Consider the following 57,671-nt stretch of genomic DNA (forward strand, 5'->3'; position numbering starts at 1 on the left):
CACAGACCGGACGAAGGTCTCGATGGGGAGACCTCGTCCGGCCCTGGTCCATTGGTCGCTGCCGCGGGCCGCCAGCCAGTGGGTGCGTTGGAGACGGAGCCTGGTGATGGTTCCCAGATCTCCGATGCGGGCCGGGCGGAGGTGCGGGTTCATGGCGAGCCGGGTAGGAGCGAACTTCCGAAGGAGTGGGAATTGCCTGGGGGACAAGGGGCCCCGAGGGATTTGCGGATGAGTTCGATGCCCGGATCGTCGCCCAGTTCGTAGGCGAGGCGATTGCGGGCGGCGGTGGAACGGTGACGGGTCACCCGGGTGATGCGCTCGCTGTTCGCGCCGATGCGGAGATGGTCGAGCAGGATGGTGCCGGGACCCACCCCGAGCACGGCCGCCTCCTCCACGGTGGCGGGACGCGACACCACGGTGTCGCGGTGTGCCGTCTCGGCCAAGCCGCGGTCGGCCAGGCGCCGGGTGGTGCCCTCCGGAATATCGTGCGGGACGTCAATCCCGGTGGCCTCCGCGAGATCTCGCGGATAGAAGCTGACCTTCCAGGACCACGGCTCATTGTCCAGGTACTGCATGACGGTGCGTGACACCACCCAGGAATCCTTCTCCACTCCCAGCCAGTGCGCCACCTCCGGACTGGCCGGTTCCATACGCGCACTGATCTGTTTGGACGGCTCCCGGCCCGCCTCGCGCGCTATCTCGACGAAGATATCGTGCGGGGTTTTCGGTCTGTCCGGCCGAATATGGTTGGTGACAACGGATTCCAGCACTTCCTGACTGCGAACGATCGTTCCTCTGGAAGTGGCCGTTTAGACCAGATTCTCGGCGACCAGGAGCTGAATGGCATTGCGAGCCGTCGTGATCGAGACATTCATCTGATCCGCCAGCTCGTTGTGGCTTGGTAGTCGATCGCCCGGTTTCCATTTGCCGGCGCGGATCTCCTCGCGGAGGAGGTCTGCGATCCGTTGATATCTCGGACCGTCACCCATGTCGCTCCTGGGTTGTTGCTTCAAGGCACCGAAGTCTACTCCGGTGGACGAACCGCCGTGTAAGGCTTGACAGCCAGGTTTAGAAGTTTATTGTAATGAACGTCCTGAATGCGGTGTTGTTCATTCGATGAACGCGAGGCAACGTGGCTGGTTCGGAGACATCTAATACGGTCGTTGTGGAATTGCCCGACGTGTCCCCGCAGTATGCGGACATTGAGGCGCAAACCCTCGCAACCGGGCTATTGCCGACCTCCGACCTCCGACCTACTCCTGCGCGCATGCCGCGGTCACCGCGTCATCGGCGGGCCATTGTTGTGGTTCGCCCATGACCTCGCGGTGCTCCACGAGAAGCGCCTGGTAGGCCGGGGCGGTACGGGGCCGGAGACGGATCCGGTCTCGATCATCGAAAACAAGCGCCGCCGAATCGAATTGGTCATGGCCATCGACGATTGGATCGTGCGCTCGGTACCCCAGCATCGGCTGGGCGCGACGCTACACACCGAAACCGTCGGGTCGGTCATCGATCGGCTGGCAGAGGCGTCGGTCCGGGCCCACCACGCGTTGATGACCCTCGACGCCAATGACGAAATGCTGCACGGGGTTTGGCATCATTTGGCTGAATTGTCCGATGCCTACGACGATCTCGTCCGCGATGTGCTCGCCGGACGACGTCGGCTGCCCGCCTGGTAGACGGTGCCGGGAGTCCCGGCGGAGCCCCAAGGGCGGGCCCCGGCGGGGCGACGGTGGTGATCTCGGCGATCAGACCAAGCTGCGTTCGGCCACGATGGCGGCCGCGGCGTGCTTACCCATGCGCACCGCGCCGTCGACGTGCTGGAACCCGTGCCCGGCCAGATCCGAGCAAGCGAAATGCATCGGCCCGATGGGGTCGCGATGGTCGCGCCCGTAGCGGGTCAGGCCGCCGAGGTCGAAGCTGACGCCATAGGCGCCGCGCGTCCATTCCTCTGCGCCCCAGTCGGATTCGTAGTAAACGTCCGGATTCCCGGCCTCGGGTCCGAGATAGCGGACCAGACAATCCACTGCGGCCTGCTTGCGCTGCGCCGCGTCCATGGCGAAGAACGCGTCGGCCTGCTCGTGCGCGATGAAACCGACCAGCGCGCCGTTGTCCGCGCCGTGGTTGGTGTTGTCGTACACCTCCGACACCATGTCGGTATCGCTGAAACCGGTTCCCGACAAACCCTTTTCCCGCCAGAACGGCGTCGGGTACACCGCGTGCACCTTGACCACGAACCCGAAGGACATGTGCTGATACATCTGGTGCCTGCGCCGCGGCAGCGGCGGATCGAAACTGATGCAGGAGTACAGATTCGGCGGCACCGCCAGGATCACCCGGGCCGCGTGCACCTCCAGCCCGCCGTCAGCGTACACGGTGACGCCGCTCTCGGACCACTCCACCCGCCGCACCGGCGAGTTCAGGTGCAGATCATCGCCGATGACCGCGGCCAGCCGCTGCGACACCTGCTGCATACCGCCCACGACCCGCTTGTCGAGCATGAAGCTGTCGGTGGCCAGCGCGGTATAGGAACCCTGCGCCGCCGCCATCTGCAGCGCCTGCAGCGTCGAGAAGGTGTGCGCTGGCTTGGTCAGCATGGCCCCGGACACGAAGAACGCCACGGTCTCCCGCGCGTACTCGTTATCGGACTGCCGCTCCAGCCACAGGCTGAACGGGATCGAATCCAGCTCCGCGGCAAGCGGATGCGCCCACGGCTGCTCGGCCCCGACCTCGGCGGCCAGTTCGTCGAGCAGTGCGATGGGCCGATCGATCTCGGCGGCGGTCTCCGGCGCGGCCGGGAACACGTCACCGGTGAACTGCTGCCGGGTCCCGTCGGCGGCCAGGTACACCGACTCGCCCTCGCGATACCGGCTGAAGGTCTCCAGTCCGAGCTCGGCGACCAGCTCCAGCGCCGCGGTGTGATGCGGCGACAGCCACTGCCCGCCGATCTCGATCATCGCGCCGTCGATGTCCCCGGTCCAGGTGCGTCCGCCCACCCGGTCCCGCGCCTCCAGCACGGTCACGGACAGACCCGATTTACGCAATTCCACGGCGGCGGTCAGACCGGAGGGCCCGGCTCCGACGACCACGACGTCACGAGTGATGACAGGCACGAGAGCTCCTTGCTGAACATCGAAGTTCGGATAACCCGAAGATTGCTGATTCCAGTATGTGCGCAGGTGAGGGCTCTCGCCCGCGCCGGAACGGTGAAGTAGCCGATGACTCATTCGACAGATCGGCGTGCGGGCGTGGGCAGTGGCTCACCCGATACCGCGCGCGGCAGGGTGCGGCCGCGGAAGTACTCCGGATCCTGCCAGCGGGCAATGAGCATGAGCACCGCGCCCAGCGCCAGAATGCCGAAGCCCAGGTAGAACACCAGGCCGATGCCGAAGATGGACGCACCGCTGCCGACCTCGGGCTTCACGCTCTCCCCGACCGAGATGCCGAAGATGATGAGCAGCATGGCGCCGCCCAGCAGCGGGAACGCCAGCTTGAAGAGGAAATCGCGGGCCGAGGCGAACCACCGCTTGCGGAAGTACCAGACGCAGGCGAAGGCGGTGATGCCGTAGTACCAGCAGATCATGATGCCCATGGCGGCAATGGTGTCCATGAGGACGTTCTCCGACAGCAGCGCGGTAATGGCGTAGAAGGCGCCCGCCACGACCGCGGCCACGGCGGTCGCGAAACGCGGCACCTGATAGGTCGGATGCACCGCGGCGAACCGCTCGGGCAACGCCCGGTAGGCGCTCATGGCCAGCATGGCGCGCGCGGCGGGCAGGAAGGTGGCCTGCAGGCTGGCGACGGCCGAGGCCAGCACGGCGGTGTAGAGCAGCAGTTCCCCGGCGCCGCCGAGCACGGGTTCGGCCAGTGCGCCGAAGACATTGCCCGAGTTATCCGGATTCCCGAGCCCCACACCGGTTTCCCCGGTCCCGGCGTACCACATGAGCGCCACGGCCAGCAGCAGATAGGTGCCCAGCACGGTCAGAATGGACAGCAGTCCGGCCCGGCCCGGTGTGCGCTTGGGATCCTTGCACTCCTCGCCCAGGGTGAGCGCGGTGTCCCAGCCCCAGAACAGGAACACCGAGCCGACCAGGCCGATGGCGAACGCGCCCAGGGTGATTCCGGTGAACGGGTTGAACCAGTCGATATCGAAGCTCAGCCCGGACGGGGCGTCGCCGGAGAGGGCGTGGAACAGCGCCACGCCCGCGAACAGCAGCAGCACGGTCAGCTGGAAGCCGACCAGGATCTTCTGCGCGCGTTCGCTGGAGGTGATGCCGCGGCTCGCGGCCCAACCGGCTGCTGCCAGAAATGCCAGAGTTGTCGCGATATTCACGAGCTTATTGCCGCCGAGATCGGCAATGGTTGTCGAATTCGTCAGCCTGCCCAAGATCAAATACAGGAATTCCGCACCCACGGCCGAGATATTGGCGAGCACGATGATCACCGCGATCACCGAACCCCAACCGGCCATCCAACCCACATACGGTCCCAGCGCCCGCGCCGACCATGTGAACGACGCCCCGCAATCCGGAGTTTCGGCATTGAATTCGCGATAGGCGTATGCGGCCAGGAACATCGGGATGAATCCGGCAATCAGCAATGCCGGCATCTTCAGGCCGACCGCTGCCACGATCAAACCCAGACTGGCGGTGGTCGTATAGGCCGGTGCGATGGATGCGATGCTGAGCACCGCACCCGCAAAAGTACCGACCTTATTGGTCGCCAATCCTTTGCCGCCAGGAGCGGAAAGATCGTCCCCCGTTTGTTTTTGCACGAGCATGAAAGCTCCTCGAGCAGGGGTCTGGTGCCGGTGAAGGCTGGTGGGAGGCTCGCACCGGCACCGCGCCGCGGTGGTGAAACCGACCCGGATGGTCGGGTGGGCACGGATTCCGGCGCAGGGGCCGGCGTGCCGCGAGAATGACGTCAGCGCGTGAACGCGACGTATTTGGTGTCGAGGTACTCTCCGATCCCCTCGGATCCGCCCTCGCTGCCCAGACCCGACTGCTTGACCCCGCCGAACGGGGCCGCCGGATCGGAGATGACGCCGCGATTCACGCCGACCATGCCGGCGTGCAGGGCATCGCTCACCCGCAGGGCCCGATCCAGGTCCCGGGTGAAGAAGTAAGCGGCCAAACCGTATTCGGTGTCATTGGCCGCGGCCACCACCTCGTCCTCGGTATCGAAACCGTAGACGGCGGCGACGGGTCCGAAGATCTCCTCGGAATGCATCCGCGTGGTCCGCGGGACCTCGTCGAGCACGGTGGGCTGGAAGAAGAAACCCGGACCGTCGATGGCCTTGCCGCCGGTGCGCACGACCGCGCCTGCGGCGACCGCATCATCAGCCAGCGCAACGATATTCGCGCGCTGCTTCGCATTGATGATGGGGCCCAGATCGACATCCGGCCGATAGCCGGGACCCACGCGCAGGGCGGCGAGTTTCTCGGCGAGCCGGTCGGCGAATTCCGCGCGGATGGAGTTGTGCACGTAGATGCGGTTGGCCGCCGTGCACGCCTCGCCGCCATTGCGCATCTTCGCCAGCATGACCCCGGCGAGGGCGGCATCCAGATCGGCGTCCTCGAAGACGATGAAGGGGGCATTGCCGCCGAGCTCCATCGAGGTGCGAAGAACATTGTCCGCGGCCTGCTTCAGCAAGATCTTGCCGACGCGGGTGAACCCCGTGAAGGTCACCTTGCGCAGCCGCGGATCCGCCATGAGCGGGGCGGTGACCGAGGCGGCATCGCTCGCGGGAACGACCGACAGCATGCCGTCGGGCAGACCGGCCTCCTTGAAGATGGCGGCCAGCGCCAGCATGGTCAGCGGGGTGTCCTCGGCGGGCTTCACGACGACCGTGCATCCCGCGGCCAGCGCGGGCCCGATCTTGCGAGTTCCCATGGCCAGCGGGAAGTTCCACGGCGTGATGGCCAGCACCGGGCCGACCGGCTCGTGCTTGACCAGGATGCGCCCGGTACCGGCGGGGGAGTCGGCGTAGCGCCCGCCGATGCGGACCGCCTCCTCGCTGAACCAGCGCAGGAACTCACCGCCGTAGGCCACCTCACCGCGCGCCTTGGCGACGGCCTTGCCCATTTCGAGGGACATGAGCAGCGCGAGCTCTTCGGTGCGCTCGGTGAGAATCTCCCAGGCGCGCCGCAGGATGACCGCGCGCTGGCGGGGAGCGGTTGCGGCCCAGTCCTTTTGGGCTCGGCAGGCGGAGTCCAGGGCGCGCCGGGCGTCGTCCGCGCTCGCGTCCGCGACTTCCGCCAGAATGTCACCGGTCGCCGGATCGATGACGGGGAACGTCCGCCCGCCGCTCGCGGGGACAGCGACGCCGTCGATCCACACGCCGGTGGGGACCAGGTCGCGAATGCCGTTGAACTCGGTCATGCGGCGAACTCCTCGATCGCGGCGCACAGGACGGTCAGCGCCTCGTCCAGCAGGTCCTCGCCGATCACCAGTGGCGGCAGCAGGCGGATGACATTGCCGAAGGTGCCGCAGGTGAGGGTGATGACGCCCTGCTCCAGACAGCGGGCCGCGACCTTGGCGGTGAGCGCGGCGTCCGGTTCGGTGGTGCCGGGCCGCACGAACTCGATGGCCAGCATGGCGCCGCGGCCGCGGATATCGCCGATGGCCGGAACCTGCTGCGCCAGTTCGCCGAAGCGGGCGAGGGCGATCTCGCCGATGCGGCGGGCGCGGGCGGGCAGATCGTAGTCGCGCATGACCTCGATGGCGGCCAGGGCGGCGGCGCAGGCGACGGGGTTACCGCCGTAGGTGCCGCCCAGGCCGCCCGCGTGCACGGCGTCCATGAGCTCGGCGCGACCGGTAATGGCCGACAGCGGCATACCGCCCGCAATGCCCTTGGCCATGGTGATGATGTCGGGCACGACGCCCTCGTGGTCACAGGCGAACCAGTCGCCGGTGCGGGAGAACCCGGTCTGCACCTCATCGGCGATGAACACCACGCCGTTGGCGCGCGCCCATTCCGCCAGCGCGGGCAGGAATCCCGTTGCGGGGACGATGAATCCGCCCTCGCCCTGGATCGGCTCGATAATGATCGCCGCCACCGAGCTCGCGCCGATCTGCTTCTCGATACGCAGGATCGCCTCGGCCGCGGCCGCCTTGCCGTCCAGGCCGCCGTCCCGGAACGGGTACGACATCGGCATCCGGTAGACCTCCGGCGCGAAGGGGCCGAAATTCGTCTTGTACGGCATGGCTTTCGCGGTCAGCGCCATGGTCAGGTTGGTGCGGCCGTGATAGGCGTGATCGAAGGCGACCACCGCGGTGCGGCCGGTGGCCAGGCGCGCCACCTTGATCGCGTTCTCCACCGCCTCGGCGCCGGAATTGAAGAGCACACTGCGTTTTTCGTGATCGCCGGGAGTAAGCGCCGCCAGCTCCTCGCACACCTTCACGTACGCCTCGTAGGGCGTGACCACGAAGCAGGTGTGCGTGAAGTGCTGGGCCTGATCGGTGACCGCCGCAACCACTTTCGGATGCGAGGCGCCGACATTGGTGACCGCGATACCGGCCGCGAGATCGATGAGCGAGTTACCGTCCACATCCACGATGACGCCGCCATCGGCATCGGCGGCGTACACCGGAGCGGTGGAGCCGACGCCCGCGGCGACAGCGGCCTTGCGCCGGGCGGTGAGCTCCTGCGAGCGCGGGCCGGGCAGAACCGTAGTGAGCGCCCGCTTTTGCGGGAGCCGGTAGCTGATCTCGGTCATCGGATTCTTTCTGCGGAAGGGAATCGGTAAGCGTCACACCGTCATCCCGGCCGGGACCGGGCCGGGATCCACGCGACGGTCAGTCGTGCGCGCTCATGACATGCTTGATGCGGGTGTAGTCCTCGACGCCGTAGGCGGACAGGTCCTTGCCGTACCCGGAGCGCTTGAAGCCGCCGTGCGGCATCTCGGCGACCAGCGGGATGTGCGCGTTCACCCATACCGCACCGAAGTCCAGTGCGGCCGAAACACGCTGCACCACACCGTGATCACGGGCCCAGATGCTGGAGGCCAGGCCGTAGACCACATCGTTGGCGAGCGTCACGGCCTCGGCCTCGTCGGCGAAGGTCTGCACGGTGATGACCGGCGCGAAGATCTCCTCCTGCACGATCGGATCATCCTGGCGCACACCGGTGATGATGGTGGGTGCGAAGTAGAAGCCGGTCTCGCCGACCCGCTCGCCGCCGGTGCGAATGGTGGCGCGCGCGGGCAGCGCGGCGATCTTGCCGGTGACGGTCTCGAAGTGCCGGATGTTATTGAGCGGGCCGTAGGCGGCCTCCTCGTCATCGGGCCTACCGGGGCGCGCCGATTCGGCCTTCTTTACCAGGGCCGCCACCAGCTCGTCGTGCGCCGACTCGTGCACCAGCACGCGGGTGGCGGCGGTGCAGTCCTGACCGGCATTGAAGAACGCGGCATCGCCGATGCGATCGGCGGCGGTATCGATATCGGCGTCACCGAACACCACCACGGGGGCATTGCCGCCCAATTCGAGGTGGGCGCGCTTGACCTGCTTGGCCGCCGCACTCGCCACCTCGATGCCCGCGCGCACCGAACCGGTGATCGACACCATGCTCAGGCCGGGATGAGCCACCAGCGTGGCGCCGGTCGAGGCGGTGCCCAGCACCACATTGAGCACGCCGTCGGGGAGGATGCCCTTCGACAGCTCGGCCAGCACCAGGGTGCTGCCCGGCGTCGTGTCACTCGGCTTGAGCACCACGGTATTACCGGTCGCCAGTGCCGGGCCGATCTTCCAGATGGCCATCATGAGCGGGTAGTTCCAGGGCGTCACCTGGCCGATCACGCCCACCGGCTCGCGCCGCACGTAGGAGGTGAAGCCGCTCATGTACTCACCGGCCGACTTGCCCTCGAGCATGCGCGCGGCCCCGGCGAAGAAACGCAGGTGATCCGCGCCGGTGGCGACCTCCTCGGAGGCGATGAGGTGCTTGGGCTGGCCGGTGTCGCGGGCCTGCGCCTCGACGAGGGCCTCGGAGTTGGCCTCGAGGGCGTCGGCCAGCTTCAGCAGGGCGGCCTGGCGCTGGCCGGGGGTGGCGGCCTTCCACTCGGGGAAAGCGCGGGCGGCGGCGGCGACCGCGGCATCGATATCGGCCTGACCGGAGACGGGGCTGACGCCGGTCACGCTCTCGTCCACGGGGCTGATCAGCTCGAACGACTCCGCTCCGGTAGCGGCTACGAACCGGCCGTCTATGTAATTGCGAAGCATCTCGGTCATATCTGCCCGTTCTCGTGCGATGTGGTGCTGTTCTCGGATGCCGGCGACTTTGCCTGGTTGCCAGTCAGTGTGCTGCGCGACACACCCCCGAGTCACCTGCCGCACTGGAGTGCGGCCAGAATCAGGTTTCGACGATCTGTCCTGATAACCAACGGAGTGCTGTGAACGCGGGAATTCCGGTCCGCTGGGTGCTGTCCCAACCCGAACTGGGACTGGCGCTGAAGGGCGGGAGCGCGGGGCTCGGTCGCGACATCACCCTCGTTCTCACCTCGGAACTCACCGAACCGCAGCACTGGCTCTCCGGCGGCGAACTGGTCCTCACCACGGGTATGGGTTTGCCGCTCAGTCGCGCGGACCGCGAGCGCTATCTCGCCGACCTCGACGCGGTGGGCGTATCGGCGGTCGGATTCGGCATCGGGCTCTCGCACGAGACCATTCCGGCCGACCTCGTCGAGGCCGCCGACCGGCTCGGACTCCCGCTGTTCGAGGTTCCGCTGCCGACACCGTTCGGGGCCATCACCAAGAAGGTCATGCAGCGGCTGGCCGAACAGGAATACGAGAAGGTGCTGCGCGCCTCCCGCGCCCAACCCCGCATGACCCGCGCCGCCATCCAGGGTGTTCGGGCGGTCATCAAGGAACTCTCCGCCGCGCTCTCCGCGACCGTCATAGTCATCGGGTCAGACGGCGCGGTCGCCGACGCCCATCCCCGCCGCGTCCCGGACGAGGTCATCGCCCGCATCACCGAATTCCTCGGCACCCGCGGCGACGGCGCGGGCAGCGGCGTCATTCACACGGCCTCGGGCGAATCCATTGCCGTACAAGCGATCACCGCGGGGCAGACCGTGCACGGACACCTCGCCGTGGTCACCCCGACCGCGCTCTCCGCCGTCGACCAGGTACTCCTCGGCCACGCCAGCTCCCTGCTGGCCCTCGACTTCGAGAAACCCGCCCGCCTGCGAATCGCCCAGAACCGCTTGAACACCCAGGCCCTCTCGATGCTGCTCGAGGAGTCCACCGACCTCGACAGCGTCTGGCAGCACCTGACCCCGGCCGCCGACCGCTCCGGTCGAGTCCGCGCTCTCGTCCTGCGCTGCGATTCCGCCGACAACCTCACCGGTGCGGTCACCGTCGTCGACGACAACCTTGGCGCACTCGACCGCCAGCTCTTCGTCCACCAGGCCGGTGATCACGCCGCCATCCTCTTGCTCGGCGCCGACACCGCCGACTTCGCCGAACGCCTCCTGTCACACCTGCCCCCCTCGGTCCGCGCGACGCTCCGCGCAGGTCTCAGCGCCCCACATCCCTTGCGCCGCTTCGCCGCCGCCATCGACCACGCGGAACTGGCCGCTTCCGCCGCCCTCCCGGGCGCGACCCCCCTGGAACCCGCCGCTCTGGCAGGCCACGCCCTACTGACCTTCCCGGAGGCCCGGCGAGTCCTCTCCGCGGTCTCCGAAGCCATGCTCCAACCCCTCGTCGACTACGACGACCGGCACGGCACCGACCTCGTCGCCTCCCTCCGCGCATACCTCGAAGCGCACGGCCAATGGGAAGCCGCCGCAACAGCTCTCGGCATTCACCGCCACACCCTGCGGAGCCGTATCTCCAAGATCGAATCGGTGCTCGGGTGCCAGCTCGACACCGCCCGAGTGCGGGCCGAGCTGCTACTGGCGGTCATCGCGCATCGGTGATGCGGTGGCGGCGGTGGCCAGGTCTGCGTTCACTACGCACAGGTGGGGGATGTCTGCCCTGTCGGCGCGGTGTAGGCGGTTGACCAGTTCTATCAGGCGGATTGCCGCGGGGGTTGTGCTCCAGGCTGTCGACAAGTCTCGGGCCGAGTCGGTGGGGGTGGCGTTGGAGAGGACCGAGGCTGTCAATGTGTGCCAGCGGGAATGCAGTTCGTCGGTGAGTACTGCGGCTGCCAGGGTTTCCCAGTGGTCGGTGGTGCGGGTTTCGGCGAAAGTGTCGGAGAGCCAATTCAATCCGATCAGGTCGCCTAGTTCGCGGTAGGTCTGGGCTACCAGGGGGATGGGGAGGGTGGTTCGGTGGGCGGTGGCGCTCAGGGGGAGGGCTTGGGACAGGAGGCGGAGGTTGGCGGCGTCTCGGGTGGGATGGCCGCCCGGGCGGGGGAGGGCGGACATCAGGTCTGCGACCTGTGGTGTGTGGCGGGCGATTTCGTCGGACCAGGTGGGGGAGCGGTGGTGGGTCAGGAGCCAAGCGGTGGATTCCTCGACGGCGTGCTGGATATTGCCGAGGAGGATCATGCGGACCCGGGGGGAGACGCCGGGGAGGGCCAGGGCGTCCTGCCACCAGCGGTCGATATCGAGGATTTCGTGAACCGCGGTGCAGGCCAGCACGATTTGGGCGGTTCCCGCGCCCAGGCGTTCCTCGAGTCGGTGGATCATGCCCGGGCCGACTCGGTTGATGACCTGGTTGGCCGCTGCAACCGCGACGATTTCGCGGGCCACGGGGTGGTCGCGGAGCGCCTCGGGGCCGAGTAGGTCTCGGATCGAATCGGGGAAGTAGTCGGCCAGGGTGCAGGCGACGATTGGGTCGTCGAGAGCGTCGGAGGCCAGGAGTTCGTCGCGGACCAGGTTCTTGGACATGGCCAGGAGGACGGCGATCTCGGGACGGGTGAGGCCCGTTCCGGCGCGGCGGCGAGTGGCCAGTTCTGCTGGGGTGGGTAGGAACTCGGTGGCCCGATCGAGGCCGGTGGCCTGTTCGAGGTTCTCGATCAGGCGGCCGTGGCGGTCGATGAGGAAGGGGGCGTGTGCTTCGGCCAGGCTGATGGCGAGGGCCTGTTTGTCGCAGTCGGCGAGGACCGCGGCGACGACCGCGTCGGCATTGGCCGCCAGCAGGCGATCTCGGTCGGCGGGTGTCAGGGCGCCTGCTGTCACGGCGGCGGAGAGGGCGATCTTGAGGTTGACCTCGCGGTCGGAGATGGCGACGCCTGCGGCATTGTCGATGAAGTCGGCATTGACGCGGCCGCCGGAGACGGCGAATTCGATACGGGCGCGCTGGGTGAGGCCGAGGTTGCCGCCTTCGCCGATTACGCGGCAGCGCAATTCGTCCGCGGTGATGCGGACGTCGTCATTGGCGGGGTCGGCTACTTCGGCATCCGGTTCGGTGCTGGCGCGGACGTAGGTGCCGATGCCACCGTTGAAGAGGAGGTCGACTTCCGCACGCAGGATCGCTCGAATCAGTTCGGGGGCAGGGAGTTCCGTGGCGGTAATGCCCAGCCGGTCGCGGACCTGCTTCGAGAGGGGAACCGATTTGGCGGTGCGGGAGAAGACGCCGCCGCCCTCGGAGATGAGGTCGGGGTCGTAGTCGGTCCAGCTGCTGCGGTCCAGGTCGGCCAGGCGGCGGCGTTCGGAAAAGGATTGGCGGGGATCGGGATTCGGGTCGAGAAAGATGTGGCGGTGGTCGAAGGCGGCGACCAGCATGATGCGGTCGGTCTCGAGCATCCCATTGCCGAAGACGTCGCCGGACATATCGCCGATGCCCGCGACCGTGAACGGCTGGGTGTCGGGATCGATGCCCAATTCGGTGAGGTGCTGGCGGATGGAGCACCAGGCGCCGCGGGCGGTGATGCCGAGAGCCTTGTGGTCGTAGCCGGTGGAGCCGCCGGAGGCGAAGGCATCGCCGAGCCAGAAACCGCGGGACACGGCAATGCTGTTGGCCAGGTCCGAGAAGCGGGCGGTGCCCTTGTCGGCGGCGACCACCAGGTAGGGGTCCGCGTCGTCGTAGACGACGGTGTGCGCGGGATGAGTGAGACCGCCGTCGACGATATTGTCGGTGACGTCGAGCAGGCCGCCTATGAAGGCCGAGTACGCGCTCTCGACAGACCTCGCGTCGGCCGCGCGCCGCACCACGAAGGCGCCCTTCGCGCCGGTCGGCACGATGACGGAGTTCTTCACCGTCTGGGTTTTCATCAGGCCCAGCACCTCGGTGCGGAAGTCGTCCACGCGATCCGACCAGAGCAGGCCGCCGCGGGCAATCGCCCCGACGAGCACATGACTGCCCTCGACTTCCTTGGAGTGCACGAAGATTTCGCGGTAGGGCGTGCTCGCGGCGGTGACCGACAGGCGAGACGGGGCGATCTTGAATGCGACGACGGGCTGACCGGGCTGATACCAGTTCGTCCGCAGCACCGCCGAGCAGAAGGTGTGCAGGCCGCGCAGCAGCTGATCCTCCGGCAGCGTCGCCGCGGCCTCCAGCCTGCGCAGCACCGCCGCATCGGCGTCCGCGACCAGTCCGGCGCGGCGAATCGTGTGCTCCGGAGCGAAGCGGGCATGGAACAGCTCGACGAACGCGCGCACGAATTCCGGCTGCGCGGACAGTATCTCGGTGATCGTGGCCTCGCTCGAGCGCAGCCCAGCCTGCCGCAGATACCGGCACGCGGCCCGCACGAGTACGGCATCGCGCCACTCCAGCCGCGCCGTCCCGATCAGCCCGATGAACCCGTCGACCTCGAGCTGCCCCGACACCGCGGCCAGGAAGGCCGCCGAAATCAACTCGGCCGTCCGCTCATCGAACCGGAAAGCCTTAGGACAGAACGTGAACCGATGCACCGCATCGTCACCGTCGCCTGAAACCACTTCATGCGTGGAGACCTGCAACCCGAGCGCCGAGAAAACCTCGACCAACTCGGTCAGATGCGGCGCGACTCCCCGCCAGACGAGCCGCGCCCCCGGCAAGTCCCCGGCGACCCGGTCGAACTCGAGCCGAGGCACAACCTCGATCCGACCCTCGTCCAGCGTGGCGGCGCCAACTCCGCGGTGCATCTACTCATCTCCCTGTGGGTGACCGACCTATCGCAGTCAATCTGCCGCAAAGAGACCCACACCACACGAGCCATTCCGGCGCACCCAACCCACCCCCACACTCCTCCCTGTCCACCCTCCAGGCAGGGGCGGAGCAGGTAATGGTGCGGGCGACACGCCACGACACACCTGCACCAGTACCTGCTCTATGGCAGGTCAGCCGCGGTAGCGGCGGTGGTCGGTGGCGAAGTCGTCGGCGACCGTGGCGGCCAGTTCGACCAGGGAGCGTTTTGTTTGCTTGTGGAGGCGGGAGAGGTCGATTTCGGCGCCCTCGGACAGGTGTGCGTCGTACGGGATGATGTGGACGGCGCGGCAGCGGGACAGGAAGTAGTCGCGTAGCTGGTTGATGCCGACGTTCGCGGCGCCGGGGCGGGGCAGGTTGATCACTACGACCGCGTTGCGCACGAGATGGTCGTGACCGTGCAGGGACAGCCAGTCCAGGGTTGCGGCGGCGCTGCGCGCGCCGTCGATGGCCGAGGACGAGATCAGGACCAGTGAGTGGGCCAGATCGAGGACGCCTGCCATCGCCGAATGCATCAGGCCCGTACCGCAGTCGGTGAGGATGATGTTGTAGAACCGCTGCAGGATTCGTGCGACGGCTCGGTACTCCTCCTCGCTGAAGGCCTCGGACGCGGCCGGATCCCGTTCACTGGCAAGCACTTCGAGTCGGCTGCCGCCCTGCGAGGTATGCCGCCGGACATCCGAGTACCGCTGAATATTCGGATCCAGCAGCAGATCTCGCACCGTCGAGCGCGTCTGCAGCGGCACCCGCTGCGACAACGTGCCGAAGTCCGGATTCGCATCAACCGCGATAACCCGGTCACCGCGAATCGACGCGAAGATCGACCCCAACCCCATAGTGGTCGTCGTCTTCCCCACGCCACCCTTCAGCGACAGCACCGCAATCCGGTAATCCCCCCGCACCGGCTGCCGAATCCGAGCCACCAATTCCTGCAGCCGCCGCTCCTCGGCCGACAGCCCCGGATTGATGGCCCCACCCGAAACATGGTGCACAGCCTTCCGCCACCCCGACCCGGGCGCCTTCTTCGCCCGCCGCCACTGCACATCATCCAGCGACGGCCCCGGCTGACCCGGCCCCCCGGTCCCGTACTGCACCGGCGCAGACGTATTCCACCCCTGCTGCCCCGCACCCGGACCCTGCGGCCCGGCCCCCTGTTGCCAGGGCGCACTCGCCTGCTGCCACTGCGCCCCCGAGCCCCCATGCACAGCCGAATCCGCCTCACCGGAACCGGCATACGGCTGGGAGTATCCGGCGGAGTCCGGCTGCCCGGACCCGCCATACGATTGGCCGTGACCGGCGGAATCCGGCTGACCCGATGCGCCATAGGGCTGCCCGTACGCGGCGGAATCCTGCTGCCAAGGCGTGCCATACCCCTGGCCCGACCCTTCAAGGGGGTACTGACCCTGTTCATCGGGCCGTCCCGCACTGTTCGGCTGCCCGCCCGGGTATAGCCCGGTCGCACCAGGTCCGCCAGCAAAGGCGTTCGGCTGCCCCTGATCCGGTCCCCCGTACGGCCCCTGCTGTCCCGGCGAGTACCAATTCTCCTGTGTGGCATTCCCATACGCGTCGCCGGACTGCCCGGGCATGCCCTGTTGGGTATTCGGCTGCGCGCCAATCGGACCCGCCTGCTCGCCCGTAGGGCCCTGGCCCCGAACCGGATCGGCCGGTGGCCGAGACGGCGGCGACATCCAGCGATGGTCGTTGCCGGGAACCGGCGCCATTGGCGCGGTGCCTGGCATCTGCTGCTCCGGACCGGAGGCTGCCGGTGCGTTCGGCTGCGTGCGGCGCGGCCCGTACGGCGGTGGGGCCTGTTGCCCCGACGGGTACGGGGTCCGCTGCGGAAGCGGGCTCGGAACATCCAAAGCATGATGGCGACCGGAACCACCGATCAGCTTATCCGAATTGGGCGTCCCGGGTACACCCTGCCCCGCCCCACCACCGACCGAGGCGTCAGCCGCGGCGGAATCGGGTCCGGGCGCGAGCGTCTCTCGGGCGGCCGGTGCCGCATTGTCTGCCGGACCGGACGGCGGTGGAGGCAGCAGATCGTCGAGTCTCCGCTGCGCGGCGGAACGCGTGTCCGCGGTGGATCCTGCGGCGGCCGAATGGGATCCGCCGACCTCGCCGGGTGCAGGCGGAAGGGTGCCCCCGGACGGCGGTGTCGCCGCACTGCCGGGAGATGCGCCCGGCGGCGGCGGGGGCAGCAGGTCGTCCAGACGTCGCCGGGCGGCCGAGTTCGCGTCCGCAGTGGGTCCGTATGCCGAATCGCGTTCACGCGCATCGTCGCCCGATGCGGTCGGCGCAGGGGGCAGCGGCATCCGCGTCGTCATCTCCGTGGCATCGGAGAACTCTGCCGCCTCGGGCAGCGATTGCGATTCTGGAGCCTGCGGCAGCGGGGCCTGCCCCGCACTCTGCGGAGAGACCGGCGGTCGCGCCGAATCCTGCTCGCCCGGTGCGGGGAGCGGGGGGCGTGCCGAAACCGCGTCGCCGGGAGCGGGTGGCAGTGGCGGCTGTGCCGCAGCCGAATTCGGCGAAGGCGGGAGCGGCGGTCGCGCCGAACTTGCCGCGTTCGGCGATTCGGGCAGCGGTGGACGGCCCGAACTTTGCGGCGATTCGGGCAGCGGCGGGCGCGTCGAGCTTTGCGGTGATTCGGGGAGTGGGGGTCGGGCCGCGCTCTCCTGGTTGGGGGCCGGGGGGATAGGCGGTTGAGTCGGGGCTTGCGACTGCGACGATGGGGGCACAGGTGACTGGCCCGGGAACTGGCCGCGATCGGGTTGGGGCCGTGGGGGTTCCGGTACGGGCGGCGTGGTGAAGCGCGGGTCGGCGGACTGCTGCTGGGCAGAGTGCGACTCGGTGGTGCGGCCTGCGGCGTAGGGGGGTGCCAACGGATCCGGGAGTGGCGGGCGCTCTCCCCGGGGGCCCGGCGGCGTGGCGAAGCGCGGGTCCGACGTTGGGGGCGTGGCGAATTCGGACCCCGAGCCCTGGATCGGCGGGGTCGCGAAATCCGGGCCCGGGGTTGGCGGCGACGTGAAGTTCGGTCCCTGACCAGGCTGCACCGTGGAGTTCGAGCCGGGGGCGGGCGGAGTGGAGTTCGGGCCGGGTGGGGTCGCGAAGTTGGGCCCAGGGGTGGGAGGCGTGGTGAAGTCCGGGCGCGGCGGGGTGGTGAACTGCTGCCCGGGGGCGGCGGGCGCGGACTGCTGGCCGGGGGTAGAGGGTATGGACTGCTGGCCCGGCGCAGAGGGTGCGGGCTGCTGGCCGGGCGGTGGGGTGATGGGCTGGGGGCCGGTGGAAGGTGGTGTGGGGTGGCCCCAGTGCGGCTGGTCGGGGTCGGGGTGGGGTGTGCGACGGCCGGATTCGGGAGTGGTGGGGGCCGGGGGTTCGGGGGGTGTCCTTGCGGGGTTTGCGGCGGCCGAAGAGGCGGCGGGAGGACTTTTCCTCGGGGATGAGGTCGTCTTGGGGGAGGTTTTCGACGGGTGGGGCGTTGTAGCCGGAGTCGTCGACCTCGCCTTCGGACAGCCAGGGTGGAAGCATGGGGAGGCCGTCGTTGGTGCGGCTCACAATTACCCCCGGGTGCTGGACCGATCTTGCAAGGACAAGCACGTAGTTTAGCGATCGAGCGCAAACCGGTGGGGGCGAGCGCCGAGACAGGGCGTGGCCTGGCCCACGTCGTCGCGGCCTTATTTGGCCGGATCAGGGGAAACGGGTAAGCTTGGTCGGCGGTGCACCTACTCGCAGGCTGTGGCATGTCCTCATGAGAGAACGCGTCACAGTTCGTGTCTGAGGAGTATGGCACCGGGTCGACGCAAGTGCACGACGAATCGCGGCGGCCGAACCCAGCCGTAACAGAGCATGAACCAACCAGGTTCAGCCTAAACCGGATGCGCGGAGGATATGGCGAAGAAGGAAGGGGCCATCGAGGTCGAGGGCCGAGTAATCGAGCCGTTGCCCAATGCGATGTTCCGGATCGAGCTGGAGAACGGCCACAAGGTTCTCGCTCACATCAGCGGCAAGATGCGGCAGCACTACATCCGCATCCTGCCCGAAGACCGGGTCGTCGTGGAGCTTTCGCCCTACGACCTGACCCGCGGTCGCATCGTCTACCGCTACAAGTGATCCCCCATCAGGGAGATTGAAGACTTCCGGGGCGCGAGCCCCGGGTTCCCCGGTCGATCAGACCGGGGAAAAACTGTGTTCACGGCCAGTGAACACCAATCAGATTGGATCTGACGTGAAGGTTCAGCCGTCCGTCAAGCCGATCTGCGAGAAGTGCAAGGTGATCCGCCGCCACGGCCGGGTCATGGTGATCTGCGAGAACCTGCGCCACAAGCAGCGTCAGGGCTGAGTCCGGCTCCGGCCGAACTCGTTCGCTCCACCAGCCAAGCACCGAACGCGGTTCGTATTGGCAGAAGAAGAACTCCCAGCGCCAGTCGCCGTTGATGAGTCCGCGAGGACGGACGGCGACCTACCCCCGGTACGGAGGCCGGGGCCCCACACGAGGGGACGGACAGGGAGCAGACCTCCGAAACAAGTAAGGAACCCGCCAACATGGCACGTCTGATGGGCGTCGACCTCCCGCGCGAAAAGCGCATGGAGATCGCGCTGACCTACATCTTCGGCATCGGCCGTACCCGCGCCAAGGAGATCCTGGAAGTGACGGGCGTCAGCCCCGACCTGCGTTCCAAGGACCTCAGCGACGATGACGTGACCAAGCTCCGCGACTACATCGAGTCGCAGGACTTCAAGGTCGAGGGTGACCTGCGCCGCGAGGTGCAGGCCGACATCCGTCGCAAGATCGAGATCGGCTGCTACCAGGGTCTGCGCCACCGTCGTGGCCTGCCCGTGCGTGGCCAGCGGACCAAGACCAACGCCCGCACGCGCAAGGGTCCGAAGAAGACCGTCGCCGGCAAGAAGAAGTAGGGATAGCGCATGCCTCCGAAGAGCCGGGCCTCGGGCCCGAAGAAGACTCAGAAGTCGCGTCGCCGGGACAAGAAGAACGTCCCCCACGGCCACGCGCACATCAAGAGCACGTTCAACAACACCATCGTGTCGATCACCGACCCGGCGGGCAACGTCATCTCCTGGGCGTCGTCGGGCCACGTCGGTTTCAAGGGCTCGCGTAAGTCGACCCCGTTCGCCGCGCAGCTCGCCGCCGAGAACGCCGCCCGCAAGGCGGCCGAGCACGGCGTCAAGAAGGTCGACGTGTTCGTCAAAGGCCCGGGTTCGGGCCGCGAGACCGCGATCCGTTCGCTCCAGGCCGCGGGCCTGGAGGTCGGCACGATCTCCGATGTCACCCCGCAGCCGCACAACGGCTGCCGTCCGCCCAAGCGGCGTCGCGTCTAAGCGGGAAGGAAAGGTAAGAGAAAATGGCTCGTTACACCGGCCCCATCACCCGCAAGTCGCGTCGTCTGCGTGTCGACCTCGTTGGAGGCGACCAGGCGTTCGAGCGTCGTCCTTACCCGCCGGGCCAGCACGGCCGCGCGCGGATCAAGGAGTCCGAGTACCTGATGCAGTTGCAGGAGAAGCAGAAGGCTCGCTTCTCCTACGGCGTCATGGAGAAGCAGTTCCGTCGCTACTACGAAGAGGCCAACCGCCTCAAGGGTAAGACCGGCGACAACCTGCTCCGCCTGCTCGAGAGCCGTCTGGACAACGTCGTGTACCGCGCCGGTCTGGCTCGGACCCGTCGTCAGGCGCGTCAGCTCGTGTCGCACGGCCACTTCATCGTCAACGGCGTGAAGGTCGACGTCCCCAGCTACCAGGTTTCTCAGTACGACATCATCGATGTTAAGGAGAAGTCGCTGCCGACGCTGCCGTTCCAGGTCGCTCGCGAGACCATCGGTGACCGTCCGGTTCCGGGTTGGCTCCAGGTCGTTCCCGGCCGCCTTCGCATTCTGGTGCACCAGCTCCCCGAGCGTGCGCAGATCGATGTTCCGCTGCAGGAACAGCTGATCGTCGAGTTCTACTCGAAGTAATAGGTGCGCGTAAGCGCGCCGCTGGTTGGGGCCCTGTGATTCGCAGGGCCGCAACGGCTCCCAAACGTGGACGTCAAATGGTGGGCGTCCGAAGGAGGAAGAGATCCCATGCTGATTTCACAGCGACCGACGCTGACCGAAGAGGTCGTGTCCGAGAACCGGTCGCGGTTCACCATCGAACCGCTGGAGCCGGGTTTCGGTTACACCCTCGGCAACTCGCTGCGCCGCACGCTGCTGTCGAGCATTCCGGGTGCTGCTGTCACGAGCATCCGCATCGACGGCGTGCTGCACGAGTTCACCACGGTTCCGGGCGTGAAGGAAGATGTCACCGACATCATCCTGAACCTCAAGGGCCTCGTGGTGTCGTCCGAAGAGGACGAGCCGGTCACCATGTACGTGCGCAAGCAGGGCCCGGGCACCGTCACCGCCGGTGACATCGTCCCGCCCGCGGGTGTCACTGTTCATAACCCGGACATGCACATCGCCACCCTGAACGACAAGGGCAAGCTGGAGATTGAGCTCGTTGTCGAGCGCGGTCGCGGTTATGTCCCGGCCGTGCAGAACAAGGCGTCGGGTGCGGAAATCGGCCGGATCCCGGTGGACTCGATCTACTCGCCTGTTCTCAAGGTGACCTACAAGGTCGAGGCGACTCGTGTCGAGCAGCGCACCGACTTCGACCGGCTCATCCTGGATGTCGAGACCAAGAACTCGATCTCCGCGCGGGATGCGCTGGCGTCGGCGGGCAAGACCCTGGTCGAACTGTTCGGTCTCGCGCGCGAGCTGAACGTCGAGGCCGAGGGCATCGAGATCGGCCCGAGCCCGGCCGAGGCGGACCACATCGCCTCGTTCGGCCTGCCGATCGAGGACCTGGACCTCACCGTGCGGTCGTACAACTGCCTCAAGCGCGAGGGTGTGCACACCGTCGGCGAGCTGGTCGCCCGCACCGAGTCGGATCTGCTGGACATCCGGAACTTCGGCCAGAAGTCCATCGACGAGGTCAAGGTCAAGCTGCACTCGCTCGGCCTGTCCCTCAAGGACTCCCCGGCTTCCTTCGATCCGTCCTCCGTCGTCGGTTACGACGCGGCCAGAGGCACCTGGAGCGACAGCGGCTCGTTCAGCGACACCGACAGCGGCGAGCAGGACTACGCCGAGACCGAACAGCTTTAGTCGACCGGGGTGTAGCGCCCCGAATCGACTTTGACACAGGAGATTCCAACAATGCCCAAGCCCAAGAAGGGTGCCCGCTTCGGCGGGTCGGCGTCGCACCAGAAGGCGATCTTCGCCAACCTGGCGACGGCGCTCTTCGAGCACGGTCGTATCACGACCACCGAGGCCAAGGCCAAGGCGCTGCGCCCCTACGCCGAGAAGCTCGTCACCAAGGCGAAGGGCGGCAGCCTTGCCGACCGTCGCGAGGTCATGAAGGTGATCCGCAACAAGGACGTCGTGCACTCCTTGTTCGCGGAGATCGGCCCGTCGTGCGAGGGTCGTGAGGGTGGCTACACCCGCATCATCAAGACCATCCCGCGCAAGGGTGACAACGCCCCGATGGCGATCATCGAGCTGGTTCGCGAGAAGACCGTGACCAACGAGGCCGATCGCGCTCGCCGTGTCGCCGCTTCGCAGAAGGCCACCGAGGCCCCCGTCGAGGACAAGGCCGAAGAGGCCGTGACCGAGACCGTGGTCGAGGATGCCCCGGCTGCCGAAGATGCCGCGGAGGAGAAGAAGGACGCCTGATTCGGGCATCCTCTCGATTCCATGAGTGAGCCCGCCGTCCCCTCCGGGTCGGCGGGCTTTCTCCATGTTAACCAGGAGATCGCTGTGCGCGTGGACGATCCGGCGAGCAAACCGGTTTCGGTTCGAATACGGCTGGACATCGGTTACGACGGCACCGATTTCATCGGGTGGGCCCGCCAGCCCGGGCTGCGCACGGTGCAGGGCGTGCTGGAGGAGTCGCTGAGCAAGGTGCTGCGCGAACCGATTCAGCTCACCGTGGCCGGGCGCACCGACGCGGGCGTGCACGCCGAGGGTCAGGTCGCGCATTTCGACACCGCCGCCGAGGTGGACGGTCCGCGGCTGGTGCATCGGCTGGCCCGGTTCCTGCCGAAGGATGTCCGGGTCAAGGATGTTCGCCCCGCGCCCGCGGAGTTCGATGCGCGGTTCTCCGCCATTCGCAGGCACTACGCCTACCGCCTCACCACCGCGCCCTACGGTGCGCAACCCCTGCAGGCCCGCCATGTGGTGGCCTGCCGCTCCGACGTGGATCTGGACGCCATGCGCGTCGCCTCCGAAAAGCTTTTGGGCCTGCACGATTTCGCCGCCTTCTGCCGCCGCCGCGAGGGCGCGACCACGGTGCGCGAGTTGCAGCGTTTCGACTGGGAGCGCGAGGGCGAGCTGCTCACCGCGTACGTCAGTGCGGACGCCTTCTGCTGGTCCATGGTGCGCAGCCTGGTCGGCGGGGTGCTCGCCGTGGGCGAGGGGCGCCGCACCCCCGACTGGATCGCCGGGCTGCTGAACGAGCGGGAGCGCTCCAGCGCGGTCACGGTGGCTCCGGCACACGGCCTCAGCCTCATTGCCGTCGACTATCCGGCCGAGGCCGAGCTGGCCGCCCGCAATGCCCAGACCCGCGAGATGCGCACCGTGCCCGCCGCCGAGGGCTGCTGCGGCGACTGAGTCGCCGGGAAGCGAGGATCGATCCGTGCACGCCGTTCTGTATGCCCTCCCGGTGATCATCTACGTGATCGTCGGCGCGGTCGTCATTGTCGCGACCCTGCGCCGCACGACCGAGATGGACGCGGCCACCCGGCGCGCCGAGATCTGGCGCGCGTACACCGTGCTGCTGATCCCGGTACTGGTCGGTCCGATCCTCGCGGGCGGTATCTCGGGCGGGAACTTCCTACCCTTTCTCATCACCGAATTCGTGCTCGCCGCAGCGGTTCTCACCGCCGCCGCGGTGACGGTACGCAAGGCGACCGCCGACCGCCCGGACCGATAAAGTATCTGTAACCACAACTGGCGGATACGGTCTCGAGGGGAGTGCATGGCAGCGGAGGCCGAATCGCCGGTCCGGCGGGTCGAGGTGCGGTCGGGGGCGGAACTGCCCGCCGCGGCGGCATTCGAGCGCTGGGAAGCGCATATGGTCGAAACCTATTTCCCGCTGCACGTCGCGCCCGCGTCCGATGGTGACTTCCACGGCTGGATCAGCCACGGGCGCTATGGCGATCTCGATCTCACCGCGCTCGCCTCGGCCCCGCAGGAAGTACGCCGTACCGCTCGGTCCGTGGCGAATACCGATGACGACTATCTGCTCGCGAGCATCTGCGTCACCGGTCGCGGGCGGCTGCACATGGCGGACGGCCGCGTGGACGAGATCGGCCCCGGCGAGATGATGTTCTTCGAGAGCGGCCGTGAACTGCACTGGGATATGCAGGGGCAGTGGCAGAAGACGGTGTTGCAGGTCCCGCTGGCCCGGCTGCGCGAGCACGGCGGCCTCACCCTCGGCGATGTGCCCACGGCGGTGAAGTTCCCGCGGCGCAGTGCCGCGGCGATGGTCGGCGGTTTCTTCCGGGATGTCGCCGGCTTGCAGTCCCGCGCGCCCGAGCAGGCCGCCCTGCTGGCCGAGCCCGCCCTGGATCTGCTGGTCGCGGCCGTGGCCGCGGCCGCCCGCAGCATCGCCCCGGACCCGGCCGCGCACGCCCTCGACCGGTTGCGCGTACTCGCCTTCATGCGCGAGCACCGCCATGATCCCGGCCTGACGGTCGATCGGATAGCGCAGGGCTGCATGATGTCCCGCCGCTCCCTGTACCGGGTCTTCGACGAATTCGAGGGCGGCCCCGCCGCGGTGCTGCGCCGCATGCGCGTCGACCATGCCTGTCGGCTGCTCGCCGATACCGCGCTGCCGATCTCGGCCGTCGCGCAGGCCTCCGGATTCCCATCGGAGCGGCAGTTCTACCGGACCTTCCGCATGGTGCAGGGCGTCACGCCCGCCGCCTTCCGGACAGCCGTTTCCACTGATTGAGCAAACTTGCCGCTACCATTTTTTCGGGCCGTTGTCCCAGGTCGTCCGCGGCTCGGGGCGTGGACGAATCCCGTAGTCGCCGATGAGGATTCGCCATGCAGGTTCCAGTTCGCTGATTCATAGCGTGGATTGCGGAGCCGCCGTGTGCGCGGCGGCCGATTTCCCATCGTCGGTCGGTGAGAATCGTTCATCCGGAATCGTTTTACCGAGCGTGCGAATTCTCGTGTGCCGGTTTGCCGGTGGCTGACCAAGTATCGGACAGATGACTCATTTCGGGCGTGCATCGCGAAAGTTGGAAAATATGAAGGGATTTCGACTTAATCGCCAGCGACCGAGTGCGACAATCGGCCAATGAGCGGCGGCTCTGGGCCAGCGGTGGTGGAAGTGTGTAGTACGCCCGAGGTTTCCGAGAAGGAGGCATTCGAGCAGTGGGAGGCTGCGGTCGCGCAAGCCTACGTACCGCTGGTGGTCACCCCGGTGCGCCGGGGCGAGTTCCGGGCGCGAATCGTGCAGTCGCGCTTCGATGACATCGACGTTTCCACGGTTTCGGCGACCGGTCAGCAAATCAGTCGGATTCCCGGGCTGATCCACGAACCGCAGGAGCCGCTGCTGTTCGCCAGCATCACCACGCACGGGCACGGCTGGCTCGAGCAGGACGGCCGGGTGGGCGAGATGGCCGACGGCGGGCTCATGCTCTATGTGAGCTCGCGGCCGTTCACCGCGCACTTCGAGCAGAGCTGGGGCGTGGTGGCGGTGCAGGTGCCGCTGGCGGAGGTGGTGGGCGCCTCCGGGGTGGCCTCGGATCGGCTGCCGACGGCGGTGCGGTTCCCGCCGGACGGCGCCGCGGGCATCGTCGGCAAATTCTTCTGCGGGCTGGCGCAATTGCAGCACACCGCGCCGGAACAGGCCGCGGTGCTGGCCCGGCACGGTACCGGGCTGCTGGCCTCGGTGGTGCAGTTGGCGGCCGGTGAGCAGCCGCACGACGCGCCCGCGCAGACGCTGGCCAAACAGCGCGCGCTGGCCTTCATCCAGCGTCATTACGCCGATCCAGCGCTCACCGTCGACCATGTGGCGCATGCCTGTTCGGTCTCGCGGCGCACGCTGTATTGCCTGTTCGAAGAGGGTGACGACGGGGTGGCGACGCTGCTCCGGCGGCTGCGGGTGGAGCGCGCGCTGGCACTGATCAGGACGGATCCGACGCGGCCGCTGCTGTCCATCGCGCACTCCGCGGGATTCGTCTCGGAGCGGCAGTTCTACCGCGCCTTCAAACGGGAAATGGGTATGACCCCGGGCGAATTCCGTACGGGCGTCGCGCCTTGTCCCGGAGACCCGGCGAGCGCTGTTCGTATGACGTGAATTGGCAGTGATCTGGCACGCGCTGACAGTCACAGCATCGTGGGCGATGTGAATACTTGTGAGGCATCGGTTTGCTGCCGGTGATTCCCTGAACCAAGTCGCAGAACTCGTGCGTCGGGTGGTTTTTCGTCGCGATAGTGCACCGAGGCGAAGCGCGCCGCTCGCACGTCTGGCGCCGTCGTCGATGATGCCGACGTGCCGGGTCGTGCGACGAGGAGACGCCGCCCGGTCGTCGCTGAGCCGCAGACGGCCGGGCAGCGAACTCCATCAACCTCACGAAACGTCCTGCTTTATACCCGAACTGGTCCTTTTTGCCGGATTCGAACAGGTTCAAATCTGTTTGCTGGGGCTCGGAGGATGGGATGATGCAGGAGTGGGAAACGCGGCAACCGCCAGCGCCGAAGTGTGCTCCAGCTCCGACACTTCCGCGCGGGAGGCATTCGAGCAGTGGGAGGCGATCATCGCCGATACTGTCGTGCCCGCCACCATCGAGCCACTGGTCACGGGGAATTGGCGCGGTGAGGTCACCGTCAGCCAGTTCGACCGCTCCATGATCACCCGCATGCGCGCCAGCGCCCAGCGCGGGGTGCGCACCAAACGCCAGGTGGAACAGGCCAGCGCCGAGTTCCTGCTGGTGAATATTGTTGTCGAGGGCGCGAACTGGACCGAGCAGAACGGCCAGCTGGCCGACAGCCCCGCCGGTTCCATCGTCTTCTTCGACAGCGCCCGCCCGTTGGAGAGCCGCACCACCGACGACGCCATCTCCACCATCGTGCGCGCGCCCATGAACCTGGTGCTCGAGCACGCCGGGCTGATTCGCGACGAACTCCCGCTCGCCACCCCGTTGCCCACCACCGGTGCGCTCGGCGTGGTGGCCGGTTTCTTCCGCGGCCTGGCCGAGCTGCCCGCCGAGGAAACCAGCCGCGCCGCAACGGTACTGGAGTCCGAGATCGCGGGCATGCTGTCCTCCGCGGTCCTGCTGGCGACCGGCAATACCTCGCCCGCGCCCTCGGATTCCCTGTTCAACCGCCAGCAGGTGCTGGCCTATCTGCGCAGGCGCTATACCGATCCGGAGCTGACGGTCGACGAGGTGGCGCACGCCTGTCTGGTCTCGCGCCGCACGCTCTACCGGCTGTGCGAAGGCTTCGGCGGCCCGGCCGCCCTGGTGCGCCGGATGCGGGTCGAACATGCCCGCCGACTGCTGCGCTCCGATCTCACCCGCCCGCTGGCGGCCATCGCCGCCGCATCCGGATTCGCTACCGACCGGCACTTCTACCGGGCATTCCGCGAGGAAACCGGTCTCACCCCCGGGCAATTCCGCGCTCAGCTGGCGCCAGGCACGTCCGGTCACTAGCTCGGCACGGTTTGTCACTGCACTCAGCCATCGTTCGGCGAAGGGTGATTGCATGCCGGCTCGTCCGACCAAGGTCTTGTTCGCGGGCTACCCGGCGTGGACTCACAATCCGTGTCGAAGGAGCCGAGGGTGCCGACGAAGGTGCGGGTGGCAGCCGTTCAAGCAGAACCGAGGTGGCTCGATCTGCGCGGCGGTGTCGCGCAGACGATCGACCTCATCGAGACCGCGGCCGCCGGCGGCGCGCGGCTCATCGCATTTCCGGAGACGTTTCTACCGGGCTACCCGTGGTGGCTGTGGCTGGATTCGGTGAGCTGGGGACAGGGCTTCTTCGCGCGCTATCGGACCAATTCGATGACCGTGGGCCGCACCGAGTTCCGCCGTATCGCCGATGCCGCCCGCCGGCACCGCATTCATGTGCTGCTGGGCTTCAGCGAGCGCTGCGGGACCGCGCTGTACATGTCGCAATGCCTCATCGACGAGCGCGGGGTGCTGCTGGGCGTGCGCCGCAAGCCGGAGCTGACCGCCCTGGAGCACAAGATCTTCCGAGCCGGTGAGCCCACCGATCAGTACGTCTTCCGCACCGAGATCGGCCGCATCGGCGTGCACGGCGGTTCGGAGCAACTGCATCTGCCCGAGCGCCGGGAACTCGAGCGCACCGGGGCACAGGTGCACATCGTGTCCTGGCCCGGATTCATTGTCGCCCGGGATGTGGAATGGGGTGTGCGCGTGAACAATGCGGCCACGCTCTGGTACGCGGTGGTGGGTCAGCTGAACGTCATCGCGGCCTGCTCGATCATGGATGTGGCGGGCAGCGAGATCCGGCGCGGCCCGGATTCGGCCAAGCAACTGGTGCGCGGACCGGGCGGGCACGCGCGGATCTACGCGCCCGGGGGAGATGAGCTGGCAGCGCCGCTGAGCGGGCACGAGGAGGGCATCCTGTACGCGGATCTGGAGCTGGATCTGAGCTTCGAGTCGGCCGCCTAGTGGTATTCCGCTATTGGTCGAGCGCGCCGGAATCTGACACACTGCCCGTTATTCGGTCGGGCGAAGGGCCGTCGACGGTCATCGAGGGATGCGGAGTGGATCAGTCGGAGGCGGTTGATCGGATCGAGATCGGATCCGAAGCGGAAACACCGGCGGGGGAAGCCTTCGAACGCTGGGAGGCATTGCTGAGCCAGGCGTATGTGCCGCTGGCGATTTCACCAAAACAGACCGATCGTTTTCATGGATCGCTCGAACATGCCACCTACGGCAATCTGCACGTGAGCATTCTGGCGGGCACGCCACAGCTCATCGATCGCACCAAACGACTGATCGACCGCAATCACGAGGAGTTTCTCTTCGCGAGCATTCCGCTCAGTGGCGGCGGCCAGGTCCGGCAGGACGGCCGGATCGCCCGAGTGGATCCGGGTTCGATCGTGTTCTACGACGCCACCAGGCCCTTTCGCTGGGAGGTGGAGCAGGACTGGGAACATGTCGTGGTGCAGGTGCCGATGAGCAAGCTGCGCGAGCGCTACGGCGTGGTGGACTCCGATGTGCCGACGGCGACGGCCTTTTCCAGTGACAGCGCTCCCGGAATCGTCGGCGAATTCTTCCGGAAACTCGCGAGATTGCAGGGCGCCGATCCGGGCGCGGCCGCGCTGCTGGCCGCGCCCGCGGTCGATCTGCTGGCAGCGGCCGTGGTGGCGGCCTCCGGCGGCATCCCGCGCGAGCAGTCCGCCGATGCGCTGAATCGGCAACGGGTGCTGGCCTACATGCGCGAGCATTGCGCCGATCCGGACCTGGGTGTGGATCGAATCGCGGAGGGGTGCAGAATGTCCCGGCGTACGCTCTATTGGGTATTCGGCGAGTTCTCCGACGGGCCGGGCACCATGTTGCGGCGCATGCGCGTCGAACGAGCCTGCGAGTTGTTGCGCAATGCGCCGCAGTTGCCGTTGTCCGCGGTGGCGACGGCGTCGGGATTCCTGACCGAGCGCAGTTTCTATCGATCCTTCCGGATGGAAATGGGCACGACACCGGGCGCATTCCGGGCGATGGCATGAACAGTCGGTAGAAAGGCGCTATTCGCCATTGTTCGAACCGAAACCGTTGACCAGCATCACGTTCCATGAGGAATACAGGATGAGTAATACGGTCCGGGTCGCCGCCGTGCAAGCCGAGCCGAAATGGTTACGGTTGTCGGATGGCATCGAACAAGTAGTCGAACTGATCGGCGCCGCCGCGACGGGCGGCGCCCACCTGGTCGCATTCCCGGAGACCTTCTTACCAGGTTATCCGTGGTGGCGATGGGTGGAATCGAATCAATGGAATGTCGAGTATTCGACTCGCTGTCGCGAGAATTCGATGACGTGCGATGGCGTGGAAATGCGCGCCGTCTCGGATGCGGCCGGTCGCAACGGCATCCAGGTGGTGCTGGGATTCGGTGAGCGACAGGATCGCCGAATCTATATGGCGCAGGCCGTCATCGACGAATTCGGTCAGGTGCAATCGGTCCGGCGCAAGGCCGGGCTCAACAGTGTGGAACGCAAGGTGTTCGCCTCCGGTACCCCGAATCTGCCTACCGTGCATCACGGTTCGCTGGGGCGGCTGGGCGCGCTCGCCGGACAGGAGAATCAACGACCCTTGCTGACCCGCGCCCTGCGCGCGGACGAGGAACAGATCCATGTCGCCGCCTGGGCCGGAGCCCCGAGCGGTCTCGCGCCGACCGGGCCCGATTCGGGCGCGACCGTCAGCCGCATGTATGCCCTGGAATCGCACGCCTTCGTGCTCGCGCCCTGTGCGGTGGTTGGGGAAGCCGCCGCACTGGACGGCACCGGCGGATTCCTACGGCCGCCGCGGCGCACCGGGCGCGCCCGCATCTACAACTCGGACGGCACCGAGGTGGTGACACCGCTCGCCGAGGGCGCGGAGGGCATTCTCTACGCGGATCTCGAAGTCGATGAGGCGGGCGGCCACGGGCACGATATGGCCGGTGGCCGCCGGCATCGGCAGGGCCGGGCGCCCGGGCGGCGGAATGCCGCGCGCACCGGCACCACCCGGCGGCTGGGTGACTCCTGGGTCATGCCCATGGTCGCGGACTATCCGGCGGGTATGGCCGCCTGTTGAACCCGGGCAGGGGCTCGGCGCCGGGCACGGTCGTGCTCGGCGCCGAGTGCCGGTCGGATCGGATCAGGTGCGCACCAGGCGCGCGATGGCGTCGGTGGCTTCCTTGATCTTGGCCTCGGCCTCCGGGCCGCCCGCCACGGCCGCGTCGACCACGCAGTGGCTGATGTGATCCTCGAGCAGGCCCATGGCGACGGCCTGCAGGGCCTTGGTCATGGCCGAGACCTGGGTGAGGATGTCGATGCAGTACTTTTCCTCTTCGACCATGCGCTGCAGGCCGCGGGCCTGACCCTCGATGCGGCGCAGCCGCTTGAGGTAGTCGTCTTTCGCCGTGATGTAGCCGTGCGTCGAGTGGTCATGGCAGGGCTGCTCGGCTGTGGTCTGCTCGTTGGTCACCGACGATTCCTCACTCCCGGACATTAATACCCCCCTAGGGTACAAGGTTCGCCCTGGTCGTACCACTCATGCCCGGATGCGCAAGAATCAGCGCCATGAGTGCGGATCCACGGGCCACGCTGGCCATTATCGGCGGCAGCGGGTTCTACGACTTCTTCGGCGACGACGCGACCACCGTGGAGCTGGAAACTCCGTTCGGCGCGCCGTCGGACCCCATCACCATCGGCGAGGTCGAGGGGCGCTCGGTCGCCTTCCTGCCGCGGCACGGCCGCAAGCACGAGTACTCGCCGCACACCGTGCCCTATCGCGCCAATATGTGGGCGCTGCGGTCGCTGGGCGTGCGCCGCATCCTCGGGCCCTGCGCGGTGGGCAGCCTGCGCGCCGACTGGGGGCCGGGTACCGTCGCCGTGCCGGATCAGCTGGTGGATCGCACCTCCGGGCGGGACCAGACCTTCTTCGACGCGGGCGGCGTGCACGTCTCCTTCGCCGATCCGTACTGCGGTGAATTGCGCGCCGCCGCAATCGCCTCCGCCGGGGCCGAGCTGCCGGTGAAGGACTACGGCACCATGGTCGTGGTGCAGGGTCCGCGCTTCTCCACCCGCGCCGAGAGCCGCTGGTTCGCCGGGCAGGGCTGGGAGCTGGTCAATATGACCGGGCATCCGGAGGCGGTACTCGCCCGTGAACTCGAAATGTGCTATTCCGCAATCGCTCTGGTCACCGACCTGGATGCTGGACTGGAATCCGCTGAAGGCGTCAGCGCCGCCGATGTTTTCGCCGAGTTCGAGCGAAATCTGGTGCCGTTCAAGGCCCTGGTGCGCCGGGCGGTTGCCGCCGTCGACGGCGACGACACCTGCGACAAGTGCCGCGTGCACGCCGGAACGGGTGTGAAGCTGCCCTTCGAGCTGCCGTAGGGCCATCCGGTTCGCCTAGGCTGGAGAGATGAGCGGAGGCGAATATCGAGCCGACCGGTCGCGCGTATTGCTGACCGGCGCCGCGGGTTACATCGGCTCGCACGTGCATCGCGCCCTGCTCGCCGCCGGGCACGACGTGGTGGCCGTGGATGCCATGCTCGATGCCGTGCACGGCGCGAACGCGGTTGCGCCCGAGGGGATCTCCCGGGTCGATATCCGCCATCCGGAGCAGGTGGAGCCGCTCCTGGACGGGATCGACGTGGTCTGCCATCTCGCGGCCGCCGTGCCCTTGGCGAATGTTCCGGAAGGCCCGGTCCGACCGGAGCCCATGTCCGGTCGCCGACCGGGCGCCCGCCCCGTGGTGGGGCCCGCCCTGCGGGATGCGCCCGATCTCGAGGGCGACGGGCAGTCCGGCCGAGTATCCGGCGCACCCGGCGCCGGGCCGTGCGTCCGGGGACCGGTCGCCGCGCAACCGGAGGCGGGCCCGCAACGGCCCGGTCCGGTGGGGATGCAGCGGGCGGCGGTCTACGCCTCGCACAATGACGCCGGGACGGCGGTCCTGCTGGCCGCCATGGAACGCGCCGGGGTGCGGCGGCTGGTACTGGCCTCCTCGGTGGCGGTGTACGGGGAGGGGCGGTATCGCACGGTGCGCGGCGGGCCCTTCTTCCCGGGACTGCGGCGGCGCACCGATCTGGATCGGGGCATGTTCGATCACCGCGCACCCCGCACCGGGGACGTGCTGACCTGGGAGCCGCTTGGCGAGGACGCCCCGCTGCGGCCGCGGAGCGCTTATGCGGCAAGCAAAGTCGCGCAGGAGCATTATGCGCTGGCCTGGTCGGCGAGCACCGGATCGGCGGCCACGGTGCTGCGGTATCACCACGTGTACGGCGATTCGGTCGCGGACAGTCCGCCCATGCGCACCGCGGAATCCGGTGTGGTCGCCCGGTTCCGGGCGGAACTGCTGGCGGGGCGGGCGCCGCGGATCTTCGAGGACGGCGGGCAGGTACGGGATTTCGTGCACGTGCGCGATGCCGCCGCCGCGACGGTCGCGGCGGTGGAGCGCGGGCCCGCCGGATTCGTACCGCTGAATATCGCCTCGGGACGGCCGCTCACGCTGTGGGAGGTGGCGTCCATGATGGCGAAGGCGCTCAATGGTCCGGCGCCCATTGTGACCGGGCACTACCGGATCACCGATATCCGTCATGTGGTGGCCAATCCGGAACGCGCCCGGCACGCGCTCGACTTCACCGCGCGGACCGCGCCCGCCCGGGGGCTGCCGGACTACGCGACCGGCGGGGCCCGGCGCTAGCCGCTGTGCGGAATCCGCGGCGGCGGGATCTAGGCTCGCGCCATGGAGAATCCATTGCGGCTCGAAGTCATTGTGGCCAGCACCCGGCCCGGACGGTTCGCGCCCGTGGTGGCGGACTGGTTTCTGCGGGCCGCGCGCGCCGATGCGCGTTTCGCGGTGGGCGTCATCGATTTGCTCGAGACGCCGCTGCCGGTGGATCTGACCGAGACGCCGCAGACGCGGGCCTATTGCGAAAGGATCGCCTCCGCCGATGCTTTCGTGGCGGTGACATCGGAATACAACCACGGATATCCGGCCTCGCTGAAGACCGCCCTGGACACCGCGAAACGCGAATGGCGGGCCAAGCCCATCGGATTCGTGAGCTACGGCGGATTGTCCGGCGGGCTGCGCGCGGTCGAGCAATTGCGGCAGGTGGTCGCGGAGATTCACATGGTCTCCATTCGCGAGTCCGTCAGCTTCGCCGAGGCCAAGCGGAAATTCGATGCCGCGGGGGAGACTCGGGACGGCGCCGCCGTCGACGCGTCCGAGCGGCTGCTGCGCCAACTCGCTTGGTGGGGAAGCGCATTGCGGGACGCGCGCGCGGCCGATCCGTATCCGGGCTGACCTACATCGCGAAGGCCGGTGCGGTCCGGGGGGCGGCCGATATAGGTGGTCTCGCGGGGAATGGAGACCAGGTTCAATTCCACCTCCGTGGTTCCGGTGCGCACGATGATCCGATTGCCCACCGCATCGGGCTGGGTAATGGACAGATCCGGGCGGGCGGTGGGCCAGCCCAGCGGATGCCCGGCGAGGTACACGGTGGTGATACCGGCGTGCGGGGCGGGGACGAGCACGCCGTCCACGACCGTCGCGGTGAATCCGGCATCGGCCTGGTGGGTTTCGGTGGCCAGGGCCAGCCGCTCCGGACTGCCTATGGTGGTGAGCAGATGCGCCCACGATTCGGGTCGGTCGGTCCGGATCAGGATGCGCTCGCCGACCGCCAGCGCGCGGAACACCAGCTGCTGGGCCAGATACATCTCACCGGCCACGTACACGCTCGAAACACCCTGGCCGACAACGCGGATGGCGACGCCATTGCCCTCGTCGTCGGAGCCGAGCAGCTGCCCGCAACCCGCCGAGGCCAGTTGCACGGCGTCGACGGCCTCGATCTCGCGTTCGATGGTGGGCACGGTGGCGTCCAGGCCGGGGACCGCCATCGGCAGCTGGGCGAGCAGGCCCTCACGGTGGCGGCCGTTCATCGAGATCATGTGCCGCTGCACCGGTTCCTCCGGCAGCTCTCGCGCGGTGAGCCGTCAGGCCGCGCCGATGCGCACGGTCTCGGCGGTCGTGCCGGGGCGCAGGCGCACCGTCACCGTGGTGCCGCGCGAGGGCGGGACCCACAGCCCGGCCAGCCGTTCGGAGTCGATCTCGCGCGGATCCACCGCGGCCCCGATGTTCACGCTGTTGCCGAGCTCGGCGTAGCGCCAGCGCTGGGTCACGGCGGCCGGGTCCACGCCCGCGGTGATCTGCAGTGCGGCCTGGGTGATCTCGGGGGCGGTGAGGATGCGCGCCGCGCAGCCGCCGTCCTCGAGGGTCCGGACGATGCGCTGGGTGGCGATGGTGACCGTGCGGCAGGCGCCGTCCAGGCCGCCGCCGCGGCGGGCCGCGGCGTCCGGGCAGCGCAGCGGGTCGTAGGCGATGGCCAGCCAGACGGTGCGGTGCGCGGTCGCGGGGAGCGGGCCGAGCAGGGATTCGTAGATGGCGCCCGCGGGCGTGCCGGAGCGGCTGCGGAATCCGTGCGAGACGATATCGATGCCGTCGAGCAGGATGTCGCGCTGCCGCAGGCGTTTCGCGAGTTCGGCCAGGGGCAGCAGGTGGGAGGCCGCCACGGTGGCGCGGCCCAGGCGGGTGAGGCCGCCTTTCGGGGGCAGCACCTCGACCACGGCGACCACGCGGCTGCCGTCGCGGTAGAGGCCGAGCGAGCGGCCGTCGCCCGCGCGGAAGTCGATGAGATCGGCGGGTGGGCGGGCGCGGGTGGGGCGGAAGCGGCAGCGAGTGCCGATCCAGGAGGCAACCGAACGTTTGCCGAATGGGATCAAAAGGATCAATCCGACTACTAGCGCCAACCCTAATGCTGGCCAGAAGGGCAATCCGCAGACCAGAGCGACCAGTATGGCGACCACGCCGGTCAGTTGGGCGACCAGGAGATTCGCCAGCGTCACGTGTGTCGGCGACGGGCGGAATCGCGCCCTCCTGGATTCGGTCATCCTCGTCTCCAACGTCTCGGATCGGCCCCTGGTCCGCGGCCGAGTGCGAATGAAGATCCCCGGGAACTGTACTGTGTTCGGCGAACGCAATCACTGGTCGGGGGAGTTTTCATGCCTTCAAAACCGACGACGCGTTGGCAGGTGAGCGGTTACCGCTTCCTGGTCCGCCGCATGGAACACGCCCTGGTGCGTAGGGACGTGCGAGTGCTGCACGACCCGATGCGGTCGCAATCGCGGGCCTATGCGGTCGGCATTGTTCTCGCGGTGGTCGCCCTGGCTGGTTGCGGAGTGTTAGCTCTCCTGCGTCCGCAGGACAAGATCGGCTCCAATCAGATCCTCATCGGCAAGGACACCGGTGCGGTCTACGTGGTCATCGACAATGTGGTGCACCCGGCGCTGAACCTGGCCTCGGCGCGACTGGCGGCCGGGGAGGCCGCCAAACCCGCGACGGTCAAGGAATCCGAGCTGGCCAAGAAGCCGCGCGGTCAGCTCATCGGCATTCCCGGCGCCCCCGCCTCGCTGAACTTCGACGCCGCGAGCGCCGGGCACACCTGGACCGTGTGCGACGCGCTGGCCAATGACGGCAGCCGCTCCATCACCACCTCCGTGCTGGCCGGTGATCCGGCCTTGGGCGACAAGGCATCTCCGCTCGGCTCCGGTAAGGCGCTGCTCGTCCAGGGCCGCGACCATGCCTACCTCGTCTACGACAACCAGCGCGCCCGCATCGATCTGAACGATCGCGCGGTCGTGGACGCCCTCGATCTGCGCGGCCGCACCCCCCGCCTCATCAGCGAGGGCCTGCTCAACGCCATCCCCGAAGTCCTGCCCCTGGTGGCCCCGCCCATCGCCGATGCCGGTGCGGCCCCGAGGTATTCGCTCGGCGACCACCGCATCGGCGATGTGGTCCAGGTCCGCACCGACGACGACAAGTACTACGTCGTCCTCGCCGACGGCCTGCAACCGGTCTCCCCCCTGACCGCCGACATCATCCGCAATGCCTACCGCTCCACCGCTGCCGACGACCGCATCACTCAGGCCGACCGCACCGCCGCCCCCGTCTCCGCCGCCCTCCAGATCTCCGAATACCCCCACAGCGCACCAGAACTCGTAGACCGCAAAGACCACCCGGTGGACTGCATGTCCTGGAAACCGGTCACCGCCGCCGACAACTCCGACGGCAGCCGCCACGCTGACCTGACCATCCTCACCGGCCACGCCGTCCCCATCCCCGACCGCGCCAAACTCGTCCCCCTCGCCCAATCCGACGGCACCGGCCCCAACCTCGACTCGTTCTACACCCAACCCGGCACCGGCTACTACATCCAAACCACCGGCCTGGAACCCGACAGCCAACGCCGCGACACCCTCTTCTACATTTCCGATTTCGGCGTCCGCTACGGCATCGAAAACCTCGAATCCGCCAAAGCATTGGGCATGGACCCCGAATCGGTACGCCCCGAACCCGCCCCCTGGCCCATCATCGCCCTTCTGGCCCCCGGCCCCACTTTGAGCCGAGAGGCCGCCATGGTCGCCCACGACGGCGTAGCCCCCGACCCGAATCCAGCCAAAGAGCCTGTAAAACCGCAGAACTGATCGGCCGGTGTCACGACCAGAACCCGCGTGTCGGATATCGGTCGCCGGAATTCTGTGTGTCGCAACCCTTTGGCAAGTAGCTTCCGTGACCATGGCTCAGTCGCCGTCGAATCCACACGATGCGTTCTTCCGGAAGATGCTGTCCCATGCTCCCGACGCCGCCAGCGAGATACGGGCAGCACTGCCGAACACACTGGCGCAGCACATCGATTGGGACATGCTGGAGTTGCGGCCGTGCACCTATGTCTCCCAGCACCTGCAGTCGCGGGTCAGCGATCTCCTGTTCCGCACCCGCCTGCACGGCCGCGACGCGTTCGTCTACGTGCTGATCGAACACCAGAGTCGCCCGGACCCGCTGATGCCGATGCGGATGCTGGAATACATGGTCGGCATCTGGACCGAATACATCCAGGACCATTCGTCCGTGGAGCGTCTGCCAGCGGTGATTCCGTTGGTGGTGCACGCGAGCCCCGATGGCCGCAGCTGGAGCAAACCAACTGAGCTGGCAGATCTGATCGATGTCGATCCCGTCACCCGTGAAGCCCTCGGTGACTTGTTGCCCCGCTTCCGGTTCCTGCTCGACGATCTCACCGTGCACGTGGTCTCCGCACTGTGCGGACGAGACTTGACGCCCGCGAGCCGAGTGCTGTTGGTGATTCTGAAGGTCGCGGCCAAGAACAAGCACCTGGGCATGGACCTGTTACCGGTGGTGGAGGATCTCAACACCCCGATATCCGCGCCCGGTGGGATCGACACGCTGGAGTGCGTCGCGACGTACATAATGAAAGTCGGGGAAACCCCGCCCGCGGACCTGAAACCGCTCCTCGACCAGCTCGGCCCCGATGCGAAGGAGGTCATCATGACAACCGCAGAACAACTTCGCGCTGAAGGTGAAGCCCGCGGGCTCGCCAAGTCCCTGCTCGCGATACTGGCGGCGAGATTCGGGCCCGTGCCAACCGGTATCGCCACCACAATTCACGCTGCGAGCGTAGCGCAGTTGGAGGAATGGACTACCCGGGCACTAGAGGCGGAAAGCGTCGACGAGGTCTTCGTGGAGTAGATCATGGATCAGCGGCATCCTGGGTCGGCGGCGAATCCACGCGCCGAGGAGGTCACCATGACAACCGCGGAACAGCTTCGCGCCGAAGGTGAAGCCCGAGGTGAAGCCCGAGGGCGCGCCAAGGCCTTGCTCGGGATACTGGCGCTGAAATTCGGGCCCGTGCCAACCGAGGTCACCACCATGATTCACACTGCGGACGAAACGCAGTGGAGGGAATGGATTATCCGCGCAGCTACTACTGCGGAAATTCTCGAGGACGTCATCCTCGAGGAGCGGATACCGGCGGAACGGCGCCGCGCCGCAGCACGCAGCAGACAGGAAACCCGAGGGCATGCCCACATCCAGCTCTACGCGCAGATGGTATCGAAATTCGGGAGTTTGCCGATTTGGGTCGCCGAGAAGCTCGGCGCTGCCGATATGCCGCAGTTACAGGTCTGGACCGACTTGATGAAGACCGCCGACAGCGTGGACGAAATCTTTCGCCCCCAGCTCTACGCGGATGATTGGTGAGGCGCGGCCTGTTTGGTGTCGTCAGGCGGGTGGGAGCCAGCCGAGTTGGATGAGTTCGTCGCCGGAGCGGGTGGCGTAGGTGCCGCGGCCGGGAAGCATGAGCGCGGGTTTGGTGTGGCCGAAGAGGATGCCCTCGTCTTTGTTGCAGCTCAGAATGAGGGCGGCGGAGTTGAGTTCCTTGAGGCGGTTCATGGTGGCTTCGTAGAGGGCGCGGCCCGCGCCGCCGGAGCGACGGGCGATGATCAGGTGGAAGCCGAGGTCTCGGGCGTGGGCCAGGTGGTCGACCAGGGCGTGCAGGGGGTTGCCGCTGGCGGTGGCGACCAGGTCGTAGTCGTCCACGAGGACGTAGATTTCGGGGCCGCGCCACCAGGAGCGGTCGCGGAGTTGCTGGGGGTGACGTCGGGGCCGGGCATGCGCTGGGTTACGTAGGCGGCGAGATCGGCCATGTTCTGGGTGAATTGGGGGGCGGTGGAGCCGTAACCGGCGAGGTAGCCCTGGGGGACCGAGCCGAGCAGGGTGCGGCGGTAGTCGCCCATGATGATGCGCGCCTGGTCGGGGGTGTTCGATTCGCAGATCGAGTCGACGAGGGAGCGGAGCAGGGTCGTCTTGCCGGATTCGGAATCGCCGATGACCACGAGGTGGGGGCTGGCATTGAAATCCAGGTAGACCGGCGCCAGCTCGGCCTCGTTGATGCCGAGGGGGAAGCGCAGGGTCGGTGCCGAGCGGTCGACGCGGGTGGGCCAGTCGTCGGCGAGGCGCAGCAGCTCCTCGCGGGGAAGGCGTTCGGGGAGCATGCGCACATGCGGGGCGGGACGGCCGGGCGTGGCCTCGGCAATGGCCGAGACCGCTTGCGCCACAGCGGGACCCAGGGTGGCCGGGTCGGGATCGGCGTCGATGCGCGGCAGGGCGGTGAGCATGTGCAGCAGGTCGGGTGTCATACCGCGGCCGGGGCGGCCCATGGGCACCAGGGCGGCGAACCGGCGGCCGAGGTCGGAGTCCATGGGGTCGCCCAGGCGCAGTTCGATGCGGGTGCCGATCTGATCCTTGAGGGCGGGGCGGGCCTCGGGCCAGCGGGCGAGTGAGATCACGACATGCACGCCGTACGAAAGACCCTGTACTGCAAGGTTCATGACGGTTTGCTCGAGGGCGTCGAATTCCTGGCGGAACGTGCCGTAGCCGTCGATCACCAGGAAGGCGTCGCCGAACGGGTCCGCGTGCGCGCCGGTGGCGGCGGTGCTGGCATTCGGTTCCAGGGAGCGCAGCCGCCGGAATTCCGCCATGGATTCGATGCCGAGTTGCCGGAACCGGGCTTCGCGCTGCCGGACCAGGGTGACCATTTCGGCGACCGTGCGCCGCACCCGGTCCTCGTCCATGCGACTGGCGACCGAGCCGACATGCGGCAGCCCCTCCAGGCCGAGCAGCGTGCCGCCGCCGAAGCCGAGACAGTAGAACTGCACCTGTTCGGCGGTGTGCGCGAGCGACATGGCCATGACCAGGTCACGCAAGGCGGTGGACTTACCGGATTGCGGGCCGCCGACCACGGCGACATTGCCGCGGGAGCCGGACAGGTCCACCACCAGGGGATCGCGGCGCTGATCGTAGGGGCGGTCCACAATGCCGATGGGCGCGCGCAGCGTGGCGACCGGATTCCATTCACCGGTCAGGATCGAGCGCGGCAGCAGCTGATCGAGGGTGGCCGGTTCGTCCAGCGGCGGCAGCCAGATCTCGTGCGCGGGGCGGCCGTGCCCGCGCACGCGCGAGACCAGCATCTGCAGGTTGGAGACCAGCTCGGCATCGGGCCGGGACTGCTCCGGTTCCCGCCGCAGGGGCAGCGGAATGCGGTCGGCGGCACGGAAATCCACGTGGGTGGCGGTGAACGGCCGCGCCGTCACATCGATATCGCCGGAGTGCCCGTCCTCGCCGACATCGGTCTGGGATCCGCCGCCCTCGTACGGGCCGGACACATAGGCGGCCTGGAATCGGACGATCTCGCCGGAATCGGATTTGAGGTAGCCGCCGCCGGGGTTGTTCGGCAGGTTGTAGGCGTCCGGAACACCGAGCACCTGACGAGATTCATTGGCGGAGAAGGTCTTCAGCCCGATGCGGTAGGACAGATGACTTTCGAGCCCCTTGAGCCTGCCTTCTTCGAGGCGCTGCGAGGCCAACAGCAGATGCACGTGCAGCGAGCGTCCCAGCCGTCCGATCATGGTGAACAGCTCCGCGAAATCCGGGTGCTGCGAGAGCAATTCGGAGAACTCGTCGAGCACCACGAACAGCGCGGGCAGCGGATCCAGATCCGCCCCGGCCGCGCGCGCCTTCTCGTATTCGGAGACGTTCGCGAAATTGCCCGCGGCGCGCAGCACTTCCTGCCGCCGATTCATCTCACCGGCGAGGGCGTCACGCATGCGCTCGACGAGATCGGCCTCCTCTTCCAGATTGGTGATGATGGCCGCGACATGCGCGACTCCTTCCAGCCCGAGGAAGGTCGCACCGCCCTTGAAGTCGACGAGCACGAAATTCAGCTGATCCGGGGAATGCGTGGTGATGAGCGAAAGCACCAGCGTCCGAAGGAATTCCGACTTGCCCGAGCCGGTCACTCCGATGCACAGCCCGTGTGGGCCCATACCGCCCTCGGCGGCCTCCTTGATATCGAGGATGACCGGCAGCCCGTCCGCGCCGACCCCGAACGGCACCCGCAGCCGCTCCCGCCCGTAGCGCGGCCGCCACGCGTTCCCCGGATTGAACGTGCCGATATCGCCGAGGCCCAGCAACTGCGACCAGGTCGAAATGACTTCGCCCTCGTCACCGGTGGACTCGCTCGCCCGCTGCGTGGCGGCCCGATAGGGCGCGAGCCGCCGCGCCGCCTGCTCGGCCTCCTTGGCGCTGATCCGGTCGATGGCGGCGAATCGCTCCATCGCCCCGGTGGCTCCGCGCCCCGCGCATTCCCCGTTCTCCACCAGCATCTGAATCCCGCGCGAGGCCGCCAGCCGCGGCGCGTACCCGCACAGGTCGACGACGGTGACGCGCTCGAATCCGGTCTCCCGCAACGGATCTTCCTCGGCCTCCAGCAGCCCGCCGTCCACCACCAGCACGATCTGCACCAGATTCGGATTCGGCGGCTGATTGCGCGAATACCGAACCCGGTTGTGCAGCAAGGGCGCCAGCCCCGCCTGCGCCTCGCGCATGGATCCGTACACCATGCGCTCGGTGCCGACGCCGTCCTGGGATTCCGGATGCTGGGTGTGCGGCAGCCATTTCGCCCACTCCCACTCCCCGGCGGTATCGGGCCCGCACACCACCGCGACGAGCACCTGATCCGGCCCCTGGAACATGGCCAGCTGCAACAGCATGGCGCGCGTCATCTCCCGCGCCTGCGCCCGATCGCCGGAGAGCTGCATGCTGGCGAAACCCTTCACCGCAATGGCGGTGGGCAGATCGGGGACCGTCGAATGGGTGCGCACGAAGCGGCGCAGCGAGACCGCGGCGATCGGTTCGAGCTCCTCCACCGGTCCGGTCTCCGGCGCGACGAGCCGGGTCGCCAGCCGCTGACTGCCCAGGCCGATGCAGGCGTGGCAGAAGTCCTTGTCGCCGGGGCGGCGCTCCTACATGCGGGTGATGCCCGCTAGCATCCAGATCAGCCCCGGCTCCGGATGACTCCATTCGATGGCGGCGTGCTGCTGTTCCGCGGTCTCCTCGACATCCCGGCGGACCTGGTCGAGATAGCGCAGATAGTCCTTGCGGTCCTCATTGGCCTCGGCCGACTTCTGGCCCTTGCCGCCCTGTCCGGCGTACATGCCGACCATGGAGAAGACCATCATCATGGGGAACATCAGGCTCATCGGATTGGACGCGATGGCGCTGCCGGAGGTGAACAGCAGCGCGACCATGCCCAGCATGCCGACCACCATCACCACCGGCATGAGCTTGGTGAAGAGGTTCGCTGGAATGTTGCGAGGAATCTCCGGCGGCGGCTGGAGCGTCACCTCACCGCCCGGTGAGCGTGGAATCTCCCGGCGCGGGCGACGCTGGAACCGTACGGTACTCACGCTTAATCCCCCATCGAATGGCTGGACTGCGGGACTGAGTCTACGGATAGCGGGACGGATGCCGTAGAGTGCGGTCAGCATTTGTGCACTTCACGGCGCTGCGATACGCGCGCTGCTACCGGAAACAAGAGGTCGATCGAATTTGGGGGCAGCGTGACGCACGCGCGAACGGATCATATCGACGATGCACGCGGCCTGGTCCGCGCGCCGGATCTCGCGCGGGTCACCATTCTGGCCAAGCATACCCAGGTCGATATGGCCATTCCGGTCGATGTCCCGGTCGCCCTCGTCATTCCCGGCGTGGTCGATATGGTCGCCCAGCACAGCCGGGCCAATGACTTCGACCATGACGGCGAACAGTTCGAACCGCACGAATGGGTGCTGGCCCGGGTCGGCCAGCCGCCGTTCTCCAATTCGCTCAGCCTCGCCGAACAGGATGTGCGCGACGGTGAACTGCTCATGCTGGAAAGCGCCGGGCACACCGCGCCGACGCCGCTGTTCGACGACATCATGTACAACGTCGCCATTGCCGACGCCGATCATTTCCGGGGGCGGACGCCGCGAACAGCGCGGCTGACCGGATCGGTGCTGGCCGTGCTGACCATGCTGGTCGGCTGCCTCGGACTGCTCGCCGCGCCCGATGCCGTGCCCGGCTGGGTGAGCGGGACGGTGGCGCTGCTGGTGAGCGTGCTGCTGGTGGTGGCGAGCATGGTGCTCGGCCGCATGTACGGGGATGCCGCCAGCGCCCTGGTGCTGGGCGGATGCGCACTGCCGGTGGCGTTCACGGCCGGGATGCTGTTCGTGCCGGATCACTACGGCTGGGCCAATGCGCTGCTCGGCGCGGTGTTGCTCGGGGCCATCGCGATGCTGGCCTGGCGGGTGAGCGGGGTGGGGCCGGGACTGTTCATCGGCGTGACCACGCTCGCGGTGTACGCCGTGCCCGCCGCCTTGATCGGACTGCTCACCCATGTTCCGGTGAAGGCCATCGGCGCGGGTGCGGCCGCGCTCGGTCTGGCCGGATTGTCTTTCGCGCCAAGGTTTTCCATGCTGCTGGCCAAGCTGCCGCTGCCGCCGGTGCCTGCGCCCGGCACGCCCATAGACCCTACCGAGGACGATCCCGACGATCATCGGGCGCTGCCGACGCTCGAGGTGCTGCGCACCAAGTCCGAGCGCGCCCGCAAGTATCTGGCCGGGCTGGTGGCCGCGACCACCGCGGTGGTTGTCGCGGGAGCCGTTGCGAGCGTGTGGAATCCGGATGTCGACGGCGTGTACCGACCGGGCCTCGCGCTCGCGCTGGTGTGCGCGGTGGTGCTGATGTTCCGCAGCCGCACCTATGCGGGCGCGGAACAGGCCGTCGTGCTCATCGCGGGCGGCGCGGCCGTGCTGTTGATCCTGTTGGGCGGTGCGGCTTTCCGGCTGAATCAGCCCCTGGTCGTCTTCGGCGCGGCCCTGCTCCTGCTGGCGGCGGCGCTGGTGCTGGGCATCATCGTCCCGCGCCAGCAGGCGACCCCGCCCATGCGGCGCGCGGTCGAACTCCTGGAATACGCCTTCGTGGCCGCCGTGGTGCCGTTGGTGTTCTGGGTGACCGATCTGTACTCGTTCGTGCGCGGCCTCTAGTCGGATCGCTGATGTCCGCCAAGGGATTTCGAACCGTCGCCGCCGCTGCGGCGCTGGCCTTGAGTGCCTCCTCGGGGCTCTGCGCGGGCGTCGCCCACGGTGATCGTCCCCCGGCCATCGACCCCGCGCTCCTGCCCGCCGGTGGTCCCGCCGCCCCGCCCGGACCCACCGAGCATCCGGCGAACTCGCCGTGCATCAGCACCCAGTCCGGTGGCGGCGGCTCGACCATTCCGCCCACCCAGCGCGCCCTGGATCTCGAGCATGCGTGGCAATTCTCCAAGGGCGCAGGCCAGTTGGTGGCGGTCATCGATACCGGCGTCGCGCCGCACCCACGCCTGCCCGGCCTCATCCCCGGCGGCGACTATGTCGCCAACGGCGGTGACGGCACCGAGGACTGCGATGCCCACGGCACCCTCGTCGCGGGCCTCATCGCCGCCACCCAGGAATCCGGCCAGGGCTTCGCGGGCGTCGCCCCCGAGGCGCGCATCATGACCATCCGCCAGACCAGAGCCATGTACCAGGCCGAGGGTGCGGGCCGCGACAAGGGCCCCGACGATATGCCCGACGGCTACGGCAAGATCTCCGCCCTCGGCTCGGCCATCCGCCGCGCCGCCGATGCCGGAGCCCGCGTCATCAATATCTCCCTGGTCGCCTGTCCCACAAGCAAACCCGACAGCCGCGAGATGGGTGCGCTGGGTGCGGCGGTCCAGTACGCGGCCGTCGAAAAGGACGCCGTCATAGTCACCTCGGCGGGCAATACCGACACCTGCAAGGCGAGCAACCCCGGCCTGGACCCCCTGCACCCCACCGAAGACCTCTGGAGCACCATCCGCTCCTACGTGGCCCCGGCTTGGTGGGACGCCTACGTCCTGTCCGTAGGCTCCATCGACTCCTTCGGCCAGCCTTCGAAATTCACCGTCCCCGGCCCCTGGGTAGGCGTAGCCGCCCCCGGCGAGGACATCATCTCCCTCGACCCCCGCAATACCGACCTCACCACCGCCAAGATCACCAACCAAGGCCAGGTGGTCCGCTACAGCGGCACCAGCTTCGCCGCCCCCTACGTCTCGGGAATAGCCGCCCTCATCCGCTCCCGCTTTCCCGACCTCCCCGCCGCCGCCGTCGTCAACCGCATCCAAGCCACCGCCCACGCCCCCGGTGAAGGCTGGAACCCCTACGTCGGCTACGGCTCCGTCGACCCCGTAGCCGCCCTCACCGCCCAGATCCCGAACGAACTTCCCCCCAAACAGCCCAGCGCCATGGTCGACGAACAACTCCCCATCCCGACCCCACCGCCACCCCCGGACAACACCGCCCGCAGTACGGCGCTCATCGGCACCGGAATCGTCGGCCTGCTCCTGATCCTCGGCTTCCTCGCCTCGTTCCCGCTCCGCCGCCACTTCGGAGTCCGCGACGATATGTAGCCGCGGTATTCGTGGAAAACACAAGCGCACCCGGCGGATGTGCCGGGTGCGCTGTGTATGACGTTTCGAGAGTGGCTCAGAACAGGCCCGCGAGGGCGGTGTCCTTGGCCTGGAGTTCGGCATTGCCGGTGCGGACCAGGGTGGCGGCGCCGCCGAGGGTGGTGTTGAGCTGGCCGACGTGGGTGTTCCAGGTGCGCTGCAGGTCGGCGAAGGCCTCGTTGGCGTCGCCCTTCCAGTTGTTGGCGACGAAGTCCTCGACGCTCTTGTGGAAGGCCTCGAGGTCGTTGCGGATCTGTTCGGCGCGGTTGATGATGGCGGTCGCGTTATCGGCGACGCTGGCGAACTGGGCCGAGATGATCTGGCCACCGCTGGATGCTGCCATGGGAATTCCTTAGGTGAGGTAGTCGAAAAGGAGCGAAAGGGAGATTTAGACCGGGGGGAGATCCAGGCTGGAAACCTGGGCCTTCACCTGGGCGGCGTAATCCTGATCGTGCTCTTCGTAGTTCGAGCCCACCTTGATGAGGGTTTCGGCGGTCTGCATCAACTTGTCGTTGAGCTTGTCGGCCTGGAAGTAGTAGCGCTCCATGAAGGCGTTGAAGGCGTCGGCGGCGCCGCCTTTCCAATTGGAGCCGGTGGTGATGTTGTCCTCATCGGCCTTGAGCTGACGGATCTTGCCCATGAGCATGTCGTGGGTCTGTTTGAACTCGGTGGCCTTGGCCTGGATGAGCTCATTACTGGCTTCGAATGCACCGGCCACGGTGCCTCCTTTCGATTCGCGGGCGGACAACCCCTTGCATAGAGATTGGACGGGGGTCACGGCCCGGCGGTTCCACCCCTGTACAGCTATTCGCCAGCACACTAACGCAGGATTGGTGCCTCTGACCAGCCCTAACGTCACAGGGGTGATGTCATCCACGCGAGAGGAAGCTCACAGCCCGCCCGCGAATCCCAGGAGAATGCGACTACCACGTGCTGTTGGCCAGCAGTGCGTATTGGGCGGCCGCCCGCTGGTGCACATCATTGATCTGATCGGCCTCGACGGTGGCCACGTAGTGGCGGTAGGTGACCACGCAGCGGAATCGCTGAACCTTCAAACTGTCCTCATCCGTGGTTTCGCCGCAGATGGCCCCGGGAATTCCGACCGGTGCGTCCGCTACCCCCGGATACGACTTATCCAGAATGACCGAAGCCAGTTTTCCGGCCGACTCGGTATCCTTCGTGCGAAACAGCCTGGAGTAGTTCGACATCGAGGAACTGAACGAATACCGATCCATGCCACTGTCTTTCATGACCCTCGCCCAGTAATCCTGCTCCCCGGTGGTGTGCAGGAATCCGCGCAATTCGAATACCGCCTGACTGCCGAAACTCGGCGAGCCGTAGGTATCGGGATTCAGCGTCTGCCGCAGCATGCCGTCGGTGTCGTACTTCAGGCGCAGGACATCCTCGCGGCTCAGCGGTTTCAGCGCGTCGAGCAGTGGCGTCTACGCGTCGTAGATCTTCTCCACCAGGCGGGTCAGCTGGGCGCTGTCGGCCGCCGCCACGCCCGCGTAGAGGCTGATGACATAGCTGCCACGCGCCATGGTCGAGCCGATGGTGGGCGTGCCGGGCCGCCAATGCGCCAGTGCGGCCGAATATTTCGGCACCGACAGCTGCTGGTTGGTATCGGCCGCGACGGCGAAGTCGGCCGCCTCGATCCCGGCGGCAGCGCGGGCGGCCGCCGCCAGCGCCGCGAGCCGGAATCGTGTCGAAAACATGGTGATCCCCCGGCTCATCCCGCATTGACCAAACGTGCGTACTGCGCGGAGATCCGTTGCTGCGCATCCAGCAACTGGTTCGCCGCCACCTCCGCCGCATATCGTCCGTGCGAGACGAAGCAGTAGAAGGAGATGTCGTACTTGGAGCCGTAGTACTCCCGGCACAACGCATTCGGCAGATTCGCCGGTGACTCGACCGGCCGGAACTTGCGCGAGGTCGCACTGCGCACCGTGACGATCTCGGCCGCCCCGGCGGCATCCTGTGCGCGATAGACGAAATTGCCCCGCCAGGCCACGGCGTCGACGCCGGTCTCCTGGAACAGCGTCGTGTCCTCGTCCGGCGCGAGCGACACCTGCAATCCGCCCTGCCGGTCGTACACGCCCGGCACGCCGCGCTGCGACTGATCATCGGCGACGGTCGGCAGGGCGCGCGCCAGCATGCCGTCCGGATCGGGCGCCAGATCCATCAAATTGTCCTGCGGCGTGGGCTGGAATGTCGCCAGCCGCGCGGAGATCGTCTCGAAACTCCGCTCGGCGCGCTCGGTCAGCTTGCCCAGATCGCGTTCCTTCAGCGCCGACATGACCGAGTCGTAGACATAGGAGAAGATGACGAATTTACCGGTGGCATACCAGGATCGGAGCTGCCCCGGACCGGAGATATTGTCGGTGGCGTAGGACAGCGCGGCCGGATACTTCGCGAGCCGCACCTCCTCGCTGCCCGGCTCGGCCTCGAAGTTGATCCGCTCCAGCGCCGCCGCCGCATTGGTGGCCGACTGCTCGTCGGCGAAGATCATCACCACATTGTCGAGCTCATAGGACAGGCTCGGCACCGAATCGGAGCGGCCCGTGGTGAGGAATCCGGTGACGAATCCCGGTGCGGCCGCGGTCATGGCGTCCGGCTCGGCCGAGGCCCGCGACTTCATGACCGTGGAGGAGAAATCGATGAAGCTGCGGATCGCGCCGCCCATGGCCGAGGGCGCGTACTTCACCTCGGGCATGATCTCCACGGGCAGCGGCAGCGCATTCCCCAGCCGCCAGGCCTCCACCAGCTTGGCCTGCTCGATACTGGTCGGCTTGTCGTAGGGCTTCAGCTCCGTCGGCAGATTGCCGACATCGAGCGAAGCCAGATCGATGACCGGTTCCGCGGGCGCGCCCGAGTCGGAATCCGATCCGCAGGCGGCGGTCATGGCGACCGACACCGCTATCCCGGCGGCCACGACCGCCCGGCCGAACGTGTGCATTTGTTCCCTCCCCAGTGACAAACGATCAGCCGAACCCTACTTGACGCCCTTTTTCAGCACCGGCAGCAATTTGGCGAGCAGGGTCTGCTCGGATTCGGCCGACCAATTGCGCATGGCCGCGACCGCGGCCGGATCGTCCAGCGGCAGCACGGTGGCGCGCTGGCCGGTGACACTGCTCGGCAGACCGAGCAGCCCACAGCCCCCGGCCTTCTCGTCACTGCGGATGGCGATGATGTAGGAGTTGTCGGGCACCTTCAAGGAGCCGTAATCGTCGGCGGGCCGGGGCGAGGTCTCACCGCTCTTGGGTGCGTAGTCGAGGTTGTAGACGAAACCGAGGGCCTCCATGAACGCGGCCTGCGCCGTGCCGGACAGATAGATGCCGACCTTGGGGGAGATACCGCTGGGCGGTGGCGTGACATCGACGAGCGTAATGGTCTTGCCCTGGAAAGCGGGATTGTCGGTGCGCGCCTGGGCCAGTGACGGCACCGCCGTGCTGATGGTCGTGGTCGGCGCGGCGGTCGTGCCGCCGCCGACGGTGGTGCCACCCTCCTTGCTGCCGTAGAGGACGACGGCGCCGATACCGAGCAGCAGGAGAACGACAATGGCGGCCGCGACTTCGGTGAGCAGGCCCTTGCGGCGCTTGGCGGACGGGGCTACCGGAGCGCCCACCGACGGTCCACTGGGACCGGTGTTGTCACCCGGCGGCCGGAGCAGGCCGGGCGGGGCCGTCTGAATCGGATAATTGGCGGTGGTGGCGGCGCTCGGGACATAGCCGGGCACAAGCGCACTCGCGGCGGCATCGGTGAATTCGCGGGCGCTGCCGAAGCGTTCGGCCGGATTCTTGGCCAGCGCGCGGGCGATCACGTAGTCGATGGCCTCCGGCAGGTGCGGGTTGACGGCCGTCGCGCGCGGCGGCGGCTCGTGCAGGTGCCCCATCATGACCAGCGCCGGTTGCGTTGCCGGATAAGGGTTCTGGCCGACCAGCAGTTTGTAGAACGAGCAGGCCAGGCTGTAGAGGTCGGCGCGGTGATCCAGCGGCTGCCCGGACAGCTGCTCGGGCGGCGCGTAGGCGATGGTCGCCACGAAGCTGCCGGTCTGGGTGAGCTCGACGCTGTCCTCGGTGGATTTGGCGACGCCGAAGTCGGCCAGCAGCGCCCGCTCGTCCTCGCCATCGGTGCTGGAGAGCAGGAAGTTGGCCGGTTTCACATCGCGGTGCAGCAGGCCCTTGCGGTGCGCGAAGTCCAGGCCCTTGCCGACCTCGGTGACGATCCGCAGCGCCCGCAGCGGGGTCATGGCCGTCGGATCACGCTGTAGCTCCGCGGAGGCGTCGGTGCCCTCCACCAGCTGCATGGCGATCCACAGCTGCCCGTGCTCCTCGCCGCGGTTGTGCACCGAGACGATATTCGGATGGTCGAGTCCGGCAACGACATTGGCCTCGCGCTCGAAGCGGCGGCGGAATTCGGCATCGCGGCTGAAATCGGCGGAGAGCACCTTGAGCGCGTCCATGCGCGGCAGGCTCGGGTGTTTGGCGAGGTAGACGGTGCCCATACCGCCGGAGCCGAGGACCCGTTCGATCCGGTAGCCGCCGACGATGGTTCCCGGACTCATCGCCATGCTCGGAACTCCTGGATCATCTCGGTGGTGCGGGCTGCTGCTCGTCGGAGCTTACCGAAGGGCAGCAGCCCGCGCCGCCGACCGAGATCGGCTACAGGCTATTGGCCAGCAGCGCGTACTGCGCGGCGATCTTCTGCCGCACATCGGGTTCGTCATCGCTGCTCACCACGCCGACATAGCGGTGGTAGACCACGTAGCAGCGGTTCTTGTACTCGGTCTCGCTGTCGCCCTTGCTGTTCAGCTGCACGCATTTGGCGCCGGGGACGTCCTTGGGCGCGTCGATGGCGTCGTAGTGATCGCTCTCGTCGGCCACGAGTCCGTTCAACAGCACCTGGGCCCCGGCCTCGTCGCGGGCGCGCAGCACCGCGGCCGCGCCGACGGTGGTGATGGCGTCCGCGCCGCTGTCGGCCACGGCCTTGGCCACATCGCCCTGGTTATTGGCATCGTGAACGATCTTGTTGCCGCCGTACACGGCGAACGTCCGCGGATCGGGGGCGCCATTGCCGCGCGACTCGACCACGGTGCGCGCCAGCAGATTGTCCGGATCCACCTTCAGGCTGTTGAACTTGGTCTGTGGGGTGGGCGAGAACTTGTCGAGCGCGGGCACCTGCGCGTCGAGGGTCTTGCGGACCCAGTCCAGCAGATCCTTCTCCTCGGCGGCCGGGCGCTCGATGAACAGCGAGATGACGAATTCCTTGTAGGCCATGAAGGTTCCGACATTGGCCACACCGGGCCGCCAGTGCACCAGGGCGTCCGGATACTGGCTTAGCGTCAGCTTCTTGTTGATATCGGGCGCGACACCGAAGTCGGCGTCCTCGAGTTCCCGGGCGGCGGTCTTGGCGGTGCGCTCGTCGGCGAAGCGCATGACCATATTCGTGAGCGTGGTGACCCCCGCGCCCCCCGCCCGGTTTGTCGGCCCCGCTGCCGATGAAGGCGGTTAGCATATCGTTGCGTTCCAGCACCGGTTTGGACACCGCCGCCAGCGCGGTGGAGGTGGCATCCTCGATATCGACCACGGCGCGGCCGCTGCCGCCGTAGATGAGGGACGAGTCGACCTTGTAGCTGGGCACCACGGCATCCGCCATCCGGAAGCCTTCCAGCAGTGCGCCTTTGCCGCTGGAGTCCTGGCCGTAACTGAACTTGTCGACCGGATAGGTGCCGACCTCGAGCTTGCGGACGTCGATCTCCCCGGCGGTCGGCGTACCGGAGACGCTGCAGGCGGCGAGTAGCTGGGCGGTCAGGGAAAGGCATGCGGTGAAGAGCGGTGTGCGTGCTGTGCGAACCATGTCAGGTCCTCGTTCCTCCCGTACGGTGCATTCAAAGTAGCGGACCCGGCGCACGGCCGGGGGGCCGTCGCACAACGTCGCGCTCTCACCGGCTCATCGTCCGCGGGCGGCCCGGACGCAACGTCGGTCGGGCACGTAACCTGGTCACTGTGTTGAGAGTCTCGCGCCGCGCGAATACCGGGGGCCGGTTCCTTTGATGGATCGGCAGGTCGAGGTTGTCGCGGGCAGCCATATTCTCATCCGGATCGCGGGGGCTGTGATCCTGGTCGCACATCGGGAGAAGGGGAAGCCCACCGACGCATCCCACGCCGTGGTGGCCGCGCGGGCCCTGGCCGAACTGGTCGCCGAGGCCACCGAACACGAACCCGACGGGCCCGGACGACTGGTGGCGCGGCAGGCGACGCGCTGGCTGATGAAGGACGCCGAGCGCATCGCACCCGGTGAGCCCATCGAATTCGGCATCCTGTCCGCCGCCGACACCGGCGGGGTGGCCATCTTCCTGCACGGTTCGGCGACCGCGGTGCTGGCCGGGCCGAACACCGAGTACTACCGGGGCAGTGATGCAGCCTTCACCGTGGACCGGGTCGCCGAACATCCGGAGCGGGCGGCGGCGCTGTTCATCGACGAAGGCCGCCGCCGCGCCCCGGAACTGCCCGACCGCGGGGTCGGCTCGCTGGTCGAGGGCGTCGCGCTGGCCGCGGGCGCGGTGGTGTGGTTCGAAGGCGATCCGCTGCCGCCGCGGCGGCCGGTCGCCGTCGGGAGCGAACCCGGCAAGCGGCAGGTGCGCCGGGAACCGCCCGCGCCGACCGCGGCCTACGATCCGGATCCGGATCCGGATCCGGATCCGGATCCGGATCCGGATCCGGATCCGAATCCGATTCCGACGCCGGATCCGATTCCGCTGGACCCCAACCTGGTTCCGACGCGCACCTCCACCAGCCTGCCCGCCGGACTGGACTTCGAGACCGAATCCCCGGCCGCCACCGCCGGTTACGATCAGGGCCGCGCGCCGGGCTTCGATCCGCACCACGCGCCCACCGAGCACGGCGGCACCGATCCAGCGGTCGGCACCAATCCCGCGCCCAAGCCCGATCCGGATCTGCAGCGGCGCATGGAGGCCACCGCCAAGGCCACCGCGCTCACCGTCAAAGTGCTCGGATTCAAGTGCGCGCGTGCGCATCCCAGCGATCCGCGCGCGGCATTCTGCACCGTGTGCGGTATGCCGGTGGACCAGACCCAGCACGTGGCCGAGGTGATCCGCCCGCCGCTGGGCATGCTGGTGCTCGACGACGGCATGACCTATGTGGTCGCCGCCGACGCCGTGGTCGGCCGCGATCCGGAGCAGTCCGCGGCCGCGCAATCCGGCCTGGTGCCCTTGAAGATCGACGACAACTCCGGCGGCATGTCCCGCGCGCACGCCGAAATCCGTTTGGTGAACTGGGATGTCACCGTGGTCGACCGGGGATCCACCAACGGCACCCGGGTGAGCACGCCCGGCTACCGGGATTGGGTTCGGCTGCAACCGAATCAGCCGATGATCCTGATCCCGGGCGCCGAGGTCATGCTCGGCAATCGGGTGCTGCGCCTGGAACCGGTCGCGCCGCCGCCCTTCGGGTGACGCTGTTCCGGTTACGAATAGCGCGACTTGCAGGTGTTCTGATCGCCGAGCACCCCGGCGCGGAAGGCGTCCACCCGGGAGAAGCCGCTCGGCACGGTATTGCCGTCGGTGTCACTGGCCGCCAGTCCGTCGGTCAGCAGTCCCGAGACCGCCTCGTCCAGATCGCCCGGTGACAGGCGCGCCTGATTGCCGGATCGGGTGGGGTCGGCCAGTTTCGCGGTGATCACCCCGGCCAGGCAGGCGGCGCGCAGCCCGGTCTTGGCGCCCTTGAGCGTCTGACCCGCATCGTGCTGCACCGCCAGGGCGTAGCGGGATATGAAGACGACGTAGGCGGTGAAGTCGCCGGTCACCTTGACCGGTAAGCCTTCCTGCTCATCGGTATTGGCGACGCCGCGATCCTGGAGTTCGGCCAGATCGGTCCCGATGGTATTGGTGGCCGGGCAATAGGTCACCGGCACAGTGTCTTTCGCATTCCGGCAGGCCAGCATGGCCGTCGAGTAGTCGTACTGCGGCTCCGGATCGATGGGCATGATCTCGGCCATGGCCTCGGCGATCGAATTCAGATTGTCCTGGTCCACATTGGATTCGCCGAGGGTGGCATCGCCTTCGAAGGTCTGCGGGAGCTTGCCGCGCCGGGCCTCGATCTCGTCGATATCGATGGCCTTGCAGCCCTTGGCGCCGTCGGTGAAACCGATCTGCACGGCGGTGACGCGCTCGAAGGCCGAGCCGTGCACGCTCTCCGGATCCTCGGGATTGTCATCGCGAATGGCCACGGTGGCGGCCAGCACCTCGTTCAGCCCGTCCGAGGTGTTGATGGTGAAGTGCTTCGACTTGCCTTCGGCCACATGGCGGATGAACGCGCCCGCGAAGCAGTCGGCCTGTTGCTCCTTCACCAGGGTGGGCGTCTTCCGGGTGACGATCTTGGCAATGGACTGGATGGCGTGCCCGTATTCGTGGGCCAGCACCATGACCACCGACATCTTGCCGAAGGTCTCCTGCACGGCGGGCAGCAGAACCGACCGGTCCCATCCGATGGAATGGTCGAGACTGCAGTACGCTGCATTGACCAGCCGGTAGGTGCTCTCCTCACAGAACTGCACATCCTGCGACCGCGGCGCCTTCGCGCTCCAGGACAACAATTTGGTGACGGGGATGAAATCGCCGTCGAAGTCCTTGGAGTACTCGCCCTGCCAATAGGTCTCGATATCCTCGATGGCATTCATGACCAGGGTGTCGATCTCGCCGCCGTCGGTGTTCGCCGCGCGCAGCGTGGTGTCCGGGACCCCGGCGCGCGGTCCGTTCGGACCGCTGGTGGTGGGCAATCCGGCCACCTTGAACGGGTCGTCGTAGATGGAAACAGCGCGGCCGTCGACATTTCGTGTACATCCGGCCAAGAGCGCGACCACCAGCACCAGGATGCCGAGTACGGCACCCGATCGGAAAATAGCCGCCCCCTGGCGTCTCGCCACGTCCACTCCCTCGCAGGCCAACCGGTACTCCAGACCCGGGGTGACGGTGCATGCGCAATAAAGCACGACGACGTAGTCCGGGCCTTCGCATATTATACGGCCATGTCTTCACCGGGGGCGCAGCAGATCACCGTGCGTCATGATGGAAACGAACGGGTCTTCGACGCGAGTCAGCAGATCACCATGGGCCGCGCCCCGGAAGTGACGCTGTTCGTGGACAGCCCGCTCGTCTCCCGGGTGCACGCCACCCTCATTTTCGAGGCCGGGTCGTGGATGCTGACCGACAACGGAAGCACCAATGGTGTTTTCGTGGATGCTCGGCGACTGACCGGTCCGATCGTCATCAATCGGCCCACCCAGGTGCGCCTCGGCGACGCCATCAGCGGGCCGCTGCTGCATCTGCTCCCGCAGGGGTCGCGGGTGCCCGCACCGCCGGTGACCCCGCCGCAACAGCCGCAGCAGCGCCGCATGCCGCCCCCGCAGCAGCCGCGCCAGCAGACCCCGCCGATCCAGCGCCCACCCACGCCGCCGCAGCCGCAACCCCGCCTGCAGCCGCCGGTGCAGCAGCCCAGACATCAAGCGCCGCCGCAGGGCAGGCATCAGGCTCCGGCGCAGCCGAGACAGCAAGCGCCGCAACAGCCGCCGATCCAGCGCCAGCAGCCCCCCGCGCCGCCGCAGCAGCGGCCGCAGACGCCCGCGCACTCGTATCAGCAGCAACCGGCGCCGCCGCAGCAACCCGCGCACCAACCGCCGCCGCAGTCCGCGCAGCAGCCGCCGCAGCCCGCCATGCCGCTGCATCCCGATGCCCCGGACGTCATGAACATGACCGCCAAGGCGAATATCGCCGCGGCGCCGCCGGTTCGGGCCCGCGCCTCCACCGCGCCCATCGCCAAGGCCGACCGGCTGCCGCCCGGCGGCCTGAACATCGGTCGTACCAGCGACAATCAGATCGTCGTCAATGATCCGCTGGCCTCGCGCAAGCACGCCCGCCTGGTCGGCGACCGGCAGGGCCTGGTCATCGAGGATCTGGGTTCGGCCAACGGCACCTTCGTCAACGGCCGCCGCGAGCAGCGCACCATCCTGCGCGAACGCGACACCGTCACCATCGGCAATGTCGACTTCGTGGTGCAGGAGGGCACCCTCGTGCACCGGCAGCGGCCGGTCGCCGAACAGGGCCTACACGTGCACGGCATCGAATTCACCGTCGAGGGCAACAAGAAACTGCTCATCGATGTGAACATGCAGGCCGGGCGCGGCTCGCTGACCGCGCTCATCGGCCCCTCGGGCGCGGGCAAGTCCACGCTGTCCAAGCTCATCGCCGGATCCACGCGGCCGTCGGCGGGCGTTGTCACCTTCGAGGGCCGCGATCTGCACGCCGAATACGACGCGCTGCGCTCCCGCATCGGCATGGTCCCGCAGGACGATGTGCTGCACAAACAACTCACCGTCAAACAGGCGCTGGGCTTCGCCGCGCAATTGCGGCTGCCACCGGACACCTCCAAGGCCGACCGGCAGCAGGTCATCGCCGGTGTGCTGGACGAACTTTCGCTCACCCAGCACGCCGACACCCGGGTGGACCGGCTCTCCGGCGGTCAGCGCAAGCGCGCCTCGGTGGCCATGGAGCTGCTGACCGGTCCCTCGCTGCTGATTCTCGACGAGCCCACCTCCGGTCTGGACCCGGCGCTGGACCGCCAGGTCATGACCATGCTGCGCGAGCTGGCCGATGCGGGCCGCACCGTCATCGTGGTCACGCACTCGGTCGCCTGCCTGGACATGTGCGATCAGGTGCTGCTGCTGGCGCCCGGCGGCAAGACCGCCTTCTTCGGGCATCCGGGCACCGTGCGTGACTTCCTCGGCACCAGCGACTGGGCGGAGATCTTCGGCCGGGTCGCCGCCGATCCGGACGGGGCCTTCGCCAATTACCGCTCCCGGCAGGCCTCCGCGCCACCGCCGCCTGCCGCCAAACCGGCGGCCAAGGCGCAACCGCCCAAATCCAGTGCCTTCAAACAGTTCTCGACCCTGTCGCGACGGCAGGTGCGGCTCATTCTCGCCGACCGCGGCTATCTGGCGTTCCTGCTGGTGCTGCCGTTCGTACTGGGCGGGCTGTCCCTGGTGGTGCCCGGCAGCAACGGTTTCAAGAAGGGCGCGCTGGTGCAGGCGCCGGACGGCAGCTTCGTGCTGACCGGCGGCAGCGAGGCGCAACAGCTGCTGGTGGTGCTGGTGCTGGGCGCCTGCTTCATGGGCTCCACGCTGAGCGTGCGCGATCTGGTGGGCGAGCGGCCCATCTACTTCCACGAGCGCGCGTTCGGATTGCGTTCCGGCACATACCTGATGTCGAAGGTCGTGGCGTTCAGCATTGCTGCGCTGCTGCAGGCCGCGGTCATGATCGGCATCGTGCTGGCGGTCAAGAACGGCCCGGGTCCGGGTGCGGTGATCTCCGCGGGCAGCGCCGAACTCTATGTCGATGTCGCCATGACCGCGGTCACCTGCGTGGTGCTCGGGCTGCTGCTGTCGAGCATCGCCAGATCCAATGAACAGGTGATGCCGCTGCTGGTGGTCGCCATCATGGCGCAGCTGGTCATGGCGGGCGGCATGATCCAGGTCACCGGGCGGCCTGTCCTGGAACAGATCTCGTGGATCTTCCCGTCGCGCTGGGGGTACGCCGCGGGCGCGTCGACCATCAATATCCGGGATCTGTTCCCGGCCGCCCAGCCCGATGCGCTGTGGAAACACGAGGCCTCGATCTGGTATCTCGACATCGGCGTGCTCGCCGGGATCGGGTTCGTGCTGATTCTGCTCACCTGGTCGCGATTGCGGTTGAGGAAGAAGTCGACCGCGTGACGAGGGTGTCGAGCGCGGATTTCGTCGAACAGGCAGACTGATGGCTGTGACAGCTCGAGTTGGTGCAGTGCATCTCGGCTGGGACGTGGTGTCGGTGGCCGCCGGTGGCGGCGGCGCTACCATCCGCCCGGTCCAGGTCGAAGGCACCTACACACCGCCCGCGTACCTGCTGGCGGATTCGTCCGGCCGGTTGCACACCGCCGGCGTGGATCGGCGACCCGATGTGGGCATCGCCATCTCCGATGTGCGCGATATCCTCGGGCACCCGCAGATCGTGGTGGCCGGGGCGACCTGGCCCGCCGATCTGGTGTTCCGGGCGCGGCTGCACAATCCGCTCGCGGCCGTCGCCAAACACCTGGGCGGGCAGCCGGATGTGGTCGCGCTGCCGTTCCCGGACGAATGGCCCGACTCCAAGGTCGACGAATACGTGCGCCTGGTCGAACAACTCGGCGTGGTCGCCGAGCCGCTGCCCGAATCCGTGGCGCTGTCCGGCTATATCCGTGCGCTCGGCCTGGTGCGCGGACCCGGGCGCGGCCCGGCCGTCGGCGCCACCGGCGTCTACTCCGACGGGCGCGAATGCCTCGTGGTGGCCGTGCACGGCGATGACGAGCACCCCACCGAATCGGTGAGCGTGCCCATTACCGAGGCCGCGCTGCACGAGGCGCGCGCCGCCGACAATGTGGTCATCGAGGTGATGGCCGCCGCCCGCGCCATCGACGCCGACACCTCCACCATCCTGTTGTGCGGCAATGTCTGCTTCAACGACGCGTTGCGGCTGGCCTTCCAGAACCATCTGGGTCATCGCTTCCAGGTCGCCGACCATCCCATGCACGCCCTGGTGCTCGGCGCGACGCATCTGCTGGTCGCCGACAGCGAGGC

Annotated in this window: 47 protein-coding genes and 3 pseudogenes (2 of these 50 cut by a window edge); 28 read left to right on the top strand and 22 right to left on the bottom strand. The window is 67.7% G+C overall.

What is annotated here, in order from left to right; translation table 11 throughout:
• The 3 genes in view from NC4_RS27120 to NC4_RS43285 are tightly spaced (at most 39 nt apart) and all read right to left on the bottom strand, a layout consistent with a single transcriptional unit that may run on beyond the window.
• Positions 1 to 153, bottom strand: partial view of a GNAT family N-acetyltransferase gene (locus NC4_RS27120; RefSeq protein WP_084529826.1) — the 5' portion only. 435 nt of this gene lie to the left of the window's left edge; the window shows 153 of its 588 coding nt (coding positions 1-153); its start codon is at positions 151 to 153; its stop codon lies beyond the left edge, outside the window.
• The gene (locus tag NC4_RS27125) at positions 150 to 770 is read right to left on the bottom strand and encodes a UTRA domain-containing protein (RefSeq protein WP_245721952.1); all 621 of its coding nucleotides are present in this window, start codon (positions 768 to 770) and stop codon (positions 150 to 152) included. Before NC4_RS27125 ends, NC4_RS27120 begins: the two co-directional genes overlap by 4 nt.
• Before the next feature lie 39 nt (positions 771 to 809).
• On the bottom strand, positions 810 to 989 hold the full coding sequence (locus tag NC4_RS43285; protein WP_245721953.1) for a GntR family transcriptional regulator: 180 nt from the start codon (positions 987 to 989) through the stop codon (positions 810 to 812).
• Positions 990 to 1,325: 336 nt separating this feature from the next.
• Between NC4_RS43285 and NC4_RS27130 the strand changes: the two genes are divergently transcribed.
• The gene (locus NC4_RS27130) at positions 1,326 to 1,679 is read left to right on the top strand and encodes a DUF4254 domain-containing protein (protein ID WP_245721954.1); all 354 of its coding nucleotides are present in this window, start codon (positions 1,326 to 1,328) and stop codon (positions 1,677 to 1,679) included.
• Positions 1,680 to 1,748: 69 nt separating this feature from the next.
• On the opposite strand, the gene NC4_RS27135 is transcribed toward NC4_RS27130, so the two are convergent.
• From NC4_RS27135 to NC4_RS27155, 5 genes are all read right to left on the bottom strand, one after another.
• The gene (locus NC4_RS27135) at positions 1,749 to 3,113 is read right to left on the bottom strand and encodes a flavin monoamine oxidase family protein (protein ID WP_067543848.1); all 1,365 of its coding nucleotides are present in this window, start codon (positions 3,111 to 3,113) and stop codon (positions 1,749 to 1,751) included.
• Positions 3,114 to 3,223: 110 nt separating this feature from the next.
• The gene (locus NC4_RS27140; protein ID WP_067543850.1) at positions 3,224 to 4,780 is read right to left on the bottom strand and encodes an APC family permease; all 1,557 of its coding nucleotides are present in this window, start codon (positions 4,778 to 4,780) and stop codon (positions 3,224 to 3,226) included.
• Positions 4,781 to 4,923: 143 nt separating this feature from the next.
• Positions 4,924 to 6,381, bottom strand: a complete 1,458-nt coding sequence (locus tag NC4_RS27145; protein ID WP_067543852.1) for an NAD-dependent succinate-semialdehyde dehydrogenase — start codon at positions 6,379 to 6,381, stop codon at positions 4,924 to 4,926.
• Positions 6,378 to 7,718: a 4-aminobutyrate--2-oxoglutarate transaminase gene (gene gabT / locus NC4_RS27150; protein WP_067543854.1), complete on the bottom strand. Its 1,341-nt coding sequence runs from the start codon at positions 7,716 to 7,718 to the stop codon at positions 6,378 to 6,380. Before gabT ends, NC4_RS27145 begins: the two co-directional genes overlap by 4 nt.
• Positions 7,719 to 7,797: 79 nt before the next feature.
• A complete protein-coding gene (locus NC4_RS27155; RefSeq protein ID WP_067543856.1) occupies positions 7,798 to 9,225 on the bottom strand; it encodes an aminobutyraldehyde dehydrogenase in 1,428 nt (475 codons plus the stop codon).
• Positions 9,226 to 9,386: 161 nt separating this feature from the next.
• Here NC4_RS27155 and NC4_RS27160 point away from each other — a divergent pair, with 161 nt between their 5' ends.
• The gene (locus tag NC4_RS27160; RefSeq protein WP_157555251.1) at positions 9,387 to 10,913 is read left to right on the top strand and encodes a PucR family transcriptional regulator; all 1,527 of its coding nucleotides are present in this window, start codon (positions 9,387 to 9,389) and stop codon (positions 10,911 to 10,913) included.
• Here NC4_RS27160 and NC4_RS27165 read toward each other — a convergent pair.
• Positions 10,887 to 14,006, bottom strand: a complete 3,120-nt coding sequence (locus tag NC4_RS27165; RefSeq protein ID WP_067543858.1) for an NAD-glutamate dehydrogenase domain-containing protein — start codon at positions 14,004 to 14,006, stop codon at positions 10,887 to 10,889. The two genes, NC4_RS27160 and NC4_RS27165, sit on opposite strands and share 27 nt — an antisense overlap.
• A 195-nt stretch (positions 14,007 to 14,201) precedes the next feature.
• A pseudogene (locus NC4_RS27170) lies at positions 14,202 to 15,314 on the bottom strand (MinD/ParA family ATP-binding protein); the annotation flags it as partial.
• A 2,641-nt stretch (positions 15,315 to 17,955) separates the two neighbouring features.
• On the opposite strand from NC4_RS27170, the gene infA reads away from it, so the two are divergent.
• The 15 genes from infA to NC4_RS27250 all read left to right on the top strand — a co-directional run bounded on the left by infA (position 17,956) and on the right by NC4_RS27250 (position 29,863).
• Positions 17,956 to 18,177 (top strand): translation initiation factor IF-1, encoded by a 222-nt coding sequence (infA, locus tag NC4_RS27180; RefSeq protein WP_040804562.1) that lies wholly within the window; start codon positions 17,956 to 17,958, stop codon positions 18,175 to 18,177.
• A 115-nt stretch (positions 18,178 to 18,292) separates the two neighbouring features.
• Positions 18,293 to 18,406 carry a 50S ribosomal protein L36 gene (gene rpmJ / locus NC4_RS27185; RefSeq protein WP_033085975.1) on the top strand — a complete coding sequence of 38 codons (114 nt, stop codon included), beginning with the start codon at positions 18,293 to 18,295 and terminating at the stop codon, positions 18,404 to 18,406.
• 203 nt (positions 18,407 to 18,609) lie between these two features.
• Positions 18,610 to 18,981, top strand: coding sequence for a 30S ribosomal protein S13 (gene rpsM, locus NC4_RS27190; protein ID WP_067543864.1), 372 nt, complete (start codon positions 18,610 to 18,612; stop codon positions 18,979 to 18,981).
• A gap of 9 nt (positions 18,982 to 18,990) precedes the next feature.
• Entirely contained in the window at positions 18,991 to 19,404 is a 414-nt protein-coding gene (gene rpsK, locus NC4_RS27195; RefSeq protein WP_067543866.1) for a 30S ribosomal protein S11, read from the top strand.
• 23 nt (positions 19,405 to 19,427) lie between these two features.
• Entirely contained in the window at positions 19,428 to 20,033 is a 606-nt protein-coding gene (rpsD, locus tag NC4_RS27200; RefSeq protein WP_067543867.1) for a 30S ribosomal protein S4, read from the top strand.
• A gap of 108 nt (positions 20,034 to 20,141) precedes the next feature.
• A complete protein-coding gene (locus NC4_RS27205; protein ID WP_067543868.1) occupies positions 20,142 to 21,200 on the top strand; it encodes a DNA-directed RNA polymerase subunit alpha in 1,059 nt (352 codons plus the stop codon).
• Positions 21,201 to 21,251: 51 nt separating this feature from the next.
• Positions 21,252 to 21,767 carry a 50S ribosomal protein L17 gene (rplQ, locus tag NC4_RS27210; protein ID WP_067543870.1) on the top strand — a complete coding sequence of 172 codons (516 nt, stop codon included), beginning with the start codon at positions 21,252 to 21,254 and terminating at the stop codon, positions 21,765 to 21,767.
• A 21-nt stretch (positions 21,768 to 21,788) separates the two neighbouring features.
• Entirely contained in the window at positions 21,789 to 22,703 is a 915-nt protein-coding gene (gene truA / locus NC4_RS27215) for a tRNA pseudouridine(38-40) synthase TruA (protein ID WP_084529828.1), read from the top strand.
• A gap of 25 nt (positions 22,704 to 22,728) precedes the next feature.
• Positions 22,729 to 23,025, top strand: a complete 297-nt coding sequence (locus NC4_RS27220; protein WP_067543873.1) for a hypothetical protein — start codon at positions 22,729 to 22,731, stop codon at positions 23,023 to 23,025.
• Between the two features lie 45 nt (positions 23,026 to 23,070).
• Positions 23,071 to 24,048, top strand: coding sequence for an AraC family transcriptional regulator (locus NC4_RS27225; protein ID WP_067543874.1), 978 nt, complete (start codon positions 23,071 to 23,073; stop codon positions 24,046 to 24,048).
• A gap of 351 nt (positions 24,049 to 24,399) precedes the next feature.
• Positions 24,400 to 25,404 carry an AraC-like ligand-binding domain-containing protein gene (locus tag NC4_RS27230; RefSeq protein WP_084529829.1) on the top strand — a complete coding sequence of 335 codons (1,005 nt, stop codon included), beginning with the start codon at positions 24,400 to 24,402 and terminating at the stop codon, positions 25,402 to 25,404.
• Positions 25,405 to 25,777: 373 nt separating this feature from the next.
• Positions 25,778 to 26,758, top strand: a complete 981-nt coding sequence (locus tag NC4_RS27235) for an AraC family transcriptional regulator (protein WP_067543877.1) — start codon at positions 25,778 to 25,780, stop codon at positions 26,756 to 26,758.
• 129 nt (positions 26,759 to 26,887) lie between these two features.
• Complete coding sequence (locus NC4_RS27240; RefSeq protein WP_067543879.1) at positions 26,888 to 27,742, top strand: nitrilase-related carbon-nitrogen hydrolase; 855 nt, start codon at positions 26,888 to 26,890, stop codon at positions 27,740 to 27,742.
• A gap of 95 nt (positions 27,743 to 27,837) precedes the next feature.
• Positions 27,838 to 28,800: an AraC-like ligand-binding domain-containing protein gene (locus tag NC4_RS27245; protein ID WP_067543880.1), complete on the top strand. Its 963-nt coding sequence runs from the start codon at positions 27,838 to 27,840 to the stop codon at positions 28,798 to 28,800.
• A gap of 79 nt (positions 28,801 to 28,879) precedes the next feature.
• Positions 28,880 to 29,863, top strand: coding sequence for a nitrilase-related carbon-nitrogen hydrolase (locus NC4_RS27250; RefSeq protein ID WP_157555252.1), 984 nt, complete (start codon positions 28,880 to 28,882; stop codon positions 29,861 to 29,863).
• Positions 29,864 to 29,926: 63 nt separating this feature from the next.
• On the opposite strand, the gene NC4_RS27255 is transcribed toward NC4_RS27250, so the two are convergent.
• Positions 29,927 to 30,256: a metal-sensitive transcriptional regulator gene (locus NC4_RS27255; protein ID WP_281186437.1), complete on the bottom strand. Its 330-nt coding sequence runs from the start codon at positions 30,254 to 30,256 to the stop codon at positions 29,927 to 29,929.
• Between the two features lie 95 nt (positions 30,257 to 30,351).
• On the opposite strand from NC4_RS27255, the gene NC4_RS27260 reads away from it, so the two are divergent.
• The 3 genes from NC4_RS27260 to NC4_RS39415 are packed head-to-tail and all read left to right on the top strand — an operon-like array spanning position 30,352 to position 33,079.
• On the top strand, positions 30,352 to 31,167 hold the full coding sequence (locus tag NC4_RS27260) for an S-methyl-5'-thioadenosine phosphorylase (RefSeq protein WP_067543883.1): 816 nt from the start codon (positions 30,352 to 30,354) through the stop codon (positions 31,165 to 31,167).
• Between the two features lie 28 nt (positions 31,168 to 31,195).
• Complete coding sequence (locus NC4_RS27265; RefSeq protein ID WP_067543884.1) at positions 31,196 to 32,476, top strand: NAD-dependent epimerase/dehydratase family protein; 1,281 nt, start codon at positions 31,196 to 31,198, stop codon at positions 32,474 to 32,476.
• A 42-nt stretch (positions 32,477 to 32,518) separates the two neighbouring features.
• Positions 32,519 to 33,079: an NADPH-dependent FMN reductase gene (locus NC4_RS39415; protein ID WP_084529833.1), complete on the top strand. Its 561-nt coding sequence runs from the start codon at positions 32,519 to 32,521 to the stop codon at positions 33,077 to 33,079.
• 689 nt (positions 33,080 to 33,768) lie between these two features.
• Here NC4_RS39415 and eccE read toward each other — a convergent pair.
• Entirely contained in the window at positions 33,769 to 34,722 is a 954-nt protein-coding gene (gene eccE, locus NC4_RS44845) for a type VII secretion protein EccE (protein WP_369690796.1), read from the bottom strand.
• A 111-nt stretch (positions 34,723 to 34,833) separates the two neighbouring features.
• On the opposite strand from eccE, the gene eccB reads away from it, so the two are divergent.
• The 3 genes from eccB (at position 34,834) to NC4_RS27290 (ending at position 37,885) form a co-directional block, all read left to right on the top strand.
• Complete coding sequence (gene eccB, locus NC4_RS27280; RefSeq protein ID WP_067543887.1) at positions 34,834 to 36,315, top strand: type VII secretion protein EccB; 1,482 nt, start codon at positions 34,834 to 34,836, stop codon at positions 36,313 to 36,315.
• A 91-nt stretch (positions 36,316 to 36,406) separates the two neighbouring features.
• Entirely contained in the window at positions 36,407 to 37,375 is a 969-nt protein-coding gene (locus tag NC4_RS27285) for an Rpn family recombination-promoting nuclease/putative transposase (protein WP_245721978.1), read from the top strand.
• A 3-nt stretch (positions 37,376 to 37,378) separates the two neighbouring features.
• Positions 37,379 to 37,885: an RpnC/YadD family protein gene (locus NC4_RS27290; protein ID WP_067543889.1), complete on the top strand. Its 507-nt coding sequence runs from the start codon at positions 37,379 to 37,381 to the stop codon at positions 37,883 to 37,885.
• Between the two features lie 21 nt (positions 37,886 to 37,906).
• Here NC4_RS27290 and eccCa read toward each other — a convergent pair.
• A pseudogene (gene eccCa, locus NC4_RS27295) lies at positions 37,907 to 41,931 on the bottom strand (type VII secretion protein EccCa).
• A 153-nt stretch (positions 41,932 to 42,084) separates the two neighbouring features.
• On the opposite strand from eccCa, the gene eccD reads away from it, so the two are divergent.
• Together eccD and mycP are read left to right on the top strand one after the other, a co-directional pair.
• Complete coding sequence (eccD, locus tag NC4_RS27300) at positions 42,085 to 43,548, top strand: type VII secretion integral membrane protein EccD (RefSeq protein WP_067543890.1); 1,464 nt, start codon at positions 42,085 to 42,087, stop codon at positions 43,546 to 43,548.
• Positions 43,549 to 43,559: 11 nt separating this feature from the next.
• A complete protein-coding gene (gene mycP, locus NC4_RS27305; protein ID WP_067543891.1) occupies positions 43,560 to 44,969 on the top strand; it encodes a type VII secretion-associated serine protease mycosin in 1,410 nt (469 codons plus the stop codon).
• 76 nt (positions 44,970 to 45,045) lie between these two features.
• Here the strand turns inward: mycP and NC4_RS27310 are convergent, their stop codons facing one another.
• The 8 genes and pseudogenes from NC4_RS27310 to NC4_RS45230 form a co-directional block, all read right to left on the bottom strand.
• Entirely contained in the window at positions 45,046 to 45,351 is a 306-nt protein-coding gene (locus NC4_RS27310) for a WXG100 family type VII secretion target (RefSeq protein ID WP_067543892.1), read from the bottom strand.
• A 45-nt stretch (positions 45,352 to 45,396) separates the two neighbouring features.
• A complete protein-coding gene (locus NC4_RS27315; protein ID WP_067543893.1) occupies positions 45,397 to 45,726 on the bottom strand; it encodes a WXG100 family type VII secretion target in 330 nt (109 codons plus the stop codon).
• 205 nt (positions 45,727 to 45,931) lie between these two features.
• A complete protein-coding gene (locus tag NC4_RS27320; protein WP_067543894.1) occupies positions 45,932 to 46,378 on the bottom strand; it encodes a DUF7373 family lipoprotein in 447 nt (148 codons plus the stop codon).
• A 72-nt stretch (positions 46,379 to 46,450) separates the two neighbouring features.
• Positions 46,451 to 46,723, bottom strand: a complete 273-nt coding sequence (locus NC4_RS27325) for a DUF7373 family lipoprotein (RefSeq protein WP_157555253.1) — start codon at positions 46,721 to 46,723, stop codon at positions 46,451 to 46,453.
• Between the two features lie 14 nt (positions 46,724 to 46,737).
• The gene (locus NC4_RS27330; RefSeq protein WP_067543897.1) at positions 46,738 to 47,964 is read right to left on the bottom strand and encodes a DUF7373 family lipoprotein; all 1,227 of its coding nucleotides are present in this window, start codon (positions 47,962 to 47,964) and stop codon (positions 46,738 to 46,740) included.
• Positions 47,965 to 48,000: 36 nt separating this feature from the next.
• Positions 48,001 to 49,578 carry a serine/threonine-protein kinase gene (locus NC4_RS27335; RefSeq protein ID WP_067543899.1) on the bottom strand — a complete coding sequence of 526 codons (1,578 nt, stop codon included), beginning with the start codon at positions 49,576 to 49,578 and terminating at the stop codon, positions 48,001 to 48,003.
• A gap of 91 nt (positions 49,579 to 49,669) precedes the next feature.
• Positions 49,670 to 50,449 carry a DUF7373 family lipoprotein gene (locus tag NC4_RS27340; protein WP_245721955.1) on the bottom strand — a complete coding sequence of 260 codons (780 nt, stop codon included), beginning with the start codon at positions 50,447 to 50,449 and terminating at the stop codon, positions 49,670 to 49,672.
• A gap of 88 nt (positions 50,450 to 50,537) precedes the next feature.
• Positions 50,538 to 50,864: pseudogene (locus NC4_RS45230) on the bottom strand (DUF7373 family lipoprotein); the annotation flags it as partial.
• A gap of 196 nt (positions 50,865 to 51,060) precedes the next feature.
• Between NC4_RS45230 and NC4_RS27345 the strand changes: the two are divergent.
• Positions 51,061 to 52,482 (top strand): FHA domain-containing protein, encoded by a 1,422-nt coding sequence (locus NC4_RS27345; RefSeq protein WP_067543901.1) that lies wholly within the window; start codon positions 51,061 to 51,063, stop codon positions 52,480 to 52,482.
• Positions 52,483 to 52,493: 11 nt separating this feature from the next.
• Here the strand turns inward: NC4_RS27345 and NC4_RS27350 are convergent, their stop codons facing one another.
• The gene (locus tag NC4_RS27350; protein ID WP_281186440.1) at positions 52,494 to 53,951 is read right to left on the bottom strand and encodes a neutral zinc metallopeptidase; all 1,458 of its coding nucleotides are present in this window, start codon (positions 53,949 to 53,951) and stop codon (positions 52,494 to 52,496) included.
• A 102-nt stretch (positions 53,952 to 54,053) separates the two neighbouring features.
• Here NC4_RS27350 and NC4_RS27355 point away from each other — a divergent pair, with 102 nt between their 5' ends.
• Positions 54,054 to 56,792, top strand: a complete 2,739-nt coding sequence (locus tag NC4_RS27355) for an ATP-binding cassette domain-containing protein (protein WP_067543903.1) — start codon at positions 54,054 to 54,056, stop codon at positions 56,790 to 56,792.
• 46 nt (positions 56,793 to 56,838) lie between these two features.
• Positions 56,839 to 57,671 carry the 5' portion of a hypothetical protein gene (locus NC4_RS43290; RefSeq protein ID WP_245721956.1) on the top strand. It continues 424 nt past the right edge of the window, so only the first 833 of its 1,257 coding nucleotides appear in the window; the start codon lies at positions 56,839 to 56,841; the stop codon falls past the right edge of the window.

The organism is Nocardia crassostreae (genome assembly GCF_001613405.1).
In the GTDB taxonomy this organism is placed as follows: domain Bacteria; phylum Actinomycetota; class Actinomycetes; order Mycobacteriales; family Mycobacteriaceae; genus Nocardia; species Nocardia crassostreae.

Bases quoted from the DNA above. Each gene is read 5' to 3' on its own strand.
- NC4_RS43285 (WP_245721953.1), bottom strand. From the start codon at position 989: ATGGGTGACGGTCCGAGATATCAACGGATCGCAGACCTCCTCCGCGAG.
- NC4_RS27140 (WP_067543850.1), bottom strand. From the start codon at position 4,780: ATGCTCGTGCAAAAACAAACGGGGGACGATCTTTCCGCTCCTGGCGGC.
- NC4_RS27145 (WP_067543852.1), bottom strand. From the start codon at position 6,381: ATGACCGAGTTCAACGGCATTCGCGACCTGGTCCCCACCGGCGTGTGG.
- gabT (WP_067543854.1), bottom strand. From the start codon at position 7,718: ATGACCGAGATCAGCTACCGGCTCCCGCAAAAGCGGGCGCTCACTACG.
- NC4_RS27155 (WP_067543856.1), bottom strand. From the start codon at position 9,225: ATGACCGAGATGCTTCGCAATTACATAGACGGCCGGTTCGTAGCCGCT.
- NC4_RS27165 (WP_067543858.1), bottom strand. From the start codon at position 14,006: ATGCACCGCGGAGTTGGCGCCGCCACGCTGGACGAGGGTCGGATCGAG.
- infA (WP_040804562.1), top strand. From the start codon at position 17,956: ATGGCGAAGAAGGAAGGGGCCATCGAGGTCGAGGGCCGAGTAATCGAG.
- rpsM (WP_067543864.1), top strand. From the start codon at position 18,610: ATGGCACGTCTGATGGGCGTCGACCTCCCGCGCGAAAAGCGCATGGAG.
- rpsK (WP_067543866.1), top strand. From the start codon at position 18,991: ATGCCTCCGAAGAGCCGGGCCTCGGGCCCGAAGAAGACTCAGAAGTCG.
- rpsD (WP_067543867.1), top strand. From the start codon at position 19,428: ATGGCTCGTTACACCGGCCCCATCACCCGCAAGTCGCGTCGTCTGCGT.
- NC4_RS27205 (WP_067543868.1), top strand. From the start codon at position 20,142: ATGCTGATTTCACAGCGACCGACGCTGACCGAAGAGGTCGTGTCCGAG.
- rplQ (WP_067543870.1), top strand. From the start codon at position 21,252: ATGCCCAAGCCCAAGAAGGGTGCCCGCTTCGGCGGGTCGGCGTCGCAC.
- truA (WP_084529828.1), top strand. From the start codon at position 21,789: ATGAGTGAGCCCGCCGTCCCCTCCGGGTCGGCGGGCTTTCTCCATGTT.
- NC4_RS27225 (WP_067543874.1), top strand. From the start codon at position 23,071: ATGGCAGCGGAGGCCGAATCGCCGGTCCGGCGGGTCGAGGTGCGGTCG.
- NC4_RS27230 (WP_084529829.1), top strand. From the start codon at position 24,400: ATGAGCGGCGGCTCTGGGCCAGCGGTGGTGGAAGTGTGTAGTACGCCC.
- NC4_RS27250 (WP_157555252.1), top strand. From the start codon at position 28,880: ATGAGTAATACGGTCCGGGTCGCCGCCGTGCAAGCCGAGCCGAAATGG.
- NC4_RS27260 (WP_067543883.1), top strand. From the start codon at position 30,352: ATGAGTGCGGATCCACGGGCCACGCTGGCCATTATCGGCGGCAGCGGG.
- NC4_RS27265 (WP_067543884.1), top strand. From the start codon at position 31,196: ATGAGCGGAGGCGAATATCGAGCCGACCGGTCGCGCGTATTGCTGACC.
- NC4_RS39415 (WP_084529833.1), top strand. From the start codon at position 32,519: ATGGAGAATCCATTGCGGCTCGAAGTCATTGTGGCCAGCACCCGGCCC.
- eccE (WP_369690796.1), bottom strand. From the start codon at position 34,722: ATGACCGAATCCAGGAGGGCGCGATTCCGCCCGTCGCCGACACACGTG.
- eccB (WP_067543887.1), top strand. From the start codon at position 34,834: ATGCCTTCAAAACCGACGACGCGTTGGCAGGTGAGCGGTTACCGCTTC.
- NC4_RS27285 (WP_245721978.1), top strand. From the start codon at position 36,407: ATGGCTCAGTCGCCGTCGAATCCACACGATGCGTTCTTCCGGAAGATG.
- NC4_RS27290 (WP_067543889.1), top strand. From the start codon at position 37,379: ATGGATCAGCGGCATCCTGGGTCGGCGGCGAATCCACGCGCCGAGGAG.
- mycP (WP_067543891.1), top strand. From the start codon at position 43,560: ATGTCCGCCAAGGGATTTCGAACCGTCGCCGCCGCTGCGGCGCTGGCC.
- NC4_RS27310 (WP_067543892.1), bottom strand. From the start codon at position 45,351: ATGGCAGCATCCAGCGGTGGCCAGATCATCTCGGCCCAGTTCGCCAGC.
- NC4_RS27320 (WP_067543894.1), bottom strand. From the start codon at position 46,378: ATGCTGCGGCAGACGCTGAATCCCGATACCTACGGCTCGCCGAGTTTC.
- NC4_RS27325 (WP_157555253.1), bottom strand. From the start codon at position 46,723: ATGTTTTCGACACGATTCCGGCTCGCGGCGCTGGCGGCGGCCGCCCGC.
- NC4_RS27330 (WP_067543897.1), bottom strand. From the start codon at position 47,964: ATGCACACGTTCGGCCGGGCGGTCGTGGCCGCCGGGATAGCGGTGTCG.
- NC4_RS27335 (WP_067543899.1), bottom strand. From the start codon at position 49,578: ATGGCGATGAGTCCGGGAACCATCGTCGGCGGCTACCGGATCGAACGG.
- NC4_RS27340 (WP_245721955.1), bottom strand. From the start codon at position 50,449: ATGGTCATGCGCTTCGCCGACGAGCGCACCGCCAAGACCGCCGCCCGG.
- NC4_RS27345 (WP_067543901.1), top strand. From the start codon at position 51,061: ATGGATCGGCAGGTCGAGGTTGTCGCGGGCAGCCATATTCTCATCCGG.
- NC4_RS27355 (WP_067543903.1), top strand. From the start codon at position 54,054: ATGTCTTCACCGGGGGCGCAGCAGATCACCGTGCGTCATGATGGAAAC.